At 57.3% G+C, this 56,666-nt stretch carries 55 protein-coding genes and 1 riboswitch (2 of these 56 running past the window's edge); of the genes, 23 read left to right on the top strand and 32 right to left on the bottom strand.

All coding sequences use genetic code 11. The features are described 5' to 3' along the window. From bcp to YBN1229_RS01355, 3 genes are all read left to right on the top strand, one after another. Positions 1–197, top strand: partial view of a thioredoxin-dependent thiol peroxidase gene (bcp, locus tag YBN1229_RS01365; RefSeq protein ID WP_046475797.1) — the 3' portion only. It extends 271 nt beyond the left edge of the window; only the last 197 of its 468 coding nucleotides appear in the window; the start codon falls outside the window, past its left edge; its stop codon occupies positions 195–197. Positions 198–406: 209 nt separating this feature from the next. Next, positions 407–913 carry a bactofilin family protein gene (locus tag YBN1229_RS01360; protein ID WP_046475794.1) on the top strand — a complete coding sequence of 169 codons (507 nt, stop codon included), beginning with the start codon at positions 407–409 and terminating at the stop codon, positions 911–913. A 125-nt stretch (positions 914–1,038) separates the two neighbouring features. Continuing rightward, positions 1,039–2,166, top strand: a complete 1,128-nt coding sequence (locus YBN1229_RS01355; RefSeq protein WP_046475791.1) for an NAD(P)/FAD-dependent oxidoreductase — start codon at positions 1,039–1,041, stop codon at positions 2,164–2,166. Positions 2,167–2,170: 4 nt separating this feature from the next. On the opposite strand, the gene YBN1229_RS01350 is transcribed toward YBN1229_RS01355, so the two are convergent. The 5 genes from YBN1229_RS01350 to YBN1229_RS01330 form a co-directional block, all read right to left on the bottom strand. After that, a complete protein-coding gene (locus YBN1229_RS01350; RefSeq protein ID WP_046475787.1) occupies positions 2,171–3,304 on the bottom strand; it encodes an amino acid ABC transporter permease in 1,134 nt (377 codons plus the stop codon). Positions 3,305–3,313: 9 nt separating this feature from the next. Next, positions 3,314–4,516, bottom strand: coding sequence for an amino acid ABC transporter permease (locus tag YBN1229_RS01345; RefSeq protein WP_244464977.1), 1,203 nt, complete (start codon positions 4,514–4,516; stop codon positions 3,314–3,316). 93 nt (positions 4,517–4,609) lie between these two features. After that, positions 4,610–5,638 carry an amino acid ABC transporter substrate-binding protein gene (locus YBN1229_RS01340; RefSeq protein WP_046475778.1) on the bottom strand — a complete coding sequence of 343 codons (1,029 nt, stop codon included), beginning with the start codon at positions 5,636–5,638 and terminating at the stop codon, positions 4,610–4,612. A 115-nt stretch (positions 5,639–5,753) separates the two neighbouring features. Beyond that, a complete protein-coding gene (locus YBN1229_RS01335; RefSeq protein ID WP_046479785.1) occupies positions 5,754–6,473 on the bottom strand; it encodes an amino acid ABC transporter ATP-binding protein in 720 nt (239 codons plus the stop codon). A 180-nt stretch (positions 6,474–6,653) separates the two neighbouring features. After that, positions 6,654–7,220, bottom strand: a complete 567-nt coding sequence (locus YBN1229_RS01330; protein ID WP_046475772.1) for a GNAT family N-acetyltransferase — start codon at positions 7,218–7,220, stop codon at positions 6,654–6,656. A 330-nt stretch (positions 7,221–7,550) separates the two neighbouring features. Here YBN1229_RS01330 and YBN1229_RS01325 point away from each other — a divergent pair, with 330 nt between their 5' ends. Continuing rightward, positions 7,551–7,766 carry a hypothetical protein gene (locus tag YBN1229_RS01325; RefSeq protein WP_139165299.1) on the top strand — a complete coding sequence of 72 codons (216 nt, stop codon included), beginning with the start codon at positions 7,551–7,553 and terminating at the stop codon, positions 7,764–7,766. 131 nt (positions 7,767–7,897) lie between these two features. Here the strand turns inward: YBN1229_RS01325 and YBN1229_RS01320 are convergent, their stop codons facing one another. Both YBN1229_RS01320 and YBN1229_RS01315 read right to left on the bottom strand, forming a co-directional pair. After that, entirely contained in the window at positions 7,898–8,305 is a 408-nt protein-coding gene (locus YBN1229_RS01320; RefSeq protein WP_052743597.1) for a hypothetical protein, read from the bottom strand. A gap of 236 nt (positions 8,306–8,541) precedes the next feature. Next, positions 8,542–9,180, bottom strand: coding sequence for a MarC family protein (locus YBN1229_RS01315; RefSeq protein WP_046475761.1), 639 nt, complete (start codon positions 9,178–9,180; stop codon positions 8,542–8,544). Positions 9,181–9,379: 199 nt separating this feature from the next. On the opposite strand from YBN1229_RS01315, the gene YBN1229_RS01310 reads away from it, so the two are divergent. Then, the gene (locus YBN1229_RS01310) at positions 9,380–9,649 is read left to right on the top strand and encodes an usg protein (RefSeq protein ID WP_046475758.1); all 270 of its coding nucleotides are present in this window, start codon (positions 9,380–9,382) and stop codon (positions 9,647–9,649) included. A 29-nt stretch (positions 9,650–9,678) separates the two neighbouring features. On the opposite strand, the gene YBN1229_RS01305 is transcribed toward YBN1229_RS01310, so the two are convergent. Further along, positions 9,679–10,248 (bottom strand): DUF1285 domain-containing protein, encoded by a 570-nt coding sequence (locus tag YBN1229_RS01305; RefSeq protein WP_046475755.1) that lies wholly within the window; start codon positions 10,246–10,248, stop codon positions 9,679–9,681. Between the two features lie 176 nt (positions 10,249–10,424). Here YBN1229_RS01305 and YBN1229_RS01300 point away from each other — a divergent pair, with 176 nt between their 5' ends. The 4 genes from YBN1229_RS01300 to YBN1229_RS01285 are packed head-to-tail and all read left to right on the top strand — an operon-like array spanning position 10,425 to position 17,425. Continuing rightward, positions 10,425–11,426, top strand: coding sequence for an AAA family ATPase (locus YBN1229_RS01300; RefSeq protein WP_046475751.1), 1,002 nt, complete (start codon positions 10,425–10,427; stop codon positions 11,424–11,426). Positions 11,427–11,430: 4 nt separating this feature from the next. Beyond that, positions 11,431–12,390, top strand: coding sequence for a DUF58 domain-containing protein (locus YBN1229_RS01295; protein ID WP_046475748.1), 960 nt, complete (start codon positions 11,431–11,433; stop codon positions 12,388–12,390). Then, positions 12,387–15,287, top strand: coding sequence for a DUF4159 domain-containing protein (locus YBN1229_RS01290; protein ID WP_046475745.1), 2,901 nt, complete (start codon positions 12,387–12,389; stop codon positions 15,285–15,287). The genes YBN1229_RS01295 and YBN1229_RS01290 overlap by 4 nt, the downstream gene beginning before the upstream one ends. Positions 15,288–15,295: 8 nt before the next feature. Continuing rightward, positions 15,296–17,425 carry a membrane protein gene (locus tag YBN1229_RS01285; protein WP_046475742.1) on the top strand — a complete coding sequence of 710 codons (2,130 nt, stop codon included), beginning with the start codon at positions 15,296–15,298 and terminating at the stop codon, positions 17,423–17,425. 174 nt (positions 17,426–17,599) lie between these two features. Here YBN1229_RS01285 and YBN1229_RS01280 read toward each other — a convergent pair whose 3' ends face one another. Beyond that, complete coding sequence (locus YBN1229_RS01280; RefSeq protein WP_046475739.1) at positions 17,600–18,103, bottom strand: DinB family protein; 504 nt, start codon at positions 18,101–18,103, stop codon at positions 17,600–17,602. Positions 18,104–18,178: 75 nt separating this feature from the next. Beyond that, a riboswitch (TPP riboswitch) is annotated at positions 18,179–18,308 on the top strand. Between the two features lie 121 nt (positions 18,309–18,429). Between YBN1229_RS01280 and thiC the strand changes: the two genes are divergently transcribed. The 4 genes from thiC (at position 18,430) to YBN1229_RS01260 (ending at position 23,888) form a co-directional block, all read left to right on the top strand. Beyond that, positions 18,430–20,313 carry a phosphomethylpyrimidine synthase ThiC gene (gene thiC, locus YBN1229_RS01275; RefSeq protein WP_046479783.1) on the top strand — a complete coding sequence of 628 codons (1,884 nt, stop codon included), beginning with the start codon at positions 18,430–18,432 and terminating at the stop codon, positions 20,311–20,313. 235 nt (positions 20,314–20,548) lie between these two features. After that, entirely contained in the window at positions 20,549–21,550 is a 1,002-nt protein-coding gene (locus YBN1229_RS01270) for a TRAP transporter substrate-binding protein (protein ID WP_046475736.1), read from the top strand. 86 nt (positions 21,551–21,636) lie between these two features. Continuing rightward, positions 21,637–22,257, top strand: a complete 621-nt coding sequence (locus YBN1229_RS01265; protein ID WP_046479782.1) for a TRAP transporter small permease — start codon at positions 21,637–21,639, stop codon at positions 22,255–22,257. Positions 22,258–22,277: 20 nt separating this feature from the next. Beyond that, positions 22,278–23,888: a TRAP transporter large permease gene (locus tag YBN1229_RS01260; RefSeq protein WP_046475733.1), complete on the top strand. Its 1,611-nt coding sequence runs from the start codon at positions 22,278–22,280 to the stop codon at positions 23,886–23,888. Here the strand turns inward: YBN1229_RS01260 and YBN1229_RS01255 are convergent. Beyond that, on the bottom strand, positions 23,885–25,105 hold the full coding sequence (locus YBN1229_RS01255) for a hypothetical protein (protein WP_046475730.1): 1,221 nt from the start codon (positions 25,103–25,105) through the stop codon (positions 23,885–23,887). The two genes, YBN1229_RS01260 and YBN1229_RS01255, sit on opposite strands and share 4 nt — an antisense overlap. Positions 25,106–25,351: 246 nt before the next feature. On the opposite strand from YBN1229_RS01255, the gene YBN1229_RS01250 reads away from it, so the two are divergent. The 3 genes from YBN1229_RS01250 to YBN1229_RS01240 all read left to right on the top strand — a co-directional run bounded on the left by YBN1229_RS01250 (position 25,352) and on the right by YBN1229_RS01240 (position 27,019). Then, complete coding sequence (locus tag YBN1229_RS01250; protein WP_046475727.1) at positions 25,352–25,756, top strand: hypothetical protein; 405 nt, start codon at positions 25,352–25,354, stop codon at positions 25,754–25,756. Positions 25,757–25,883: 127 nt separating this feature from the next. Next, positions 25,884–26,249 carry a hypothetical protein gene (locus YBN1229_RS01245; protein WP_046475724.1) on the top strand — a complete coding sequence of 122 codons (366 nt, stop codon included), beginning with the start codon at positions 25,884–25,886 and terminating at the stop codon, positions 26,247–26,249. 239 nt (positions 26,250–26,488) lie between these two features. After that, entirely contained in the window at positions 26,489–27,019 is a 531-nt protein-coding gene (locus YBN1229_RS01240; protein WP_052743596.1) for a bactofilin family protein, read from the top strand. A gap of 44 nt (positions 27,020–27,063) precedes the next feature. On the opposite strand, the gene YBN1229_RS01235 is transcribed toward YBN1229_RS01240, so the two are convergent. Next, positions 27,064–27,393 carry a hypothetical protein gene (locus tag YBN1229_RS01235; RefSeq protein WP_244466787.1) on the bottom strand — a complete coding sequence of 110 codons (330 nt, stop codon included), beginning with the start codon at positions 27,391–27,393 and terminating at the stop codon, positions 27,064–27,066. A gap of 469 nt (positions 27,394–27,862) precedes the next feature. On the opposite strand from YBN1229_RS01235, the gene YBN1229_RS01230 reads away from it, so the two are divergent. Together YBN1229_RS01230 and YBN1229_RS01225 are read left to right on the top strand one after the other, a co-directional pair. Next, positions 27,863–28,429: a septal ring lytic transglycosylase RlpA family protein gene (locus YBN1229_RS01230; protein ID WP_046475718.1), complete on the top strand. Its 567-nt coding sequence runs from the start codon at positions 27,863–27,865 to the stop codon at positions 28,427–28,429. Between the two features lie 286 nt (positions 28,430–28,715). After that, complete coding sequence (locus tag YBN1229_RS01225) at positions 28,716–29,492, top strand: helix-turn-helix domain-containing protein (RefSeq protein WP_046475715.1); 777 nt, start codon at positions 28,716–28,718, stop codon at positions 29,490–29,492. A gap of 14 nt (positions 29,493–29,506) precedes the next feature. Here YBN1229_RS01225 and YBN1229_RS01220 read toward each other — a convergent pair whose 3' ends face one another. Then, entirely contained in the window at positions 29,507–30,595 is a 1,089-nt protein-coding gene (locus YBN1229_RS01220; RefSeq protein WP_046475712.1) for a patatin-like phospholipase family protein, read from the bottom strand. A gap of 319 nt (positions 30,596–30,914) precedes the next feature. Here YBN1229_RS01220 and YBN1229_RS01215 point away from each other — a divergent pair, with 319 nt between their 5' ends. Then, on the top strand, positions 30,915–31,766 hold the full coding sequence (locus tag YBN1229_RS01215; RefSeq protein WP_046475707.1) for a protein phosphatase 2C domain-containing protein: 852 nt from the start codon (positions 30,915–30,917) through the stop codon (positions 31,764–31,766). Positions 31,767–31,795: 29 nt separating this feature from the next. On the opposite strand, the gene YBN1229_RS01210 is transcribed toward YBN1229_RS01215, so the two are convergent. From YBN1229_RS01210 to YBN1229_RS01190, 5 genes are all read right to left on the bottom strand, one after another. Continuing rightward, positions 31,796–32,260: a DUF302 domain-containing protein gene (locus tag YBN1229_RS01210; protein ID WP_076605364.1), complete on the bottom strand. Its 465-nt coding sequence runs from the start codon at positions 32,258–32,260 to the stop codon at positions 31,796–31,798. A 51-nt stretch (positions 32,261–32,311) separates the two neighbouring features. After that, positions 32,312–33,505 carry an alkaline phosphatase D family protein gene (locus YBN1229_RS01205; protein WP_052743594.1) on the bottom strand — a complete coding sequence of 398 codons (1,194 nt, stop codon included), beginning with the start codon at positions 33,503–33,505 and terminating at the stop codon, positions 32,312–32,314. A 166-nt stretch (positions 33,506–33,671) separates the two neighbouring features. Continuing rightward, the gene (locus YBN1229_RS01200; RefSeq protein WP_046475703.1) at positions 33,672–33,854 is read right to left on the bottom strand and encodes a hypothetical protein; all 183 of its coding nucleotides are present in this window, start codon (positions 33,852–33,854) and stop codon (positions 33,672–33,674) included. After that, positions 33,851–35,116, bottom strand: coding sequence for an MFS transporter (locus YBN1229_RS01195; protein WP_046475699.1), 1,266 nt, complete (start codon positions 35,114–35,116; stop codon positions 33,851–33,853). Before YBN1229_RS01195 ends, YBN1229_RS01200 begins: the two co-directional genes overlap by 4 nt. Then, positions 35,113–36,066, bottom strand: coding sequence for a metallophosphoesterase family protein (locus YBN1229_RS01190; RefSeq protein ID WP_052743593.1), 954 nt, complete (start codon positions 36,064–36,066; stop codon positions 35,113–35,115). The genes YBN1229_RS01195 and YBN1229_RS01190 overlap by 4 nt, the downstream gene beginning before the upstream one ends. Before the next feature lie 63 nt (positions 36,067–36,129). Between YBN1229_RS01190 and YBN1229_RS01185 the strand changes: the two genes are divergently transcribed. Together YBN1229_RS01185 and YBN1229_RS01180 are read left to right on the top strand one after the other, a co-directional pair. After that, on the top strand, positions 36,130–36,591 hold the full coding sequence (locus YBN1229_RS01185) for an NUDIX domain-containing protein (RefSeq protein WP_244466786.1): 462 nt from the start codon (positions 36,130–36,132) through the stop codon (positions 36,589–36,591). A 75-nt stretch (positions 36,592–36,666) separates the two neighbouring features. Next, positions 36,667–37,185 carry a GNAT family N-acetyltransferase gene (locus YBN1229_RS01180; protein ID WP_046475692.1) on the top strand — a complete coding sequence of 173 codons (519 nt, stop codon included), beginning with the start codon at positions 36,667–36,669 and terminating at the stop codon, positions 37,183–37,185. A 39-nt stretch (positions 37,186–37,224) separates the two neighbouring features. Here the strand turns inward: YBN1229_RS01180 and YBN1229_RS01175 are convergent, their stop codons facing one another. From YBN1229_RS01175 to glmM, 6 genes are all read right to left on the bottom strand, one after another. Further along, entirely contained in the window at positions 37,225–38,517 is a 1,293-nt protein-coding gene (locus tag YBN1229_RS01175; protein WP_046475688.1) for an adenylosuccinate synthase, read from the bottom strand. 148 nt (positions 38,518–38,665) lie between these two features. Beyond that, the gene (locus tag YBN1229_RS01170; RefSeq protein WP_046475685.1) at positions 38,666–39,019 is read right to left on the bottom strand and encodes a hypothetical protein; all 354 of its coding nucleotides are present in this window, start codon (positions 39,017–39,019) and stop codon (positions 38,666–38,668) included. 28 nt (positions 39,020–39,047) lie between these two features. Next, positions 39,048–40,748 (bottom strand): mucoidy inhibitor MuiA family protein, encoded by a 1,701-nt coding sequence (locus YBN1229_RS01165; RefSeq protein WP_046475680.1) that lies wholly within the window; start codon positions 40,746–40,748, stop codon positions 39,048–39,050. 104 nt (positions 40,749–40,852) lie between these two features. Beyond that, positions 40,853–42,442, bottom strand: a complete 1,590-nt coding sequence (gene serA / locus YBN1229_RS01160) for a phosphoglycerate dehydrogenase (protein ID WP_046475677.1) — start codon at positions 42,440–42,442, stop codon at positions 40,853–40,855. Positions 42,443–42,511: 69 nt separating this feature from the next. Then, positions 42,512–43,681, bottom strand: coding sequence for a phosphoserine transaminase (locus YBN1229_RS01155; RefSeq protein ID WP_046475674.1), 1,170 nt, complete (start codon positions 43,679–43,681; stop codon positions 42,512–42,514). A gap of 293 nt (positions 43,682–43,974) precedes the next feature. Then, entirely contained in the window at positions 43,975–45,339 is a 1,365-nt protein-coding gene (gene glmM / locus YBN1229_RS01150; RefSeq protein ID WP_046475670.1) for a phosphoglucosamine mutase, read from the bottom strand. 446 nt (positions 45,340–45,785) lie between these two features. Here glmM and YBN1229_RS01145 point away from each other — a divergent pair, with 446 nt between their 5' ends. Next, a complete protein-coding gene (locus YBN1229_RS01145; RefSeq protein WP_046475667.1) occupies positions 45,786–46,652 on the top strand; it encodes a ParA family protein in 867 nt (288 codons plus the stop codon). A gap of 19 nt (positions 46,653–46,671) precedes the next feature. Continuing rightward, positions 46,672–47,271, top strand: a complete 600-nt coding sequence (locus YBN1229_RS01140) for a hypothetical protein (RefSeq protein WP_046475664.1) — start codon at positions 46,672–46,674, stop codon at positions 47,269–47,271. Between the two features lie 9 nt (positions 47,272–47,280). On the opposite strand, the gene folP is transcribed toward YBN1229_RS01140, so the two are convergent. The 9 genes from folP to tolB form a co-directional block, all read right to left on the bottom strand. Next, positions 47,281–48,513 carry a dihydropteroate synthase gene (gene folP / locus YBN1229_RS01135; RefSeq protein WP_244464976.1) on the bottom strand — a complete coding sequence of 411 codons (1,233 nt, stop codon included), beginning with the start codon at positions 48,511–48,513 and terminating at the stop codon, positions 47,281–47,283. 15 nt (positions 48,514–48,528) lie between these two features. Then, positions 48,529–50,469, bottom strand: a complete 1,941-nt coding sequence (gene ftsH / locus YBN1229_RS01130; protein ID WP_046475661.1) for an ATP-dependent zinc metalloprotease FtsH — start codon at positions 50,467–50,469, stop codon at positions 48,529–48,531. A gap of 296 nt (positions 50,470–50,765) precedes the next feature. Further along, entirely contained in the window at positions 50,766–52,181 is a 1,416-nt protein-coding gene (gene tilS, locus YBN1229_RS01125; protein ID WP_052743592.1) for a tRNA lysidine(34) synthetase TilS, read from the bottom strand. An 11-nt stretch (positions 52,182–52,192) separates the two neighbouring features. Further along, positions 52,193–53,191, bottom strand: coding sequence for a tol-pal system protein YbgF (gene ybgF / locus YBN1229_RS01120; protein ID WP_052743591.1), 999 nt, complete (start codon positions 53,189–53,191; stop codon positions 52,193–52,195). Positions 53,192–53,359: 168 nt separating this feature from the next. Beyond that, positions 53,360–54,220, bottom strand: a complete 861-nt coding sequence (locus YBN1229_RS01115; protein ID WP_052743590.1) for an OmpA family protein — start codon at positions 54,218–54,220, stop codon at positions 53,360–53,362. A gap of 207 nt (positions 54,221–54,427) precedes the next feature. Continuing rightward, the gene (gene pal / locus YBN1229_RS01110) at positions 54,428–54,925 is read right to left on the bottom strand and encodes a peptidoglycan-associated lipoprotein Pal (protein ID WP_046479773.1); all 498 of its coding nucleotides are present in this window, start codon (positions 54,923–54,925) and stop codon (positions 54,428–54,430) included. A 498-nt stretch (positions 54,926–55,423) separates the two neighbouring features. After that, a complete protein-coding gene (locus YBN1229_RS19225; protein ID WP_280136717.1) occupies positions 55,424–55,552 on the bottom strand; it encodes a hypothetical protein in 129 nt (42 codons plus the stop codon). A 41-nt stretch (positions 55,553–55,593) separates the two neighbouring features. Continuing rightward, positions 55,594–55,731, bottom strand: a complete 138-nt coding sequence (locus YBN1229_RS18975) for a hypothetical protein (protein ID WP_170832427.1) — start codon at positions 55,729–55,731, stop codon at positions 55,594–55,596. Between the two features lie 281 nt (positions 55,732–56,012). Continuing rightward, positions 56,013–56,666, bottom strand: partial view of a Tol-Pal system beta propeller repeat protein TolB gene (gene tolB / locus YBN1229_RS01105; RefSeq protein ID WP_046475659.1) — the final stretch only. The gene runs 669 nt beyond the window's last position; 654 of the gene's 1,323 nt are visible here — the last part of the coding sequence; the start codon falls outside the window, past its right edge — the gene reads right to left on this strand; its stop codon occupies positions 56,013–56,015.

Here is a 56,666-nt window from a genome sequence, read left to right as displayed (position 1 = left end):
CCGATCCCGAACAAACAGCGGCAAACGCCTATGGCGTCTGGGTCGAGAAAAATATGTACGGCCGCAAGTTCATGGGTATCGAGCGAAGCACGTTCTTGATCAATAAAAACGGCAAGATCGCCCGCATATGGCGCAAAGTTAAGGTGAAGGAGCACGCCGCCGAAGTCTTGGCTGCTGCCCAAGAGTTGGCACAATAGTTCGGCCTTCTACGCTAGCCTTCCGAAGTCCAGGCGATCCCCCATTTCCACAACTTGTCGCGCTGAAGCCCGCGTGACCTGCTAGGGGAAACATGCTAGAGGCTGAACAAGGGAAAACCGCTTCGGGTTGAAATTAATTTGGAGACGCGTAACCCCTTACGCGCCATTGCACGCGTTCCTGTTGCGTTGAGGTGGAGATCTTTGACGTCATGCTGCCGAATTTTAAAAAGAATGAGACCGAACCACCCAAGCCACCCGCCACACCGAGTGCCGGCGCCCCTTCCCAACCAGCTATACCCCGTTCTGCTACTGCAGGCGCACGCACCAACGGTGACCGTCTCCCGCCATCCATTATCGGCCCGGATTTGACAATCCATGGCAACCTGAGTTCCAAGGGTCAGGTCCAGATCGACGGCGACGTTGAAGGCGACATCCACGGGACCCACATCATCGTCGGCGAACGTGCCCGCATCACCGGCGGCATTCTCGCAGACGAAGTAGTTGTGCGGGGACATGTGATGGGCTCAATCCGCGGCCGTCGCGTTATGTTGCAGGCTCAAAGCCACGTCGAAGGTGACATTTATCACCAAGCCCTCGCCATCGAGCAGGGCGCCTTCTTCGAAGGCAAGTCGCGGCGAAGCGAAGACCCCATGGCGAACGTGACGGAAAGCGAAATGCCCCCGATGCTCGCACCCACTCCGAATTCAGTCGGCTAAAGCCGGCACTGGCACCAATCATGACAAGGGACTTGCCGATAACGCGGCAGGTCCTTTTTTGTTAAGCTGTAGGCGAACAATTTCGGATCTAACCGGAGCCCCGAAACGCTACAGGATCACCGGCAATGTCCGCAGATATCGAAACCGTTGTTATCGGCGCAGGTGTGATCGGCTTAGCGATCGCACGCGCGTTCACGGACGACGGTGGCGAAGTCATGGTCCTTGAACGGCACAAGCTGATCGGCGCCGAAACCTCTTCACGCAACTCCGAAGTCATCCATGCCGGGATTTACTATCCACGCGACAGCATGCGCGCCCGCTTTTGCGTAAGGGGCAAGGACCAGCTTTATAATTTTGCGCAGCAGGCCGGTATTCCCGTCAAGCGCTGCGGAAAAATTCTCGTCGCAACGTCTCCGGACGAAACTCCGCAACTTGATCGGATCTCGGCGGCTGGAAAAGCCAACGGCGTCTCGGATTTGTGCAGCTTGAGTCCTAAGGAAGTGCGGGAGCTTGAGCCCGACATTGCCTGCGTCGCAGCCCTCCATTCCCCATCCACGGGGATAATCGATGCCCACGCCCTGATGCTAGCGCTGGAAGGATTGATCGAAGCTGGAAACGGTCAAGTTGTACTGAATGTCTCCGTCGAGAACTTGTCACAAAACGCGCAGGGTAATTTCGTCGTCACTACGCAAAGTTCAGACGGCGAAACGACGACGCTCACGGCACGCAATCTGATTATTGCAGCCGGCCTCGAAGCCCAACATCTGGCCGCTTTCATTCACGGAAAAACGAATGGCAGCTACATGCCCCCGAAGCGGTATCTCGCCAAGGCACACTACTACACGCTGTCGACCCGCGTGCCGTTTAAGCACCTGATCTATCCCGTCCCTCCCCAAGCAGGGCTCGGCATTCATCTCACGCTCGATATGGCGGGTCAGGCGCGCTTCGGCCCCGATCTTACTTGGATCGACCAGGTGGATTACACTTTTGATGACGCGGACGGACGACGCCAAGCCGATTTCGAAACCGCTATCCGCCGATACTGGCCCTCGCTGCCTCAAGCCTCTCTACAGCCAGGCTACACAGGAATACGGCCCAAAATTCATCCTCCCGGAACCTCAACGGCGGACTTTGCAATTCACGGCCCCGAGATACACGGCATCCCGAGACTTATCGGACTCTACGGAATTGAAAGCCCAGGCCTGACCTGCTGCCTATCAATCGCTGACCATGTCAGAAAATTGATCGGCTAAACGTTTAACTGCGATGCCCCGTCGCGAGCCGCCGCTCGAGCCACGCTGAATAGCGGCTCATCCCGAAACAAAAAATCCAGAACACAAAGCCGGCGAAGACATATCCCGTCGCCGCCGTTTGGGGCGAGAACCACTTGGCATCGGACGCAACCGCTTGCTGGACGATCCCCAAAAGATCGAACAACCCGATAATCAATACGAGACTGGTATCCTTGAAGAGCGCAATGAACGAGTTGACGATACCCGGAATGACGAGCTTCAGCGCCTGAGGCAGGATGACGAACCCCATCGTCTTCCAATAAGAGAGGCCTAAAGCCTCCGCAGCCTCGTACTGCCCGCGCGGAATGGCTTGCAATCCACCGCGCACCACCTCCGCCAGATACGCCGCCGAAAACAAAGCAACGCCGATCAAAGCCCGCAGCAACTTGTTGATCGTAAGATCCTCGGGCAGGAATAGTGGCAGCATCACCGACGCGAAAAAGAGCACCATTACCAGCGGAACGCCGCGTACAAACTCAATGAAAAAAATCGCGGGCCACTTGATCAGCGGCAAATCCGAACGCCGCGCTAAAGCCAGAATGATACCGAGCGGAAACGATATCGCGATGCTCACACAGGCGACGACCAATGTGACAAGCAGCCCACCCCAACGTGACGTTGGCACAACCGGCAAACCAAGTGGTTCGGCGCCAGTCAGCAGGAAAAACGCGACGACCGGAAAAACGAGGAGCATATAGGCCGTCAGCCAGATTTTGCCCGGCACCCTCGGCAACATCAGGGGAACAAGCCCGACCAGAGCAAGAACGTAGGTGAGATTAACTCGCCAGAGTTCTTCCGTAGGGTAGCGCCCGTACATGAAGATCTGGAGCTTCGCGCTGATAAACGGCCAGCACGCCCCGGCACCAACCACGTCGCACGCAGATCCCTCAGTACCGGTATACACCGCGTGCCAGACAGCCCAGTCGAGAAACCCCGCGATCACCCAATAGGCCAGAGCGCCGCCTAAGAGGGTCAAGCACGTGTTGCCCCAACTCGAAAACAAGTTTTGATGAAGCCACTGCGTGATTGCGTTCAAGCCTGACGGGCCAACGGGCCTGGGTCGGTTAACGGCGGCGCTGCGTACGGGATTCGTTGCCATTTCGCGCTCCTACCGCTCCACCAGCGCCATGCGCTGGTTAAACCAATTCATGAAGAGCGACGTCAGCAAGCTGAGCACGAGATAAACCGACATCGTAATCAAAATGACTTCGACCGCTTGGTTCGTTTGGTTGAGAACCGTCCCAGCAAAAACGGACACAAGGTCAGGGTAACCGATCGCAACGGCCAAGGACGAGTTCTTAGTCAGATTGAGATACTGATTAGTCAGCGGAGGTATGATGATGCGCATCGCCTGCGGAAAAACGACAAGCCAAAGAATTTGACCTGGTTTGAGCCCAAGAGCGGCAGCCGCTTCCCGTTGTCCCGTAGGGACGCCCATAATTCCAGCGCGAACGATCTCAGCAATGAAAGCACTCGTATAAAGCGACAGCCCCACCAGCAGCGCGATCAGCTCGGGCAACAAGGCAATGCCACCGGTAAGGTTGAAGCGGCCCTGAACCGGTGGGTCGAACGACAGCGGCATACCCATGAGCAAAAAGGCAAGGAGAGGAATGCCGACGATGACACCGAGGCTAGGCCGTAGGATCGGCATTTGCCGGCCCGTCTGAGTATGTCGCCAGCGTGCCCAAGCCCAATAAGCGATGACACACATCGCCGCTACAAACAAAGAAGCGACAACGACACCGAAGCCCGGCTCCCAATGGACTGCGGGAACATAGAGACCGCGCGAATTGAGGTAGCTCGAAAACGGCAGCGCGAGACTTTCACGCGGTGACGGGAGCGTTTTCAGAACCCCAAAATAGACAGCAAACAACATGAGCAGCGGAGGCAGATTCCGCAGGATCTCGACGTAGGCCGTCGCGAGCTGCGCAATAAGCCAGTTCTGCGAAAGACGTGCTGCGCCGATCATAAAGCCGACGGTCGTCGCGAAAACAATCCCGAGCACCGCAACGAGCAGTGTATTGAGAAGCCCGACCCAAAAGGCCCGGGCGTAGGTCATCGTATTTTCGTAAGGGATTAGGGACTGGGAAATATCGAAGCCGGCAGTACGGTCCAGAAACCCAAAGCCGGACGCAATCCCCTGAGCCTCCAGATTGTTGACCGTGTTAAGAACAGCGCCGTAAACGAGCCATGAGATCAAAGCGACGACGATGACCTGAAAAAGGATGCCCCGCACCTTGGGGTCATAGAAATAGTCAGTGAGTTGCCGTGTTTGCTTCACAGCTCCGTCGCGCCTAGCTAGTTTCGCCACCGTGGCCGCCCCTAACGCCCTTGGTGGGATGCACGCAGATGCCTCCCACCCCTTACACCCAATAAAGCCACCACAATTTCGAGTGGCCCGGCGTTACCGGATCGGCGGTGCATACTGCAATCCGCCGTCCTTCCAGAGTGCGTTCTGACCGCGCGCGATCCCAAGTGGGGATTGCGCACCGACGTTGCGAGCGAAGCTATCGCCGTAGTTTCCAACAAGCTTGATGATTTGAAACGCCCAATCGTTATCGAGTCCGATCGCAGCTCCGAATGTGTCTTCTTTCCCAAGCAGACGCCTGATCGACGGGTTGTCCGAGTTCAGCATTGAATCCACGTTCGATTGGTTCACGCCGAGTTCCTCGGCATTGAGCATCGCATTGAGAGTCCATCGAACGATATTCAACCACTGCGGATCGCCCTGTCGCACAACCGGGCCAAGCGGTTCCTTCGAAATGATCTCCGGCAAAACAACATGGTCATCGGCTTTGCCCAATGTCAGCCGGATCGCATACAGCTGCGAGACATCCGTCGTGAAGGAATCACAGCGCCCTGCGTTGTAGGCTGCGATCGTCTCCGGCAGCTTCTCGAACACGACCAGTTTGTATTCCATCTTGTTGGAGCGGAAATAGTCGGCGAGATTCTTCTCTGTCGTCGTGCCGGCCTGCACGCAGATGCTTGCCCCCGACAATTCCTTGGCGGATACGACACCAAGCGACCGTTTCACCATGAACCCTTGGCCGTCGTAGTAGTTGATGCCGGCAAAGCTCAAGCCAAACGATGTATCCCGGCTCATGGTCCAGGTCGTGTTACGTGAAAGAACGTCGATCTCACCCGATTGAAGCGCCGTAAACCGCTCCTTCGCCGTGAGCGGTACGAATTTGACCTTGTTCGGATCCTTGAAGATCGCGGCCGAGATCGCTCTGCAAAGATCGACGTCGAGTCCCTTCCAATTGCCCTTGTCGTCGGGCGCGCCAAATCCGGCAAGCCCCGTGTTGACACCACAAAAAAGCTGACCGCGAGATTTCACGGTTTCCAGCACCGATGATTGTTGAGCCGCTGCTGGCGTTGCGCAAAAGAGCACGCCTGCCGTCAGCGCCGCTGCCACTCTCACCAATTGCTTCATCCGATCTCTCCTCCCGCGTTCACAACTGAACAATTCAAAATGGCCTGTGATTTAGAGCCCAGACTGTATGGCCTTGGTGCTGAACCTCCGTGGCGAGCTTAAGGCCGGAGTTTACTTAGTGCTCGAGTATCTGGGACAAAAAAGTACGTGTACGGTCCGACTTTGGCGATGCGAAAAACTCCGCTGGCGGCGCAACTTCAACGATCTCTCCAAAGTCCATGAAGATGACCCGGTCGGCGACCGCCTTCGCAAACCCCATTTCATGAGTGACGCAAAGCATCGTCATGCCTTGTTCGGCCAATTCGATCATGACGTCGAGCACCTCCTTGACCATTTCCGGATCGAGTGCAGACGTCGGCTCATCAAAAAGCATGATGCGCGGATTCATGCATAGGGCCCTGGCGATCGCGACCCGCTGCTGCTGTCCCCCCGAAAGCTGACCGGGAAATTTATGCGCCTGTTCCGGGATCTTGACCCGCTCGAGATAGGTCATCGCGACCTCCTCCGCCTTAGCGCGCGGCATCTTGCGTACCCATTGCGGAGCCAAGCACAAGTTATCCAACACACTTAAATGCGGGAACAAGTTGAAGTTCTGAAACACCATCCCGACTTCGGATCGGATCTTGTCGATCTGCCGAAGATCGTCGGTAAGCTGATGACCATCGACAATGATCTGCCCCTCCTCATGGGGCTCAAGTCGATTGATACACCGGATCAACGTCGATTTGCCGGACCCGGAAGGCCCGCAAATGACGATGCGTTCGCCTTCTTCAACCTCCAGGTTGATATCCTTGAGGACGTGAAAGTCACCAAACCATTTATTGACCCCGACCATTGAAACAGCCGGCAGCCCCGCGTCGGCAGTGGATGCATCAAGCCGGCGTGATGGCACTATAAAACTCCCATTTTCAATCGGACCGCCAGGACGCCGAAGAAGCTATCCGCCGTACCCGGCCAGGTTCGCGCTGAACTATGCCGAACCCAGCCCCAAGAGGCAAACAAACACGCAGCAAAATCAACTGCACTCCGTTTGGACAGAGAGCCGGCGACCAAGAAAGACGAGGGCGGGATCAACATCGGGCAGCTCCCGAAGCACCTCAAATCCATTACGCAGATAGAAGGTGCGATTGCGGGATCGATATCCAGTGACGACATGAATTCCCGCGACGCCTGCTGCCTCCGCATCGGCTACAAATAAATCGATCAAACGCCCTCCCAGCCCTGCATTACGATAACTCGCATCCAAATTGATATGCAGGTGAGCTGGATAAGCAGGCGTGAGATCCGCAAACGTCTCAAAAAATGCAATGTCAGAAAATCGGGGAGATAAAGCCGGGTCTTCAAGACAACCCGCAAGGTAGCCAACGGCCTGCCCCGAACTAACGGCCACATAAAACCACTCGGGATAGTGCTCCAGATAGCGGCCAAGCCACCGCTCACGGAAAGCGTCCCGCACAGATGCACTCTCGAAGTGCTGAGTGGCGCTCGCCGCGAAAAAGATAGCATCGATGCCTGCGACAAGGTCCTCCGGTCGCATCACTTCCAACCATCGCTTAAGTTCTATTGTTCCCGTCCCAGACATCCAATCACCAGCCGTGCCCGACGTGCGCCACCGGAAGCAACGCGATTAAGTCTCCTATGGCTTGAGCGAAACGAAAAGTTGCAGAGCCTTCTAACGCTTTGCTCCCACCCACATCACCACCTTGGAGTTCGCTAGCGCAGCATTCGACCACGCACGCGCAATAACCAAACCACAGCTCGAAGCCATGCAAATCCGGCATATCAGCCGTGCAACGGCACCATTAACCTTGCGCCGCAACATTGGCATACCATATACCAATCACAAGAGATGATCGAGCAGCTACCCAGGGGGGTAGCCCAACTGGTCACCAAATTCGCAAAGGAAAAGGCCATGTTGAATTCTGCCACACATCAAAGCCACCTCGCGTTGGGCCGGGTAAAGCACACTGTTCCTCAGCCCCAGAAAAGCTGGGTCTCTGCAGCAATTGAGGGCTTGAAGTCGGGCCGCGCCGCGCAGCATGCTTATTCGCACTTGCGCGCTCGAGGTGTACCGACCCAGGAAGCCGGACGGCTCGTCGTAGATAAGTATTTCGGCCACAAAGCCTAATCGCGACGGCGAGGCCCGACGCTTGGTTTCACTGAAAAAACCGAAAATGTACGGGCTTGTCGGACAGGCCCGTTTTTTTTATCCAACGTAAGATTTCCCGAAAGGGCTCCGCCCTCCAGCTGCTCTACGCATCAGTTCGCGGTCGCGTAGACCAGCTTTTCGCGAAAATCAGCCGGAAGATCAGCTGGAATCGGTATTGCTTCGACTGGACTTGTAGCATCCGTACGATAAACTTGAACGCGCCCGTAGTTAGGGCTGAAAGGCTCTGACGGGTCATCCGGCTCATTGGCCTGACGGCTCAACGGAAGCGCTTGGCTTTCCATGCCGTCTGCTTCCATCCGCACGCGGCGGTGAGCCGTCGGCTTGCCTCCAGCCGTATAACCGGCAAGGCGCGTGGGCCCCTCGCCAGGCCAAGAATCCGACCGCTGAGCAGTATTAGCCGCACACGCCGCCAACGGTATGGTAAGCGCCAGCACCGCACCGCGCAGCATCCGGCGCTTACGACGCAACGGCATAATGCCGGAACACAACAAACACATACAATTACGCCCTTAGATACGCACAGGCCTCCCCAACAAGGAAACGCGGCCCGCGAAACAAACTCGTGACCATCAGGCACACCGCCGCTCTAACCTTCGGCGAACGGCAAGACAGACCTGAATGCTCCCTATGCAATCACGAACGTAGTTAATGCCCGCCTAAAAGCCGTGCGTATCTGACCCAAATTTCCTGAGGCGGAGTGGGCGCGGATGAAGAAGTTAGCGGGAGTGGGCGGTTAGCCGGCTCCACCGAGCAAACCACTGGCGCGAATACCATCGAACATCGCTTGAACGGCAATGCCTGAGAGGAGCAACCCGACGACCCGCATGAGAACACGCTGCGCTGTGACACCCAGCGCCGCTGAGACCTCCGGTGCTAGGAGCAACAGCACGAGCGTGATCGCCATCACCGCCAAAAGTCCCAGGAGAACCCCAATAATTAAGAGAGTGTTTCCCCCGGCATTGGCCGCGAGCAAAATGCCCCCACTCATTGCGCCAGGACCGGCGAGCAACGGCGTCGCCATTGGAAAAACCGCAAGGTCGTGCTTTTCAAGCGCCTCCTCGCCTTCCGGGACGGTGAGCTTAAAGCCAGTCCCCAACGGGCTGAAAATCATATCCAGCGCGATCAAGGCCAGAACGGCTCCGCCGGCTGTTTGAAGCGCGGCTATAGAAACCCCTAAACGGGCTAGCAACGGCTGCCCGAGAAGCGTGAACACAAACAGGATAAGTGTCGCCAGAAATGCCGCGCGAAGGGCCATGATATTACGCTGGGATCTCGGCAAATTCGCCGTGAACGTAGCGAAAAGTACAGCCGCCTCGACCGGCCCGACGGTCGCAAAGAACGTAGCGAAACTGGCGAGCATGATCTCGAACACGAGGAAGCTCCATCGTCTGACAGCTGCTCTGAAGGGATCTCTACACTTAAGTGGGCACAGAGGACAGAACTGCTAGCAATCTGCCGCGAATGCTGCCAAGCTATTGAAATTTAATAATTTTATTATCAAGAGCGACCAAATCGGTCTACCATCTACTCTGTATCTGACAACGAGCCAACAGACACAAAAGGAGTGATGCATGTCCGATACGGATTTCAGCCGCATGCTAACGGGCTATACACTGACGACAGCCGAAATTCTTTATCGCCTACCCGATCATCCCTCGCTTCTGCAAACCTATCTCTGGCAGGATTACGATCTCCATCCCAAGTTTCCAAAACTGAAGAGCTTTCTGGACTTTTGGGAAGCAAACTTGGACGGCAAGTTATACAAAGTATCCGTCAATCACCGCCACCTCGTCAGCCCAGCGGAGTTGAAGCTGGTAGGCAACGAATTCAAGCTTCACTAACCGCGAACATTTTCGGGCTGACGGCACAGCTATGCGTCGATGGCAAAAAACTCGCCACCGCTCCACACACCCAGCGTGCCATCCCTCGCGTCAAAGGCTTCGGCCAACGCGAGCAAATCATAAGTAACGGCGCGCGAAACCAAGGCTTCGAGCCGCCCGCGCACGGTCACGTAGGGCTTGCACCCACCATTTTGCACATCATAGCCGAACCGAAGTGGCCGGTCGGGTCCACAAGCAACAATATCGTCAACGTTTGTCCGGAATAGCAGAGTTTGGTCCGCGCCCGCGCCCCTACATTCCATTTCGACAGCCAGAAATGGCGCGTCCTCTACGACGACATCAACCTTCTCAACCGGAGTCACGAGATAGTGGCGGCCGTCCTCGTCTCGCCGCAAAACGCGGGCAAAAAGCTTGACGAGCGGCATGCGACGAATTGGACTATCCTGATAATACCAAGTTCCGTCGCCACCGATCTTCAGCCCGATATCCCCACAATATGGTGGATTCCAAAGCTCAACCGGAGCCGCGACGTTGGCACCAGATCGCGTCAACAGCTCTGCCAAGCCATTGATCCTATTGCCGCCGCCGTTCTGCTGCATCGAACCTATAAACCTTTTCCTTTGTGCAACATCACAGCCCTTACGTAACATTCACTTGACCCGAACTTTACAGGGCTTGATCGTGTTTAACTTAGTCTGACCGGAATCTTTGCGTTATCCAGATGAGCCACCGGATCCCCGACTGGCACCGATACGAGCAATCTAGGCAGCGTTAAATGACAAATATCATTCAGACCGAAGAAGCGATCGTTCCCAAGCTCGAAGCTGCGGCCGAGCGCATACAAAAAGCTCACCGTGCCGCGGGCAGCGTGATCTTTGGTCAAGAGATGGTCATCGAACGCGCGCTGATCACCATTCTATCAGGCGGTCACGCTCTGCTGATTGGTGTGCCCGGCCTCGCCAAAACGTTGCTGGTCGAGACACTCGGCCGTGTCCTGGGCCTGGACGCCACGCGTGTGCAGTTTACGCCTGACCTCATGCCGTCCGACATTATCGGCTCGGAAGTTCTAGACGAAGTCCCCGGCCAACAACGCTCGTTCCGCTTCATCAAGGGGCCGATCTTCACGCAGTTGCTGATGGCCGACGAAATTAACCGCGCTTCGCCTAAAACGCAGTCTGCATTGCTGCAGGCCATGCAGGAACATCACGTCACCGTAGCAGGTGTCCGCCATGATGTCCCCACCCCCTTCCACGTGCTCGCAACCCAAAACCCGCTGGAGCAGGAAGGCACCTATCCGCTCCCCGAAGCACAGCTCGACCGCTTCTTGCTGCAGATCGACGTCGGCTACCCCGACCTCGCTGCGGAGCGTCGCATGCTCTACGCCACCACCGGTCTCGATGACAGTCCCGTTCAGTCTGTGCTCTCCGCCAACGATCTTCTGTCTATTCAGCGGTTAGTTCGACAGATGCCGGTTCCCGACCGCGTCGTTGAAGCCATTTTACGATTGGTGCGCTCCGCGCGCCCTGGAACGGGGGCCAACGAGGAAACCGACCAGTTCATCGCGTGGGGCCCGGGGCCCCGTGCAAGTCAAGCATTCATGCTCGCAATCCGCGCCAAGGCGCTTATCGATGGTCGGCTCGCCCCCTCCGTCGAGGACGTCGTCGCGCTCGCTGACCCAATCTTGAAGCACCGTATGGCCTTGTCGTTCTCTGCACGCGCTGAGGGCAAGGATATCAGTGGCATTATCGCCCGTCTGGCCGAGGCGGCTGCGGAGTAAGCGGATGATCCGGTTCACGAGGCAGACGGCCGCAACCGCCGGAAGCCCGACATTTACCGCTCTGGAAGCGGCATCTCATGAACTGGCAGATCGGTTGCCCGACCTCATGATCGAAGCCCAGCGCATCGCGCACACGGTGGCCCACGGCATTCATGGCCGTCGCCGTGCCGGCCCGGGGGAGACCTTCTGGCAATTCCGGCAGTACCAGCCCAACGATTCCACGACGCTGATTGACTGGCGGCGCACCGCAAGCGCGACACATGTCTATGTGCGTGAACGCGAGTGGGAAGCGGCACATACCGTCTGGCTTTGGCCCGACCTCTCTCCGTCGATGAACTATTCCAGTGCGCTTGCGCCGATGACCAAGCGAGATCGCGCCGTCATTCTCACACTCGCGATCGCTGAATTGCTAGTACGCGGTGGCGAACGAGCCGGTCTGTTGGGCGTGATGCCGCCAACGGCCAGCCGGCGCGCCAGCCGCCGCATCGCTGAAGCCATCGCCGTCCACGGTCACGAAGCGGCTCTTGCTGGCGGTTTACCGCCCAGCGCGCGCCTCTCGAATTTCTCCGGCCTCATCCTGATCAGCGATTTCCTCGACCCCTTGGACGTTATCGCCGAACGCCTCAAGAAACTCGGTTCGAGCCATGTTACCGGCCACCTTATTCAGGTGCTCGATCCCTCCGAAGAGAGTTTACCTTTCACCGGCCGAATGGAATTCGTGGATCCGGAAGACGGTGAACACTGGATCGCCGACCGTGCCGAGAGCCTGCGGGAGCGTTATCAAGCCAAACTAAATGCTCATCGTGATGGCCTGCGCGAAATTACGCGCAGACTTGGCTGGTCGATGATGGTGCACCACACCGACCGTCCGGCTTCCGAACCACTGCTCAATCTCATCATGCAACTGCAGCAGGGAGCGGCAAGCTACCGCTGGCAAACAGCCGGTGTTGGAGGCGCCCCATGACGCTCGGCGCTCTGGCCTTCCTCAATCCATGGCTGTTGCTTGCCCTCGGTACATTGCCCATCATCTATTGGCTGCTGCGCACCGTTCCTCCGCGCCCGCAGCAACTCACATTTCCCCCGACGCGTATTCTCGTCGGGCTTGAAAACCGTGAAAAGACACCCGCGAAGAGCCCCTGGTGGCTGCTGCTGATCCGTTTATTGGCAGCCGCTCTTGTCATCCTTGCGTTGGCTGAACCCATCCTAAATCCGGAACGCAACGCACCACTCGCTGGCGAAGGACCTGTCGCAATCGTCGTTGACAATGGTTGGGCCTCAGCACCGGATTGGACCGCGCGACAAGCAATGGTCGACCGGATGATCTCCACGGCAGAGTCGCAATCGCGTCCTGTGGTGATCGTTCCAACCGCGTTTCCAGCGCAGACCTTCGAGGCCAAGATCGAAGCGCCGGCGCAAGCGCGTGCGACGGCACGGGCGATGATGCCCCAACCCTTCGCACCAACGCGCAACGCCGCGGCAGAAGCGCTGTCTAAAACTCTGACGGCTGCCGACGCCAAGGGCGTCAGCGTCATATGGCTCAGCGATGGCGTGGATCATAAGGGCGAGACAACAACCTTCGCCGAGATGATGAACGGCTTGGCAACAAGCGGAACGTTCACGGTCGTCGATGACCCGACCGGGTCCGCGCCGCGCGCGCTCGTAGGCAACGTCGGCACCGGTGGCAAACTCGAGGCTCGGGTTCTTCGTACTGGAACCAACGGGCCTGCGAACGGAATTCTTCATGCCTATTCGACACGCGGTGCCCAACTCGGCTCCGCTCAATTTACCTTCAACAGCGGCGCTTCCGAAACGAAGGCGACCTTCGAGCTTCCCTTAGAACTGCGCAATCAGATCACGCGCATAGCAATTGCCGACTCGCGATCAGCCGGTGCCGTTAGCCTCTTGGATGCGCGATCCCAATGGCAACGCGTCGGCCTCATCTCAAGCGAAACGAGCGAGCAAGCACAGCCGCTTCTGGCGCCGTTCTATTACATCGAGAAGGCGTTGGCCCCGACCGCCGAGATCGTGAAACCTCGCGACGCCAACCTAGCAGCTGGCATCGATCAGGCCCTCGCGCAAAACGTCAGCATCTTGATCTTCGCCGACATCGGTACGTTGACACCGGAGGCGGAAGATCAAGTGAGGACATGGATCGAAAAAGGGGGCGTCCTCGTGCGCTTCGCTGGCCCGCGCCTTGAAAAGGGCGGCGACGATTTGCTTCCGGTTCCCTTGCGCATTGGTGGTCGCACACTCGGAGGCGCGCTCTCGTGGTCCACACCGCAGAAGCTGGCCCCCTTCGACGAGAACAGTCTCTTCGCGGGCCTGACCATCCCTAATGACGTTGTCGTAAATCGCCAGGTTTTGGCCGACCCCGCGCGCCTGACACCTGAGACGCAAGTCTGGGCTCGCCTCGCAGACGGCACACCGTTGGTCACCGCAGACCGGCGCGGCGATGGCATGATCGTACTGTTCCACGTCACCGGAAACTCGGACTGGTCGAACCTGCCGATATCAGGTCTATTCGTTGAACTCTTAAAGCGCGTATCGACGTTGGGCCGACTTGGCGGCAGCTCGGAAACAACGGACGCCCAAACGTCTGCCAACGGGGAAGAGGTCGCATCCGACACGAGCACGTTGGCGCCTCTACAAACACTCGATGGTTTTGGCGTTCTCACACCACCGCCTCCCGCATCGCGCGGCGTGGAAGTTGCAAAGTTCGCCGACACCACCGCGAGTTTGGAACACCCACCCGGCTATTACGGCTCGCGCGGCAGTCCCCGTGCCATCAACATCATTCGCAGCAACGACACGCTTGCACCAATTACGTCTCTGCCCACAGGGGCCGCACACCGCAGCTACGAGAATGCAGAGGCGGAACCCATGAAACCCTGGCTCCTTGCTGCGGCTTTCGCTCTGATACTCGCCGACATGATCGCAGTGCTTCTCCTGCAATCAGGGGGACGCCTGTTCGGACGCTCCGGTCCCGCCGTCGCGAGATCCGTTGTGGCGATGGCTGTAATCGCAACGAGCCTTGCCGCGACGTTCCATGCCGCTCCTGCATTTGCTCAAGCAGGAGTGCAAGCGCCTCGGCAAAATTCCGCGACCGACGATGCCAAAGCGATGGCTGCCACGAGCAAGGTGACGTTAGGTTATGTCGTCACCGGCGATGCCCAAACTGACGATACGAGCCGCATTGGTCTTGCTGGTCTCTGCCGGGTTCTCGCCTTGCGCACCGCTGTGACTCCAGGCGATCCCATGCCGGTCGATGTCGTGAAGGACGAACTCGCTTTCTATCCTGTCCTCTACTGGCCCGTTTTGGATTCAACCCCCACCCTCCCGGAAGAAACGCTTGCCAAGATCGACGCATACATGAAGCAAGGCGGGATGATCGTCTTCGACACGCGCGACCAAGGCCGCGGAATGCCCGCCGGACTGGGATTTCCCGGCAGCGAATCCTCAGCTCTCCAGAGAATATTGGGCAAGCTTGATATCCCGCGCCTCGAACCGGTGCCGCAGAACCACGTCCTTACCAAGTCGTTCTATCTGCTGCGCTCCTTCCCCGGGCGTTGGGATAGCGGGCAGCTTTGGGTTGAAGCCGGTGGCGTCGCGTCTGCCGAAAGCAATCGTGAGGCACGCCGCGCTGATGGCGTTTCAACGATCCTCATAACGTCCAACGATTTTGCTGCCGCCTGGGCTCTCGATGCGAACGGACGCCCGCTGTACCCCACCGTTCCCGGTGGCGAAGGTCAGCGCGAGATGGCCTTCCGGACCGGCATCAATATCGTCATGCACGCGCTGACAGGCAACTACAAAGCCGATCAGGTGCACGTGCCCGCGCTGCTTGAGCGTCTCGGTCAGTAAGGAAGCTAATGAACTGGTCAGTAGATTTCGCTCCCTTCCTTCCACCGGAGTTCTTCTGGATCGGTGGCGCTCTTGCGCTTGCACTCATCGCCTTGATGTTTATCCGCAAGACGCGCGGCGCACCCCTTCGCGCGCTCGCCGTCCTCGCCATACTTGCCGCACTTGCAAATCCGACGTTACGCGAAGAGCAACGCGACAGCCTCGCGAACGTTGCAATTGTGGTCATGGACGAGAGCACTAGCCAGGCGCTCGAAACACGGCCCGAACAGACCCGCGCCATCCGCCAGGACCTCGAAACCAAACTCGGCAAACTGCCGAACCTCGATGTCAAATGGATCACCGTGAAGTCGCGCTCCGATGGAAAATCGGATGGGACGCGATTATTCCAGGAACTGAATGCGGCACTCGCTGACACACCTCCGGATCGCATCGCCGGCGTGATCATGGTCACTGACGGTCAGGTGCACGACGTTCCTGAGAACGCAGCAGCACTCGGCTTCGAAGCGCCAGTACACGCATTACTCACTGGCCGCCCTGATGAATTCGATCGCCGCATAGAGATCATAACCGCACCACGCTACGGCATCGTCGGCCAGTCTCGGCCGATTGAATTGCGTGTGGTCCAAGCCGGCAAAACTGACGATAAGGACAAGACCGTCACGCTCAAAGTACGTCGCGAAGGCCAACCCGACGAGACACGCCGCACGGTGATTGGCCGCACGGAAACCTTCGACCTCGCCTTCCCGCATGCCGGTACGAACATTCTCGAAGTCGAACTCGAACCGGCACCAGGAGAATTGACTCAGGCAAACAATCGCGCAGTCGTCGCCGCCGAGGGCGTGCGCGAAAATCTACGCGTATTGCTCGTCTCCGGCGAACCACATGCCGGCGAACGGACATGGCGCAACTTGCTCAAGTCGGATGCCGCCGTCGATCTCGTCCACTTCACCATTCTGCGTCCGCCTGAGAAGCAGGACGGCACGCCGATCAACCAATTGTCATTGATCGCCTTCCCGACGCGCGAACTATTCTCGGAAAAGATCAACGACTTCGATCTGATAATCTTTGACCGCTACCAACATCGCGGCATTCTGCAGCTCGGCTACTACGACAACATCGCCCGTTACGTCACCGAACATGGCGGCGCCGTTTTGATCGCGGCAGGCGACGATTACGCAGGCAACGTTAGCCTCTACAGGACGCCGCTCTCACCGATCATCCCGGCGCGGCCAACGGGCCGCGTTGTCGAGGAACCCTTCAAGGCCAGCACCACTGACGATGGCATCAAGCATCCCGTGACCCGAGACCTGCCGGGCCTGAAGGGTAAAGATGGCCAGCCGTCGTGGGGCCGCTGGCTGCGCCAGGTCGAGGTTCAACCCACCAGCGGCAATGTGATCATGAAGGGCGCTGGTAACGAACCGCTTCTGATCCTAGACCGCAAGGGCGAGGGACGCGTGGCCTTGCTAGCCTCCGATCAAGCATGGCTTTGGGCCAGAGGTTACGAGGGCGGCGGACCACATACGGACCTACTCCGCCGTCTGTCGCATTGGCTGATGAAGGAGCCTGACCTTGAAGACGAGCGTCTGATCGCCACTGCAACCGGCCTCAACCTGTCGCTGGAGCGCCGCTCCATGGGCGAGAATATTGCTCCGGTTGAATTGAAAACGCCGGGCGGAGAAACCCGCGAGGTGACGCTCGAACCCGCCGGTCCGGGAGTCTGGCGCACAACGCTCGAAGTGAAGATGCCCGGTCTTTACAAGGCCGAAACGGAAGCCGCACCACCTGCCGGCAAGCTTACCGCCGTCGCCCATGCGGGTGCGGAAGACGTTCGCGAAATGAGCGAGGTCACCGCGACCGACAAAAAGCTGGCCCCGATCATTGAGGCCACAGGGGGCGGCGCGTTTTGGACCAAGTCGTCCGGCCTTTTGGCCTCAGCCGAACCTGACGCCGTCAACCTGCCCCGTATCTCCATGATGAGCAACGCACGCGTGCTGGCAGGCTCCAGCTGGTTGGGGCTCAAGGATCGCGAAGCCTACGTCACGCATGGCGTGAAACTCACGCCGATGTTCACCGGCCTGATCGCATTGGCTGCACTTCTGGCCCTACTTTCCCTCGCCTGGTGGCGCGAAGGCCGTTAGCCGCTTTTTTCGAGCACTATTGTCATCCCGGCATTTATTGCCGGGATCCAACCTACGTCAGAGTGTCTGCGGAAGACGTGGGGCAAAACGCGATAGTTGGCACTTGCTGAACCTTGGATCCCGCGAACAAGTCGCGGGATGACGAATCCAGAAACCAAAGCCGGTTCCAGCAAATTACTCCGGCATGAACGGAATGTCCGTCGCCTCTGGTGTGCACCCGAGCTGCGTGAGCAAACAATGTACCTGCCCGCGATGATGCGTTTGGTGATTGAACAAATGCACGACGCAGACCCAACGCGGCTTCGTTAACTCACGCCCTGTCGATCCCGAATACCACGTCAGGTCGCCCGAAAGCATCTCTGGCGTCATCGCCTTCGTCCAATCACTAATAATCTGATCGAAAGCCACGCGCTCACAGCAAAGCCCATCCCAATCTTCGAACTGAGCAAGGGAGTCCGGGATCGAAGCAGCCGTCGGCTTCGGCGTCCCCGCCAAACGGCTCATCCAAATCTGATCCCCCCAAAGCAGATGATTGAGGGTGGCGTGTATTGAACCAAAGAATGCGCCTCGCTTCGCCTTTCGCTCATCATCCGAAAGCGCACTGGCCGCATCATACAGGCTCTTGTTTTGCCAACAGTTGTAGCGCGCAAACAAGCGGGCGTATTCGGGCGTGATCATCCATCGTTCCCTTATCTTCTGTTCGCTTTCATCCGATTGCCCTTTGCAAAACAGGGCAATGTCTATAACAATTTGGCTTATTCCGAGGGGCGCCGGGCAACTGGCTGAGATCGCGCTAAAGGCTTATTGCTTCATAGCAGCCGTGCGAGCACCCTTTGAACCTGATCCGGGTCATGCCGGCGAAGGGACGGACACGACTGTACCTCCTTTTTCGCCTGACTCGCATTTGTCATCACCGCGCCGCCAGCCCGTTTGGCGACGGCGCCAGCGCGGATTTCACCGGCTCGACAGCGGGCGTGAAGCCGCAAGGCGAATGGAGAGCTAGTATGAATAAAATCACGCGCACTGCCGATCTAATGGTCCCGAAGGTGACGACCGGACCCATCGCAGGCTCGCGCAAGGTCTATTCCTCACCGGAAGGCCATTCTGACGTCCGCGTCCCACTCCGCGAAATCGCTTTGACCGATCCCGCCGAGCCAACCTTCCGCGTTTACGACACCTCCGGCCCTTACACTGAATCCGACGCGGCAATCGACGTGGAGCAGGGCTTGCCCCGCATTCGGACCTCCTGGATTGAGGAGCGCGGTGGCGTTGAGTCTTATGAAGGCCGCGAAATCAAGCCGGAAGACAACGGCAATGTCGCCGGTGCCGCGTTGGCGCGCGACTTCCCCAACAAGCAAAAACCTCTTCGCGGGGCGAACGGAGCTCCCGTTACGCAATTGGAGTTCGCACGCGCAGGCATCATCACGAAAGAGATGATCTACGTCGCCCACCGCGAAAACCTGGGCCGTGAGAAGGCCCTGGAACGTGCCGCCAGTGCGCTTGCCAACGGTGAAAGCTTTGGTGCCGCAATCCCCGAATTCATCACGCCCGAGTTCGTACGGGACGAAGTTGCGCGCGGCCGCGCCATCATCCCCGCCAACATCAATCACCCCGAACTCGAGCCGATGGCAATCGGCCGTAACTTCCTCGTCAAGGTGAACGCCAACATCGGCAACTCCGCCGTCACCTCCTCCGTCGAGGAAGAGGTCGAGAAAATGGTGTGGTCGATCCGTTGGGGTGGCGACACGGTCATGGACCTGTCCACAGGACGCAACATCCACAACACGCGCGAATGGATTCTCCGCAACTCGCCCGTCCCGATCGGCACAGTGCCGATCTATCAGGCTCTCGAAAAATGCGGCGGCGACCCCATCAAGCTCACCTGGGAACTTTACCGCGACACGCTGATCGAGCAGTGCGAACAAGGCGTCGATTACTTCACGATCCACGCGGGCGTCCGCCTTGCCTACATCCATCTGACCGCCGAGCGCGTCACCGGCATCGTCTCGCGTGGCGGCTCGATCATGGCCAAGTGGTGCCTTGCCCATCACAAGGAAAGCTTCCTGTACGAGCACTTCGACGAGATTTGCGACATCATGCGCGCCTACGACGTCTCGTTCTCGCTTGGAGACGGCCTCCGCCCCGGCTCGATCGCCGACGCCAACGACCGTGCACAGTTCGCCGAACTCGAAACCCTGGGTGAACTGACCAAGATTGCCTGGGACAAGGGCTGTCAGGTCATGATCGAAGGCCCTGGGCACGTGCCCATGAACAAGATCAAGATCAACATGGACAAGCAGCTCGCCGAATGTGGCGAGGCGCCGTTCTACACCCTCGGCCCACTAACGACCGACATAGCACCCGGCTACGACCACATCACATCCGGCATCGGCGCCGCCATGATCGGTTGGTTCGGCACAGCAATGCTGTGCTACGTCACGCCAAAGGAGCATTTGGGTCTCCCGAACCGTGATGACGTCAAGACCGGCGTGGTGACATATCGGATCGCGGCACATGCCGCCGACCTCGCCAAGGGACATCCAGCGGCTCAGCTCCGGGACGATGCACTTTCCCGGGCCCGTTTCGATTTCCGTTGGCAGGATCAGTTCAACCTCGGCCTCGATCCCGATACGGCACGGGCATTCCATGACGAAACGCTGCCCAAGGAAGCCCACAAGGTCGCGCACTTCTGCTCAATGTGCGGACCAAAATTCTGCTCGATGAAAATCACGCAGGACGTCCGCGACTACGCCGCAACCTTGAACAGCAAGGAAGCGGGCATGACAGAAATGAGCGAAAAGTTCCGGGAAATGGGCGGCAACGTCTACGTCGATGCGGAACAGGCTGACGCCGAAGCGATCAAACAGAGCAATCGATCGCTAGGTTAAGGCACACGCCCATAGCCGGCACGGCATTCCACACCCAACGAATGCCGTGCTCGGCAGATACAAAAAAGTATGTAAGATTAACATCAGGGCGGCACCTTTTTCGGTCCCACCACTCAAAAAGAATACGAAAAATCAATTTTAAACGGCTAAGTACGGCAGGCGTGTCGTCCCTCCTGCCGTAAACGCCGATCCGGCTATGCAAGTGCATGCCCGGCGGATAAAACGGAGGAAACACATGCGTTTCAAAGTCTTTTCTGCGTGCGCGGCCTTGGCCACCGTCATGGCGACCGGCCCAGCTTTGGCGAACTGCGACGATGGCGAAATCGTCATTAAGTTCAGCCACGTCGTAAAAGCGACAGGCCACCCCAAAGGCGACGCCGCCACGCTCTTCGCTGAACGCGTGAACAAAGAGATGAACGGTAAGGCCTGCATGGAGGTCTTCCCGAATTCTCAGCTGTTCGACGACGACAAGGTGATGGAAGCCCTTCTCTTGGGCGACGTCCAACTCGCAGCACCCTCGCTTTCCAAATTCGAAGCCTACACGAAGAAATACCGCCTCTTCGATCTCCCGTTCCTCTTTGCTGACCTCTCGGCCGTTGATCGCTTCACAAACAGCAAGTCAGGCAAAGACCTTCTCAACGTCGTAGCGGATAAAGGCTTTATCGGCTTGGGATATTGGAGTTCTGGGCTGAAGCAGTTTTCTGCCAGCAAACCGCTCATCGAACCCACCGATGCAAAGGGTTTGAAGTTCCGCGTGCAAACATCGGACGTGGCCGTCGCCATGATCGAAGCGCTTGGAGCCAACGCGCAAAAGCTGGCATTCAAAGAAGTCTACGGCGCGCTGCAGACCGGCGTCGTTGACGGCCAGGAAAACACTTGGTCGAACATCTACACGCAAAAGTTCTTTGAGGTTCAGGACGGCATCACCGAAACGAACCATCAACTGCTCGCGTACTTGCTCGTCACGTCAAAGGAATGGCTGGACGGACTTGATCCGGATGTTCGCGAACAGTTCCTGAAAATTGCTCAGGAAGTGACGCAAACGGCCAACGACAACGTCGTCAAACAAGAAGCCAAGAACCGCCAAAACATTCTTGATGCAGGCAGCAAGATCCGTACGCTAAGCCCAGAACAACGCAAAGCCTGGGTCGATACGATGAAACCGGTCTGGTCCAAATTCGAAAATGACATCGGCAAAGATGTGATTGATGCCGCTGTGGCGGCCAACAACAGCTAACGCGACAACAAGTGAGAGGCGCCCCAACGGGGCGCTTTTTCGCTATGCCAACAGGCCACCAATTCGGCCTTGAGGGGGAGAAACGCATGCAGACGCTGTCGCGATTTATCACGCGGCTCGAGGAAAACATTCTCGCTCTGCTCTTGGCGTCCATTACGCTGATTTCCTTTACCCAGGTCATCATGCGTTATGTCTTCAATTCGGGTTGGAACGGAGCTCTGGAACTCACCCGCATCCTGTTCGCCTGGATGATTTTGTTCGGGATGAGCTATGGCATCAAAGCCGGAACACACCTTGGCATTGATGCCGTCGTCCGCCTGTTTCCCAAACCCATTTACCGCATCACGGCCTTGTTCGCCGCGCTGGCTTGCATCCTGTACGCGGTCATTTTGTTCAGTGCGGACTGGATGCAGGTGCTCGGCGCGAACACGCGCGGCGGCGCCATGGATTACTGGACGAAGATGTACAAGATCGGGATCGGCCTGGATGATCTGCGCTATCCGGAATGGGTGCAGCAAACCTTTGGCCTTCAGGATCGCGTTCACCGTTGGGTTTCCTACCTGATCTTACCCGTCGGCCTGGCATTGCTCGCCTTTCGTTCCCTCCAAGCCTTCATCGACATCGCGCGTGGCAAACGTGAAACGATTATTGCCAGCCACGAAGCGGAAGATCTCGTGGCATCGACCAAACAATCCATTCGCGAATAAAAGCGCATCGGGGTGAGGCAATGGAAGCAGGGATCTTATTTGCACTCGTTCTCGGTATGCTGTTGTTCGGTGTGCCGATCGCCGTTGCCCTCGGTCTTTCCAGCGTTCTGATCATCGCATTTTTCTCTCGCGACTCGATGTCGTCCGTCGCATTGCAACTGTTCACCAGCTCACAGAACTATACGCTGCTTGCAATTCCCTTCTTCATTCTCGCGTCTACCTTCATGTCCACGGGCGGTGTGGCGCGCCGCATCATCCGTTTCGCGATAGCTGCGGTCGGGCATATACGCGGTGGCCTCGCCATCGCGAGCGTATTTGCCTGTATGATGTTTGCGGCTCTATCGGGATCGTCGCCGGCAACTGTCGTCGCAATCGGCACCATCGCCATCGCCGGCATGCGTCAGGTCGGATACACGAAGGAGTTCGCCGCAGGCGTTATCTGCAATGCCGGCACGCTCGGCATCCTCATTCCGCCTTCAATCGTTATGGTGGTCTACGCGGCCGCAACTGACGTGTCGGTCGGTCGAATGTTTCTGGCTGGCGTCCTCCCTGGCATTCTCGCTGGACTGATGCTGATGATCGCCATCTACATTATGGCGCGCGTCAAAAACTTTCCCGCGGAAGAATGGAAGGGATTTCACGAACTCATCTCAGCAGGCAAGGACGCCGCCTGGGGCCTGTTCCTCATCGTTATAATAATCGGAGGCATTTACGGAGGTGCTTTCACACCGACAGAAGCCGCAGCCGTCGCAGCAGTCTACGCTGGCTTCGTCGCTCTCTTCATTTACCGGGATATCGGGCCACTCAAAAACGTCCCTTGGCTTCTGGAAGGAACCGACCATCGCACGCGTGTCGGCTTCTTTGCCTCTGTCTACGCAGGATCTTTTTTTCTCGTTTTCCTAATCTTGTCGTTCTTTTTCCTGCCCGGCGCCGGGCTCGATAATCGAGCGCTCATTGGGGGTATCGGTGCAATAATTATACTCTTCGCTTACCCTATGCTGCGCGATCCGGAAAGCAGCATAAGCGGCATCCCGCTCACGCTACTAAAAGGCCTCCCACCCTGGGGGCGCAACACGTGGCTCATCGTGAAAGTCTTCTTCCCGGCGCTCTTTCATGCTGACACGCGCGCATCTATGGTCGACTCATCGAAAACCATCGTCATGCTGATGTTCATCATCGTGAACGCGCTGCTTTTCGCACACGTATTGACCTCGGAGCGTATCCCTCAGGCAATCACGGAATGGATGATAGGAGCCGGCTTCAACTGGTTCACGTTCCTGATTGCGGTGAACCTCTTGCTGCTTGTGGGCGGCCAGTTCATGGAGCCCTCAGGGCTTCTCCTGATCGTTGCCCCAGTCGTCTTTCCCATCGCAATGGAGCTTGGGGTGGACCCGATCCACCTCGGTATCATCATGGTCGTGAACATGGAAATCGGCATGATCACACCACCCATCGGCCTGAACCTGTTCGTTACCTCCGGAATAACCGGAATGAACTTGATTCAGGTCGTCCGAGCCGCTTTGCCGTTCGTTGCAGTCCTCGTGGTGTTCCTGATTATAATCACCTACATACCGATCATCTCAACGTTCCTGCCAACGCTTTTGATGGGGCCGGAGATCATCGTCCGCTAGCTTCCCGTTTCCAGCGCTTCTTGCACTTCCTTCGCCTTGGACCTCTTGAGCTTAGGCTGGAGAACAATGGCAAGGAACGCGATGCCGACAAGAGCGGCAATGATGCCGAGCGTCGTAATCGACGCCCCGGAGCCCATAAAGCGAACGGCGTAGTCGACAATAAGCTGGTACTTGGTCACAGCCAGCGCGGAACCGACGACACCGGCGATGCGTGCAACCGTCTCAATATCCTTGTCGACATCGCGGAAGAAGAAGAACAGCAACAACAGCGCCCAACCGCCGAAGGTCAACATCAACGGCCAAGAGATCGACCGATAGACGGAGTCGAGAGCCGTTCCATAAAGCAAGCCCGACGACTGCAGAAATGCCAAGTTCATGATTGGGAAGAACAACATCGCCACCGCCCCGACCAAAACACCGCGTTCGATCTTAATGATCCAGGGCCCATAGTTTTCGGCAATGCCGCGACGGCGGATCGCCAGCAGCGGGGCAATAAGAAATACCACCAAAAGGAAGAAAATCTTGAACGGCAGCAGCGCCTTGTGAACCTTCACCATCAACGAACGGTTGGCCTCAGGCTCGAACATATTCCGGATAGCCAATCCGAACTGCTTCTGGGCTTGGCAACACGTCGCCGCGTCGACCAACGTCTGAGTTGCAAAGCAATATCGTCGCGACAGTTGCTCAGGGGGCGTCTCGATTAAGGGATCGGGTTCGCAATTGCGCACAAACTGCGACATGCCAGCCCGCGCTTTGCTGCGCGCCACCACATCGCTCAACGCCGTCATCACAGGAACCCGCAAACACGATTGCTGCGCCGAATTGCAGCCCGGCGGATCGCCCGGATCTTCAGCCAGAACTTCTGGTTTTACTTCCCAAATGGAACGAAGTTGCCCACCGCCAAGGCCCCAACCCGCGCCGACGGATATGGCGGCGACGAGGAGCAGGCCTGATGTAAAGCGCAGCTTGCCCCAGGAGACATGCCGCCAATACATGTCTACGAAGACGCACGATGGCACATAGAACGCCACCAGCGCCAACACGCCAAACAGCGGGAAAAAAATAAACAAGTGGCTGTAGAACGTCGCGAGCGAAATCCACGCATCGCTTTTCGCCTGATAGCCAAACTCATAGTAAAGGGCACCGGTCGTGGCGATAAAGGTTGCCCCGAGTATTGTAAAAGCGACTGCAACAAAGATACGCGCGCCTAAAAGCATGGCGGTTTCCCGTGTCCCTGAACTCCCGCAACAGTCATTGTTTGAAGCGGGTTGCTATCCCCGTGACAAGGGCCCGGCAAACATTCCGTGTCCCCCTGAAGCCCCGAAGCCACAACTTTCGACAAATATGCCCAGCCCTAGGGCCAATTGAGGACCACCGAGTTAGTTTTCATAGATCTCGCGACGTGGCGAAGGCCAAACGTATCCACGCGCCCCCGCAAATGCTTCTGGACTGGGGTTTGATTAATGTCTCACGCTACATTTCTGAAGGGCTTTATCTCTACTGCCGTCTTCGGAGCGGCGCTGGCATTGGTCCTGTACCTACTCAATACGCGATGGTTTGGCTTTTACGGGCCCGCTACAACGACTCTGGCAATAATCATTCCGCTGATATGGATACTGACGGCCCGCTACCACAGCCTAGGTCTGCGGCGGTGGCCGCTATGGGTCTTTGCTGCCGCCGTCGCAATCCCTGCCATTGTACAGATAGCATACTGGACTGTTTTCTTTTCAAACAAAGACGCCGCAATCCTCCTCGCAATCGGGCGCACCATGATCCTTGAGAAAACGGAAGCGTTTCTAATCTGGCCCGCATTGGCAATCGCAGCCTTTGGCATTTGGCTGGTGTCGCGTGCCCTCGTACACGACTGATATTTCAAACCCTTAGCTATCCCCGCCGCGCAGACCAGCCAAACAATTTCAGCCATGGAACCGCTAGGGCTCAACACGGGTTGTCGTTACACAGTCTACGCTGTGGGATGGGCAAAGGAGAGATGTTATGTCCGCATTGATCCCGGGTAGCCGCGTGTTGGGAGGCATCGCCGCTTTAGTAATGTTAGGCCTTGCCTCAACTTCCGTCAGCGCGCTCCCTCTCAATCCAGCGGTCTCGTCGACCAAGAGTACAGCTGAGAATGATAGCCTTCTACTGAAGGTCGGCCGGCGTTATTACTATGGCGACGGAGATTACTACGCCTATCGACCGTATCGCTATTATCGGTATCGTCCCTACAGGCGGTATGGGTACGTATACAGCGCCACGCCCTATTACTATGACGACGATTACTACTATCGCCCCTATGTGAGACGACGCTATCGGGGCGGTCTTTATATTCGGGCTCCCTTCGTGGACCTCTACATTCCCTGAGGGTCGAGCTCAGTGACGTATTTCAGACGCGCGAGCCACAAAAGTTCGCGCGTAACCTCCATGTCGCCCCAAAATCAGCACCAAAACCTCAAATTGTAGGCCACGGTCATCATAGCGCCGAAAAGACGTGATGCTGCTCGACAGGGATCACGCTCACAGGCATGCTGCCCGTGATTCGATGGGAAGAGTCCGTGTCGAGGGTTATCCCTCCTGGACTTAGGGTAATATGGAGGTTGAACGTGTTTGGTCGTAGCGCGAATCAAGATCAGAAGCCCCATGAACAGCCGCTACCTTCAACGTCACACGCAACCCCACCTCAACCGCCCAGTCCCCCGGCTTTTCCATTACCTTCTCAACAACAACAGCCTGCTGGAAACCAACAATCACCGACATCCACGTCGATCATTGGTGACGATCTCGCTATCGTCGGCCAGAAGATCACAATTGTTTCCCAGAGCCGCGTGCACATCAACGGCAACATCCAAGGCGACATTAATGGCAAGGAAGTCGTCGTGGGCCGTAGTGGTAAGGTCACCGGGGTCGTGACCGCACATTCTGTCTCAGTGGAGGGTGAAGTCGACGGTGCCATTCGCGGCAGCAGCGTTACACTCACCTCAACGGCGCGGGTCGCGGGCGACATCCATCACCGTACGCTATCGATCGCCGAAGGCGCACATTTCGATGGCCGAGTGCGCCGTCCAAAAGACGACGCGGAACTCAGCCCGAACTTGGACGTCGCTTCGCTCACTGCTGCTTCAACCAGCAACTAAAAAACAACGATCGAGCCAACACACATCCAAATCAGCCGCGGCAACTAGAGGCCGCGGCCGCGTAACTGTGGCAAAACCGTCTGGCAAGCCATATCAACGCGTATGTCCTGGCCGATAAGCCGGCAGACCTCTTTCTTCACGTTCGGGTTCTTACGAATAGCGTCTGCCGAAACCCGCATTCCATATTCCGCCGCCACCTCAGCGACCCGCTGATCTTCGCAGTACGGCGTTGAGATCCAATTCCCGCCAACCAGTTGGCTGCCGTTACGGCATTCGATACGCGCGTCAGCTGTCGCGCCGAAGCACGTTATTCCCACCAGGCCCAACGCAAACACCAGCATTGGGGTCCTAATTCGTTTTTGCCATGGTTTCATAACTTTCGCCTCCATCTGACGATGAGCCGACAGAAATTCAGAGCGGAGCTCTGTGCACGTCCAATTGCAAATTCAGCCACTCGGAAAGGTTAAAGTTGCTGCGGCACTGCGGCGTGCAGTCGCGGCTACATCCAAAGTTAAAATTTAAAACGCTGTCTTTTCAAAGATATGCACCCATCAGTTAAATTTAATGGGATTATTTCAGCGTTGACGGCCACATTTCGCGGTGGTCACGTTCGCCCCGTCAGAACAGGTACACATGTTTACAGGTGGGTACGCTCTAATAAGGGCCACGGCAGCAAAGAGTTCTGACGAGTAGCTAAGGGTACATGTGAGGTCATCACTCCGCACCTGCACTGAGGGTACTTTCTAAATTGCTTGATCCTTGGTTTTGGCAACCGGGCCGATCCCCGGTTGGGGGAGATTTTGTGCGCCTGAGCTCTGCCGTGTTTGAGAAAAGGAACGTAACATGCGCAAGCTGATTACAGGGCTGTTCGTCGCTGCTATGTCTTTCGGGGTTGTGGAAGCTCAAGCCTCACAGCAAACCTGGAAATGCGTCGGCGCTTCTTACGTCTGCGGTGGGGCTTCTAAGTCGAAGCTCGGAACGAGCGCCCCCAAGCAGCCGTCCGCAAGCTACAGCACGAAAAAGAAGACCAAAAAGTACAGTGCTAAGAGCTCCGGTAAGAAGACCTATTCCAAGGCAGCCAAGAAATCAGGTTCGTCTAAAACCGCCTATCGCAGCACCGGTCACAAGGCATCCGGCAAGGCGTCCTATTACTGGCAGCCGCAGCGCGTCGCATCCGGTGGCTGGTTTAACCCCAACGCCATGACCGCTGCTCACAAAACGCTGCCCTTCGGTACGCGTGTACGTGTGACCAACCATCACAATGGTCGCTCCGTCGTCGTGAAGATCAATGATCGTGGTCCCTACGTGAAGGGCCGCATCATCGACCTGTCCAAAGCCGCTGCTCACTCGATCGGCATGCAGAACGCAGGCGTTGTACCGGTCAGCATCGAGGTTCTCGGCAAGAGCTGAGCCTAAACAATAAAAAAATCACGAAGACTCTGGGGCGGTGGAACGACGAGTTCCCCGCCTTTTCTTATGAACTTTGCGCCGGACGTAGCATCGTTTCACGCCCACCACATTGACGGCACATAAATCGCTCATCGTGCTGACAATCGAACTCACGATTAAAAATTGCGAGATATTCCGTGCTTGGCGTTTGCCAAGGGCCCGCAAGTAACGGTATTTTCCCGCAAGAAGACAATTCCATTCCGGCTTTTCGCCGGCACCGATCTTGCGCCTCCAGCCCGGCACGTTAATGAGCGATATTCCTCGGCCTTCCCATCGCGACACGGCAATTGCCATACTTCGCACAGCAATGGTCGAGAAAAAGCTGACACAGTCCGAACTCGCTGACGCTGCCGATTGTCATGAAAAAACGGTCCAGAACCTGCTCGCGGGCCGCTCAGTCAGGGACCAGACTCTCTTTGACGTCTGCATGGTGCTGGGCCTTGAGTACGCTGACATAAAAGCCGCTTGGACCGGCTCTGTAGTCTCCGGTCCCATGGAACTTCGTGGTGACGGTGGGCTCGCAGCTCCCGTTTACATGGGCGCTTACACACGGGCAGCGGTCGACCACTACATCGGGTCTTACCTCACTATCCGTCCGGCGTTTTCCAAGCCCGATCTCATTATCGCCTACCGGACACAGATCGTTTGGGACCCAGACTGGCCCAGCCTCTTGTTCGAAGAATTCGATCGGCCGGATGTGAACTTCCAGCATCGGGGAAGGATCTACGTCCCCGCATCCTCGATGTTCATTCATCTCGTGTCATTGACCAAAGGCGCGATGCGTATGGTGATGGTCTCGCAGCTCGATCAAACCGACTATATGCGCGGCATCATCTCCACGCTGAACCGGCAGGGCGCCATGCTCGTGCCCGTTGCGTCACCGATCGTCTATGTGAAAACGGAAACGATAAGCCCTGATCAGCTTGGCGAGATTACATCGGCATCAAAGCACTACGCCAAGTACGCGGAAATTCTGGCCGAGACGGTTCATCAAGGCTACGCCCGTCTCGTCGCCGGCCCCTAAGCGATTGCTGGAACTCAGCCGGCGATCCGATCCCGGGGCCGAGCCCCTCCAGCTTCGCCGCCCTGCGTAGCCGCTTCATCACGGGCATCAAGAAAACGCGCCTTGAGGTCGACAGTCGATTTTACGCCGACATCCGCACGATGCCGGTCTAGCCATTTACTGGCTTCCAGCCTGCCGGCCCGCTGCAAATACATAAAGGTTTCCCAATCCGGTTTGATCTTGGACTCCGGGCTAAGAGAGCTTGTGTAGCGGCCAGCCTCGATGTGGTGGAAGCGATGCTTGACCAAACGCGCAAGCCGGCCGCGAAGCCCGAAACGTCCAAAGTGGCCAACCGCCTCACGCGCTGTCTCGATAATCTCGACATCGCGGATCAACGGCGCATTAAACGTCAGCCTGTTGGCATGATCCGCAATTTCTCGCACGCCCGTTGGCAACCCTGATTTCGCCGTAGGATTGAGCTGAACGATCAACGTATCGTTCACAGGGCTCTCACCGGCTAACGTTACGATATCGGGGTTGGCTGAAAAGCCGCCATCCCAATATGCTTTGCCATCGATCTCAACGGCATGATGGATCGTAGGCAAGCACGCTGAAGCCAGCACACTTTCGATTGTGAGTTCGTGATTGCGAAACAAACGCGCACGCCCCGTCGCAATATCAGTCGCTGCAATCAACAATTGGATGGGTGATCCATCTCGCAAGGCATCGAAGTCGATCGCATCGGTCAGAATCCGGCGCAACGGATCGAAGCCCAACGGATTAAAGTCATAGGGTGACCACAAACTGGCAACCTGCGTGAGTGCAGGTGAACGGCTGAGACTGTAGAGAAATGGATTCATCCGCAGGAGATCAGGTACCCCTGATTTGTAAACGGACTCCCAAACTTCATGCAGTTTAGCGCGTGCCGCCACGCGACCGCCGTTGACCAATCCGCCTGCGAGAGCAACCGCATTCACTGCTCCGGCACTGGTCGCGCTAACCCAACCAATCTCGATATTTTCTTCTTCGAGAAGCCGGTCCAGCACGCCCCACGTAAAAGCACCGTGGGCTCCCCCACCCTGCAAAGCCAGATTAATGGTCAACTGATTTTTAAAAATGCGCACGATTGCGGAGCACCCCCTTCATAAGGCCTTCAACGGCAATGACTAGTGAAGACTACGGACGAACAATAATGCCCATCCAGACCCAGACATGGACGCAGATCGGCCCGTGAGGGCTTGCCCTTAGTGAACTGAAATACGGTTTCCAACCGCCACGCGTCTCTCACCATAGATCAAGAATGGCGCACTGTGCGATCAACTCCACTGCGACACACTAGGTCTTCACAATCACGTTGCCGAGAGACCATAGCTATCAAGATCTGCGCTAGGCATATCCACGCACTATTCCGCCGAACAAAGGCAAATCCTGCTGGAGTGACAAATGGTCTTCGAAGTCATCGACAGTATCTCCCTCGCGTCAGGTGAGGCGAACGAGGATCGCTACGGACATTGCGGCGGACTAATGGCATGGGTCATCGATGGCGCCACTGACGTCATAGAAACACCACTGATCGGCAGTGGGACCGACGCCGCTTGGTTTGCGGAAGCAGTTCATCGCACTATCTCAACCGCCGCACTAATGCCGCCGGAGCACCTCGACGACTTTCCGGCGCGGATATGCGAAACCGTCGCTGCAGCATTCGATCGCGCAATCACGCGCCAACCTACCGGCCGGCATGAATATCCGTCTGCGACGACAATGATCATTCGCGCCAATGGTGATCGCGTCGACTATGTCGCGGTTGGTGACTGCGCGTTGATCGTACAAGCCGATGAGAACACGCACACCGTCGGGCTAGGAGGCGCGGAGGCCGGTGATCGGTCGACGGCAAAAGTCGTTGTTAGCCTTCAAGAGCAGAATGCAACTGCCTCACACGACGAGGTGAAAGCGCTCATATGGCCGAAGATTCGAAAACGCCGCGCAAAAATCAATTTGCCGGACGGATACGGTGCTCTGTCCATAACACCACCGCCGCCGAAGTTTGTCGCAACCGGTAGCCTCGATGTCACGCCAGGTGATCATATCTTGATTGCAAGCGATGGCCTCACGCGCTTGAGCGAACTTTACCAACGTTACAAGCCAAACGAATTGATCGACGCCGCCATCACACGTGGCCTAGAGGCGATCGTAAGAGAACTACGCGAAATCGAAATTGCGGATGCGTCTTGCAAAAGCCATCCACGTGTCAAAGCAACGGACGACGCCACCGGAATACTCCTGAAGATCATTTGATCTCGGCGCAATCAAAAATAAGATAACTTTTATTCCGCAGCTTCTTTGATGATTGACTCCAGAAGTTTGTCGACATTCTCCAGCGCTTTGCTGGAAGCTTCCCCTTTCCCTGCTCCCGGTCGGCGATACCCGACATGAACGACACCGGGTTCGGCGGCCGTTTCGTAGACAAACACAATGAACGGGCAAAAGCCGACGTTGGTAGGATCCGCCTCCATCATCTCCCGCGACAGCTTCGCCGAGCAGAATAAAAAGAATTTGGAACCGGTATAAATCGTCTTTGTCGAACCGACATCTCCACCGGTTCGCTCAAGCATTTTGTTCACCTCGCCGCTGTAGTCGATCGTCAATCCCTGATTGATGATCGCACTCTCGACATAAGCGGCAACATCAGCGAACGACTCCTGCGTTGAAACGCTGTTGAACTCTGACGCGCGTACAGCCTGAGGCAGAAAAAACGTTGCCATGAGAATGAGGTGAAACAGCCGTTTCATTTTCTTGTTCTCCGCATTGTCCTGCCCTCGCAACAACCGGCCCGCGGGCACTCACTGTTCGATACCGAGATCCGCAAATTTAAATCGTAGAGACTCCACCGTCTCACCGTTGACACCTTTAATTGTCAGCGCCACCTGCGCGCGCTCCCAGTCAATATCAACGAGACCAAAATTCGCCTCGCTGAATAACGCCGTAAGCAGCTCATCGGTTCTCCCGTCGCGTGACGGCCCATAGGGCCGGTTAAGCGAACTCGCTGTAAGTTCGGGCACGACCTGGCTGCCATTCACTGTCGTATAATAAATCGCCGACGCATGCCGGTCTCCCGAAAGCAGGATCGTACCCCTGGCGCCGACATCTCCCAAGAGCTGCAAAAGACGTGCGCGTTCCTTCGCCAGATTGCCCCAGCGTTCAAAGCCATGACCTTCCGACAAAACCTGTATCGATGAGATCAGGAGACGTATCTTGGCTGGCTTCTTGAGTTCTGCCTCGAGCCACTGCCATTGCGCTTCTCCGAGCATCGTCTGGTCCGGGTCGAAGGACGGTTCATAACGCCCCCAGAACGGGAATAGGTCGCCTTTGACCTTGAGAGCACTCCGAAAGGAACGCGTGTCGAGCATGATAATCTGCACGCGCGCATCATCGGGCCCAAAATATCGCGAATAATAAATCCCACCTGCAGGCTGAGGCGGTGCCATTTTCCAGAAATCGAGAAAGAGCTCAGTCGATAGCTCCCGATGCTGGAAATCCGCGCCTCCGTCATTAAGACCGTAATCGTGATCATCCCATGTGGCGAGAAACGGCAACGCGGCACGCGCTGTTGCGAATTCGGGTTGAACGGCCTGCATGCGATAGGCCTCGATCAGCTCATCCCCACCTGGGCTTTTGATATCCCCATAAACATTGTCGCCGAGCATGAGAAAAAGCTCTGGCCTTTGCTTGAGCCCAAGAACACCTTCCCAAATGGGCTGCGGGTGCAATTGGCTGAGACACGATCCAACCCCGATGCGAGTGAGCCGAGTTTGAGCATCCAATTCGAGCCAGGGCGTTTGCGGCGCAACAGATGTTTCTCGTACAGCTTCGGGAAAATCGGCTTGAGAAGCGGAAACTTCGGGCGTCCGCACCTCGATCTCCGCCGGCATCGATACTGAGCGCGTTGCCGTATCGCCGTCTGAAACGGCCGAGACAATTAGCAGGACCCCGACAACAAGCATCACCAACGGAATGCCAACAGCAAACCAAATCATATTCGAGGAACGAGACTTAGCTACTTGCAGTGTATTTCCCGAATTCGGAGAGGAGTGTGGAGAAGAGGTGTCGGGATCGTCACGCACAAATCGGTCCTCAACTCAGGTCATGCAGCGCCACTCGCGGTTCTAAAATCGCGAGGCGATATCGCAACAAAGTAGGTGCTCAACCGCAAATCAGTGTGACAAGGGCGGAGAGATCCGCCAGCAGAGCGTCCCCACGCACCGCTATGAGATAAAGGCCCCCAGCGATCACCAGTCCGACGACAGCGAAGACCACGCGCCGAACCCACGATGGCATAGCGAGATCGCCGGAAGTCACGATCCGATCGTCAGCATGGTTGTTCATGGCTCTGCCACTCCACGTAGGGGCGATGCACCCGCTGTCGCCATCTGCGGATTCAACCGCGCCACTGGCCGCTCTACGATAGGCCAGTGAACGATCGCAGCAAATAGCCCAAGCGCGATCGAGATCCACCACATCGCATCATAGGACTGGAAGCGATCATAAATCGCGCCGCCAAGCCACACACCCAGAAACGATCCGATCTGATGCGAAAAAAAGACAACGCCGTAAAGCATGGTCAACCATTTCGCCCCGAAAAACGTTGCGATCAGCCCACTGGTTAGCGGAATGGTCGACAACCATAGGACGCCGAGGAGACCACTGAGAATGATAATCGTCGGCCCATTCATAGGCAGATACAGGAAGCCGAAGAAGATGAAGACGCGGCAAATGTAAATGAGGCTGAGCCCGTAGCGCTTTGGCAGTCTGCGGCCCCATTGACCTGCGAGATAGGTCCCCAAAAGGTTACCCACACCGACAGCCGTCAGCCCCCACACACCGATCTCAGGACCCAGCCCCTGATCCGCAACGAACGGCGGCAAATGCGTTGCGTAAAAGATGACGTGAAATCCGCAAACAAAAAATCCGAGATTGAGGAGCCAGAAACTCGGCAGCCGCATCGCTTCCCGGAAAGCCTCGCCTGCCGATTGAGCCGAACTCTGCGTCGCCTCGTAAGTCGCACCTCCGCACAGCGGCCATACGAGCAACAGAATAATCATCGCTGTGCCCGCAAGCACGATGAGGCTTGTCTGCCAGCCCAGCGCCTCCATCAGCAGATGAGAATACGGCAACGCCAGAAGCAGCCCGATGCCTGCACCAATGCCAACCGTCGCGATTGCAGCCGTCCGCTCTTCCGGCGGAGCTGCCCGACCGACGGCTCCAACGGTCGCGTTGATGCCCGCTCCGGCGACCCCAAGCCCCAAGGCAACGCCAGACCAGATCAGATCCATTTCTGTCTTGGCCCAACACATCAGCAGCATGCCAACCGCCGTCGACACCGCACCGAACACAATGACGCGCCCCGCACCATACTTGTCAGATATGATCCCGAGAAATGGGGCGGCCATGCCCCATACGAGATTAGCCAGCGCAATCGCCAGCGCGAAAGCTTCGCGGCCCAAAGACAACGCCTCGGAAACCGGAACGACATAAAGTCCCATAACCTGCCTGAGACCCATGCCAATCGCGGCAATACTTGCCGCAGACAGAACGAGCAGCCAAAGCGGGCGCGCGTGGAATGGTTTACGCGCCTCAAGGACGGTCATTTTGATGCTCCGGTTTCAATTTGGTGCGGCGAGAGTTCAGTCCGTTCGAGTTCGACGATTGGGCCGTTGTTTTTCTTGAGCCCCCGGCCGACAAGATCAATCCGATCTACGTCCTCTCGGCGCGTAAACCTCAGCAAATTATATCGCGCAAGCACGCCAACGTCCTTTGCAATCGCATAGGAACCCGACGCAATTCCTATAACGGGTATTTTCCCACGTTTACCATCCGCATAAGTCCGCATATTGCGGTGATTATGCCCATGCAAAACGAGCTCGGCGCCATGCTGTTCTAATACCTCTCGAAACTCGTGTGCATCAACGAGTGCACGCCTCGGCGAAGCCTGCCCAGGCAACGGTGGATGGTGTATCAAAACAACACGGACGAGACCGTCTGCACGTAATTTATCGAGAATTCGTCCAAGCGCCGAGCGCTGCTTTTGGCCAACACGACCCGCCGCTACGAACACCGGAGTGGGAATTGCCGAATTGACCCCAACCAACGCGACATGACCAATTCGCCGCACATAAGGAAAGCCACTGTCACCCACTGAAAAAGCGGCACCGTAGCTGTCCGGCGACATGTAGTCGGCCCAACGCTGCACCCCCTCGTCACGGCGCATCGGCACATAGATGTCGTGGTTTCCGGGAATGACACTGACAGCGTCGGGTGAGCCCAGATTTTCTAGCCAGAGACGCGCAGCGGCCAGTTCTTGCGGCAACCCAACGTTCACGAGATCTCCGGTCACGGCGATATGATCCGGCGTCTGCGCCTTCATATCGGCAACGATATCTGCGACGACATCGGCCCGGCACACCCGTTTGCGCGAGCGATGCCAATTGATATAGCCAAGTGCGCGCTTCACATTCCAATGACGCGGTCCGAATCCCGCAATGGGCGAAAGGTGGACATCTGAGATGTGCGCGATCGTTACAGTGTTTTCTCGTACCACCAGCCTGCTCCAGACGGCCCAAATTCATTGCCAGCGAACGGATCTACGTAAAAGGATTAGCCCGTGCCAATATCCTGGATTTTGAAACGCGCGCGCCAATCTTACTGGCGCATGACCCGCCCCCTCACCATCGGTGCTCAAGGGTGTGTCATAGCACCGGACCGCCGAATTCTTTTGATCCGCCATACCTACAGGCCGGGTTGGCACTTTCCGGGAGGCGGCGTTGAAAAGAACGAGACCATCGAGACGGCACTAGCCCGAGAACTGAAAGAGGAAGCCGGCATTCAAATGACGGGGCGCCCCCAACTCTTCGGCATATATGCGAATTTTCGCTACTTTCCCAGTGATCACATTGCACTCTTCGTAGTTCGGGAATGGCAGCAACCCGTCGCCCCGAAGCCAAATTTTGAGATCGCCGAACACGGCTTTTTCCCGATAGACGCCCTGCCAGAACAAATCCACGCCTCAACACGCGCCAGAATTGACGAAATCAAAGGATCTGTATCCGTGGCAGAACTCTGGTAGACAATCCACCTCTACCCACCCGCCAATCGAGCGAAAGAAGCGACAAGAAAAAACCACCCTGAGGACCACACGCTCGTGAATAACCAGCTTAAAGTTGAAGCAGCTCCCGTCATCACCCGACCGGCAGAGCTTTCTGATTTGCCGGAAATTTCGCGCTTACACGCACGCGCATTCGGCCCCGGACGGTTTGCCCGTACGGCTTATCGCGTCCGCGAAGGCCGCACGCCGGTTTCTCCCTATTGTCGTGTTGCCGTTGCAAACGGAGCCATCATCGCGGCCCTCCGTTTCACGGAGATCTCGATTGGCGGAACCACGAGAGCACTACTTCTCGGCCCACTCGCCGTTGATCCGGCTTTTGCCAATAGGGGCTATGGGCGTCAGTTGATCGCTGAAGGCTTAGATTTGGCTCGTGCGAACGACATAGCCCTCGTCATCCTTGTCGGCGATGAGCCCTATTACGCGCGGTTCGGGTTTAAGCCGCTTCCGCCAGGAAGCATCACTTTCCCGGGCCCCGTCAATCCGGCACGCATCCTCGGCCTGGAACTTCAAACCGGCGCAGCGGCCAATTTCCACGGGTTGATCCAAGCCGCCTAAGCTGAAGAACAGCGGCTGGGATCACCGGATCGTCTAACCTCAATCCTCGAACGGATCACGCATGAGGATCGTGTCGTCGCGTTCTGGCGAAGTCGAGAGTAACGTCACGGGGCACTCAATGAGTTCCTCGATATGACGCACGTACTTGACGGCCTGCGCCGGCAAATCCGCCCACGTTCGTGCACCACGTGTGGAAGCTGACCAACCTTCGAACGTTTCCCAAATAGGACGCACGCGCGCTTGCGAGTTTTGTCCTGCCGGCAGACGTTCGATGCGCTCACCGTCGATCTCGTAACCGACGCAAACCCTAACCTCGTCAAAGCCATCGAGAACATCGAGCTTCGTCAACGCGATGCCATCGATCCCACCGACCTTGATCGCTTGTCGCGCGAGCACGGCATCGAACCAGCCACAACGACGTGCCCGTCCCGTGACGGTGCCAAACTCGTGGCCCCGCTCACCCAACGTCCGACCAATCTCATCCGTAAGTTCGGATGGAAATGGTCCAGAACCCACACGCGTCGTGTAGGCCTTGGCAATGCCGAGAACGTATCCAAGATTACGAGGACCAATGCCCGATCCCGTCGCCGCCTGCGCCGCCACCGTGTTCGAAGAGGTGACGAACGGATACGTGCCGTGATCGATATCAAGCAGAGTGCCCTGAGCACCCTCGAACAGAATGCGCTTACCTGCGCGGCGAGCGCTATCCAACAACTCCCACGTGACGTCCATGAAGGGCAGGATCTTCGTCCGCACTTCAGAGAGCTCCGCCATTAGCGCGTCTGCGCCCACCTCAGGCTTGCCCAGCCCGCGCCGCAAAGCATTGTGGTGAACGAGAATGCGTTCAACCTTTGGACCGAGGGTGTCGAGGTTTTTCAAATCGTTGATGCGGATGGCACGGCGGCCAACCTTGTCTTCGTACGCAGGTCCAATCCCGCGTCCGGTCGTGCCGATCCGACCGCCTCCCGCAGCTTCCTCGCGCATTTGGTCCAGCTCTCGGTGAAGCGGAAGGATGAGGGTCGCATTCTCTGCAACGCGCAGGTTATCTGCCGAAACGTTCACACCCTGCGCCCGCAGCCGTTCGATTTCGTCGCACAGCGCCCACGGATCGATCACCACGCCGTTGCCGATGATCCCCATCTTTCCTCCGCGCACGACGCTGGAAGGCAACAGCGACAGCTTGTACGTCTGCCCGCCGATAACCAGAGTATGGCCGGCGTTATGACCTCCCTGAAATCGAACGACGATGTCGGCGCGTTCCGACAGCCAATCAACAATTTTGCCCTTACCTTCGTCACCCCATTGGGCGCCAACAACCACGACGTTCGACATCTCGACCCTTCGTAAAAACACCGAAAGCCCCGGCACATGCCGGGGCTTTGAGATACTATAGTGCGTTCTGCCCCGTCTGAAAACGTTTATGAGTGCGACAGACGCTCTACAAGCCGTACAGAGAAAAAAACGCTTTTATAATCAGAATTTAAGAACGCGCTTCCCGTCGCATGCGCATGCCACTGATGGCAAGAACTATGCCGATAAGCCCGACCAGCACGTTGGCTATATCCAGTCCGAGTTCCAACAACTTCATATTGTTGAGCTTTTCCTGGCGCGTTCCACCGCCCTCAACACGCCGGGCCTGCGCGAAACTATCGGCGCCTGGTGAAGCCTGCGGTCGGGACGCCGAACGCTCCTGCTCCGGTGCCGCATTCTCTTCGCCAACGATCCACGAATAGCGCGCCAGCGCATCGCCTTCATGCATCAGTCTGTAGCCAAGCACGCCCGCCGCGACGGCAAACAGGATGAGCCCCAGGAAAATGTATCCGCGCCTGCCCATTCGAGCCTCCCCGATTTACGTAGTCTTGTTACTGGCCGTACATAATCTCGCGTGGCGACGGCCAAGCGACCTTATATCCGAAGTCAATGACCTTCTCTTCATCGACGTCAATCTGACTGTCCCAACTTATGATGCCGCGCTTGTCTTCGAGATTCTGCCGTGTCGGCTTATTCGCTCCGATGAACTCGACCGTAATTCCTTGCTGCTTAGACACTGGCAATTGATCGAGAACAGACAGAGTGATGGCGCGCTCGTGAAGGTTTTTCACACTGATTTTGAACTCACGCCGATCATTACGGGACGAGGAAATCAGACCACTCTCGCCTTGAACCTCTCCTGCAACCGCATAGCGGACACGCACGAGGTCGTCGGTCCCAAAACCAAGTTCCACCTCTTCGTTACCGCTCACCAGCGGCAACCGGCCCGTTCCGACGAACGTTTGATCGCGGAACAGCGAGACCTGTCCCGGCAACAGCGCCTCACGATCGGGTAGCTTAAATTTCGCGTAGAGATAGGCCGTAGGGTCAAGCTTGGGTACGGTCTTCACAACGAGTTGCGGCGCAACGGTATTTTGCGTGAGCTGCACGCGTTTGGTTTCACCCGTATCGGGAACTGAAGTTCGCTCCGAGACGCGATAAAGCGCCTGGAAGGGCGCGTTCTCAACGGTTGCCAGTCGCTGCTGCACTGCAACTTTGCGCGCGACCGCACCCATACGTTCGCGCGAATCCGCAATAACGGCTTCTTCTTGGGGACGGTTTCCGGCATCACCACGACGCTCCATCATCACTTGCGGAGCAGGAGAAGGGGGTGGAAGCGGCTTCGGCTCGACTCTGAAGTCAACAGTAATAGGCGTGAGCTCGGGAGCTGAAGATCCGGCCTTGGGTCGCGTCGTCGAGAGCGTCAACGATACGTCCTCCCAAGCCTCCCCGGTGCGTTGGGTAATGGTAGCACGCCGGACGAGATCCAGGCTTGGCTCAACGGTCTTCGAGCCTGTCGAAAGCCGTGCGTCGTACGACGGCTGCCAGGATGCGCCGCGCACCTGATAACGAACGATCATCTCGGCATCGAGCGCCGTTTGCGCCGCAACCGAGACCTTGACCTCTGTTCGCTCCTCCCTTTTGGGGGCCAGCAGAGCAAGCTCCTTTTGCAGATCTGCGATACGCCGGTCGAGATCTCGAATTTTGACGTTGGCCTCAAGGCGACCGCTCTGTGCGTCGTTCATGCTCGTGCCGATCAGCGCAAAAAGCGCTGACCAATCTTCGCGCGGAACCAAGGCGGACGCACCGGGCTGCGCAGGCTGGTTTGGCAGAGCCGCGAGGTTTTCAATGAGCCTGACTTGAGTGTCATATGCGGAGATCTGACCCTCGATAAGGGTCCTTTGATCCTTGAGCTTCTCGATTTCATCATCGATACGACGACGGGTCGAAGCCGCCGCTTGCGCATCGTCACGAGAGATGAAGATGCGACGGCTGTCGACCGCACCAATTTCCAAGACGCCGCTGGCCTTGCCTTCAACGCGTATTGAACTTGTATCAGCCTGTGCAGGCAGATCCTCGAATACGAGTGTCTGCGCACCGCTGTCCAACTTCACTTTGGCAACGCGCGTCACTTCCGCACCGGAGGGAAAGACCAGCACGCTATCGATCCGCGAGGGAACCTTTATGTCTTCCGCCACCGCTCCCGCGACGGTAACGACGGCAAAAAGGCAGGTGAAAGCAGCGCGCAGCATTGAGTGCCCCTCGTAGTGCTAAGTTTGTTCGGATCGGCCCGAGAAAATATCCCCTCGTGCGGCCTCAAGGCGACCGCATTATGACGACCGGTCCGAAAGGAGCATCAAAATCTTAGTCGACGCGCCCGCACAACGTGTTTGAGCTGGGAAACCTGCTTCAGTACCTCATCGGAAACGGCATCATCGAGCGCAACAACGGTAACGGCTTCCCCGCCAGGGGTCTCACGCCCTAGGTTAAACGTCGCAATGTTGACCCCGTTTTCTCCCATCAGCGTCCCAAAGTTGCCGATGAAGCCGGGTTTATCCTGGTTGCGCACAAACAGCATATGCTCGCTAAGAGCGAAATCCATATCGATATCACGCACCTGGATGAACCTTGGCCGTCCATCGACGGAGATCGTTCCCGCTACGGACCGCTCATAGCTATTCGTCTTCACCGTCAATTTGACGAAACTCTCATAAACATCGTGCTGAGAACACGTCATCTCTTCAACGGCGATCCCGCGTTGAGCTGCGTTGTGGGCGGCAGACACCATATTCACGTCCGGCATGGACGGACGCAGCAATCCACCCAGCGCCGCAGCGGTCAGCGGCTTCACATTAAGCCCGGCAGCCTCACCGCAATATTCAAGCCGAACACCCTTGATCGCCACGTCCGTTAACTGCCCGGCAAACGAGCCGAGCTGCTCTGCGAGAGTAACGTACGGCATCAATCGCGGCGCTTCTTCCGGCGTAATCGAAGGGAAGTTGATGGCGTTGGTAATCGCTCCCTTCAAAAGGTGGTCTGACATCTGCTCTGCGATCTGCAGTGCGACCTTCTCTTGGGCCTCACCGGTCGACGCACCGAGGTGAGGTGTGCAAATGACGTTATCAAAGAGAAATAGCGGATGATCGGTCGCCGGCTCCTGTTCAAAAACGTCGAGAGCCGCGCCCGCAATGTGTCCGGCCCGCAATGCGCTTGCGAGAGCCTCCTCATCAATCAAACCTCCACGCGCGCAATTGATGATGCGGACGCTCGACTTCGTCTTCGCAAGGGCCTCCGCTGACAAGATGTTACGTGTCTTGTCCGTGAGAGGCACATGGAGAGAAATGAAATCCGCACGCGTCAACAACGCGTCGAGTTCGACCTTTTCGACGCCGAGAGCCACCGCGCGGTCTTCCGTCAGAAACGGATCATAAGCGATCACGCGCATCTTGAGACCGATGGCCCGGTCGGCAACGATTGCACCGATGTTTCCGCACCCGATCACACCAAGTGTCTTGTTGAACAACTCAACACCCAGGAATTTCGACTTTTCCCATTTGCCGGCATGCGTTGAAGCATTCGCCTGCGGGATCTGGCGCGCAAGAGCCATCATCATCGAAAGGGCATGCTCCGCCGTCGTGACTGAATTGCCCGAAGGCGTATTCATCACGATAATGCCTTTAGCCGTTGCAGCCTTAACGTCGATATTGTCGACACCAATTCCCGCACGCCCAATCACCTTGAGACGATCCGCGGCCGCGATGACCTTCGACGTCACCTTGGTGGCCGAACGCACGGCAAGTCCGTCGTACTCGCCAATCACTCGCAAGAGACGCTCCGGATCTTTTCCAAGCGTCGGATCAAACGTCACGTCGAGGCCGCGATCCTTGAAGATCTGAACGGCTGTTTCAGAAAGCTTGTCCGTAATGAGGACCTTTGCAGTAGTCATGGATGTTCATCCTAAGAAACGAAACAAAAGGGGAGACACTCAGGGGCCATCCGCGGCCACAAGCTGCGCTCAGCTTTTGTGCGCCAGATCGGCGATACACCGCTCAAAAGCCCACTCGAGCCACGGCAGCAGCGCCGCCACATCGGCCGTTTCGACCGTGGCTCCAGTCCAGATGCGCAAACCTGGAGGCGCATCCCGATAAAACGAGATGTCCTTCGCGGCATCTTCAGCATCGAGCAGCGACGCAATGCCTTTGGCGAACTTCGCTTGCCGATCCAGAGACATCACACGTGGATCAACGATCTTCAGGCAAACCGAAGTGTTGGAGTAAGTTGCCGGATCGTCAGCAAGATTGGCGACCCAATCCGTTGCGTTGACCCAATCGATGAGCACGCGAGCATTCGCATCCGCCCGGGCCATCAAGCCCTTGAGACCGCCTTGATCCAGGGCCCACGCCAAAGCATCGAGATAATCTTCAACGGCCAGCATCGACGGGGTGTTGATCGTCTCGCCAACGAAAATGCCGTCGATGAGCCGGCCATCCTTCGTGAGGCGAAAGATCTTCGGCAACGGCCAGCGAGGGTTATAGGACTCGAGTCTTTCGACTGCGCGAGGGCTGAGGATAAGCATGCCATGCGCCCCCTCGCTCCCCAGCACCTTCTGCCAAGAAAACGTAAGCGCATCGACCTTGCCCCAGTCGATGGGCTGCGCGAAGGCACCCGACGTCGCATCAACCAGGGTTAACCCCGAACGATCCGCCGCGACCCACTCAAAATTGGGAATACGCACACCTGACGTGGTGCCGTTCATCGTGAAAACGACATCGCGCGAGAAGTCTACTGCACTGAGGTCCGGCAACCGGCCGTAATCAGCTTCCAGGCGACGTACATCATCCAGCTTGAGCTGATTGACGATGTCGCTGACCCAGCCTTTGCCGAAGCTCTCCCAGGCTAGGACATCGACACCGCGCTCACCGAGAAGCGTCCACATTGCCGCTTCGAAGGCACCGGTGTCCGAAGCAGGCATGATGCCGATCCGGAAATCGTCCGGCACTTCAAGAACAGCCCTGGTCCGATCGATAGCGAGCTGAAGGCGCGCCTTACCTTCGCGCGCACGGTGGGATCTGCCGAGAAATGCGTCCTTGAGAACCGCGGGGCTCCAGCCTGGACGCTTGGCGCAGGGGCCCGAAGAAAAATGCGGATTAGCCGGCCGAACGGCAGGCTTAGCAAGTGTCGTCATTGTACACTACCCTTCCAAGTAGCAGCCTCCCGTTGGGGGGAGGTGTCCCACTGACGACAATGACAGATCTGATCCGGGTCCGGCAATCTCAACGTTAGGATCATACGACCGACGGGCGACCAGCGCTTTACACCCGTTTAAACATCAAAGCGGGGCAACCGGTCATCCGGTTACCCCGCTCGCATCAGGCCCGTCCGCATATGACCTGACGTCAAAAACCTATTTAGCGATAACAACCGCTGTCAGCGTAGACCATGACAGGCAAGCTTTAAGGTTTATTTAAGCCTCGCCCATCACGCAGCCTCTTGCGAGGCCGCAACACGAACCGCCTCACAAATGTCACCGACGACCGTACCCACGAGCTGTTCGTCATCGCCCTCGGCCATAACCCGAATAACCGGCTCAGTTCCAGAAGGCCGAATAACCAACCGGCCAGTGTTACCCAGCCGCGTCTGCGCCTTCTCGATCGCCGTTTTCACCCGCTCATCCTCAAGCGGCTTCCCGCTGGCAAATCGAACGTTCTGCAGAACCTGAGGGACAGGTTCAAAGCGCTGGCACACATCGGACACGGGCCGATCGGCAGCCACAGCCACCGCAAGTACCTGCAGCGCTGAAACCAAGCCATCGCCCGTCGTTGTAAAGTCCGACAACACAATGTGGCCGGACTGCTCCCCACCGACATTGAAGCCATGCTTGCGCATGTGCTCCACGACGTAACGGTCACCGACAGGTGTGCGCTGCAGCCCGAGCCCGAGCTCACGCAAATGCCGCTCTAATCCGAGATTGCTCATGACCGTCGCAACGATGCCGCCCGCAGCCAGACGGCCGCGTCGATGCCAGCTCTCTGCAATCACCGCCATGAGCTGATCGCCGTCGACGATACGTCCCGTCTCGTCTACGATCACGACACGGTCGGCATCCCCATCCAGAGCAATGCCGATATCTGCACGCACCTCGTGAACCTTTTCAATCAACGCTTCCGGCGCCGTCGATCCACACTTCAGATTGATGTTACGGCCATTGGGCTCAACGCCAATCTTGATAACCTCAGCTCCGAGCTCCCACAGCACTTCCGGAGCCACCTTGTACCCGGCGCCATGAGCGCAATCGATGACGATCCGAAGTCCGTCGAGCCGCAGGTTTCGCGGCAGCGTCCGCTTAGCGTATTCGATATAGCGCTCTTGCGCACTCTCCACCCGCGTAGCACGGCCGATGTCGTCGGCGGCAGCAAGAAGCTCTGCAGAATCTTCATCAATCAGCTGTTCAATACGCAGTTCCGTCTCATCAGATAGCTTATAGCCATCCGGATCGAACAACTTGATGCCGTTGTCATCGAACCTGTTGTGTGAGGCTGAGATCATCACACCAAGGTCGGCACGCAGCGACCGTGTCAACATAGCGACCGCCGGCGTCGGCATCGGCCCAAGTAGAAAAACGTCCATGCCAACAGACGTAAAGCCAGACATCAACGCCGCTTCCAACATATAGCCGGACAGTCGCGTGTCCTTACCGATCACGACCCGCGGACGATGGGAGTGAGTGCCGTTCTGAAAAACCTTACCGGCCGCCATCCCGACCTTCAGCGCAACTTCCGACGTCATCGGGTGCCGGTTGGCCAAACCGCGAATACCGTCTGTACCGAAATATCGTCGTGACATGGTTCCTACCTGTTCCTGCCGCGCTGAAAAGCGACCATCACGCGTAAGCAATATAGCCGTGCACTAAAGCGCATCATTACGTTGGACGAATGACAACGAAATATCATCCATGTGTTGGATGTCATACGACGTTTAAACAGGATCTCATAACCATCCCCTGCTTTAGAGCGCCGGACTACCCACGGATTAGTTGCAGCAACAAAGCCTTAAGATATCCATCCCGTCTCGGATCTGGATTTCAATTGTCCAACACGCTTAATAGCCGAAATCCATGAAGAAAAGTTGGCCAACGGCCCTGGCGAGCCCTCAGGGGCTGACCACCGCGATGGAATCGTAGATACCTCAACAAAAGATCCAGCAATCGTCGCGGCTCGCTCCATCACGATCCGCGATGCGCCCAGCCGGCTCCGGATTTCACCAAGAGCCAGATAGGGAGTGAAAGTAGGATGGGATATTTCCTCGCTGTCGCGAACCGCAAGGGTGGTGTGGGCAAATCCACCGTCTCCGTCATGCTGGCGCACGCATTCGCCGTGTGGGGCGGTAAGCGGGTTTTGCTTATCGACCTTGACGCACAGTCCAACTCGTCTTTGATCCTGACCGGAAACGCCCAATGGATTGAGGCCCAAAGGACCTCAAAGAATGTCGCCGCCTACATCGAAGACAAGATGTACGGACAAAACCCAATCTCGGACTACATCCAACGCGGCGTGGGCGATATCGAAACCGATGACGGCAAAGCCCCACCGATCGATCTGCTCGCCGGTTCTCTGCGTTTTGAGGATATGCAGGACGAGCTCATCTCGCATTACTCTCTCAGTGCCCGCTCCTTCCGCATCGCCAAGGAACGCTGCGCCGAGCACTTCAAACGCGCGCTAACCTCCTCAGGGAGGCTGGCTGACATCATTATTCTTGACTGCGCGCCAGGCATCTCCAACGCAACCGCTGCGGCGTTGCGACTAGCGAACAAAGTCATTGTCCCCTTCCGCCCCGACTCCGTCTCGGAATTTGCGGTCGACAAGATTTCGACGATCATCGAGGGCAAGAATGCGCAAGGCGTCGCTGAAATCCCACCAACCGAGCGTCGGTATCGCTGTCTGGCAAATTATGTGCGCCCAGGCGGGCAGGACCAGATTTACATCGAAACGATTTCAGCCGACCATCCCACGCTGAATACTCAGTTACCCATGCTGCCGGATCTGGCGAACGCCTTCTATTGGGCTGAAGAACGTCAGACACTGACAGAAAAGTACGCGTCAGCGCTTTCGCCAATGAACGCGCTTTACAAAGAATTGTCCGCGTCGCTTCCCCTCTGACATCGCGGAAACGGAAACAATGAACGAAACCAAGAAACTCTCCGGCCCCGCCAAGGATCGCTTTTTCAAGCGCTTTTTCACGGAAGCGGGTGGATTAGATGAGCCGACGGCAGACCGCCTGACGGAATGCTCGAAGCAGGTCTTTTCATCAGTGCGCGTGCGCAAGAACGTAGAAGCGCTCAACACCGACAGCACAGCGACCGCGCCCAAGAAGCCATCAACTGACACCCAGGGCACGAGTGGCAAACAAAGCGAACCAGCCTCACGGTCTCGCAAAACAAAGACGCCTCAACCCGTCGCCTCCGAGCCGGCCGTCACCGAACCGGTAAAGACCGAGGTTTCTCTGGCTGAGCAACTTCAAGCACCGCCTCCCGAAACCACCGGGGAAGCAGACCCCTTCGTCTTCGGCCTCGTGCCGGTTTACAAGCGCGAAGGGGCCGAAGGCCTTCTCGTTAAGCTGGCTGAAATCAGATCTGTTGCGCACCTGCGGGCCATGGCGAAGGCCCAGCAGATCGTTTTAGCTCGCGAATTGCGGACGGGTGATATCGACGTCGTCACGCTGCGCGCGGCAATCCTTGAAGCCGTCGAAAAGCGTGTCGCTGACCGCCGCGCTGTTTAACGCCTCACGCTACCGGATTGGCTCAGCCAAGGCGCGCTCATCCCCGAAGAGCGCCGCCATCCAGACTGCGATCGCTTGGCGAGTCGCCGCCACATCATGCACGCGAACGGTCTGCACCCCCTGCGCGACGGACGAGAGCGCCGCCGCAATGGATCCCGGCACCCGCTCGCGCGCGACATCCACATTGCAAAGCTGACCAATCAGCTTCTTGCGTGACGCCCCTAACAGCACCGGCACACCCAACGCGTGATAAAGGCTCATCGCCGAGAGCACCGCAACGTTGTGATGCAACAGCTTTGCAAACCCAATCCCGGGGTCAACGATCAATTTGCTGCGGGGAATACCTGCAGCTTCACAGGCATGAATTCGCCGCTCAAGAAAGTCGAAAACGTCTATGACAACGTCGTCATAGACAGGGTTGTCGTTCATCGTCTTCGGATCACCGATCGCGTGCATCAGCATGACGGGCAATCCTGTTTCCGCCGCCGTACGTAAGGCATCCGGATCGTACGTCAGAGCCGAAACATCATTGAGAATGTCCGCACCCGCCTCGGCCGCCAGCCGCATGACCTTGGCCTTACGAGTATCGACAGAAATCAGCTTGTCCGTTTTGTCTCGCAACGCTTCCAGCACGGGCAGAACGCGCTTGAGTTCATCGTCGACCGCCACAGCATCGGAGCCGGGACGCGTGGACTCGCCGCCAATGTCGAGGATGTCGGCCCCCTCGTCCGCCAGCCTAAGCGCGTGATCAACGGCAGCCTGTACGGTGTCGTGCTGCCCTCCATCCGAAAAGCTATCTGGCGTCACGTTCACGATCCCCATGATACGGGGACGGTCCATGGAAAGCCCGCCGATACGGGAACGCGGTGTGCCCAGGGCTTCGAATAAATCCGAAGCCGGCAAGGTATGTCGCCCCCAATCACGCTCGAAGAATTCAGATAAGCCGGTCATACGCCGCTCAACGCGCGCACCGTTGCGTTCGATAATCTCCAAAGCTGTGAAGGCCAACGGCCCACCGGCCAGTGGCATGCCGCCCCACACCTCCTCCTCGGAGGCCTTCCCACCGTTGGGAATAAACCCGATCGGACGCAGATAAATGGATCGTTGCATACTTCCAGCCTCGTTGTGGTCCTGGACGTAGATCCCGCGACCAGTCGTCAATTGCAAGCCGCCCTTCCACGCTTTGGCAAAAAAGAAGCGGCCGCGAGAGACAATCTCGCGGCCGCTTTGATACCAACTCATGGCGGATTTAGATACTTAACCCGGCTGTGGCTCCATGCCGCCCGTATCGGGGTCGGGTTCCTGCCGCGGCCGTACTGCCCGACCGGCTGTCGGAACAGCTGAGCCAGCCGAACCGCCTTCCGAGCCTTCATCATCGGTCCGTCGTACGATCTTCTCGCCACGCAGAAGTGCGTCCACCTCGGCTCCGGAGATGGTTTCATATTCCATCAACGCTTGAGTGATCGCTTCGAGCTTGTCACGGTTGGCCGACAAGACTTCCCAAGCCTTGTTGTAGCCTTCCATGATGATCCGCCGGGTTTCCTCATCGATAACCTTCGCGGTCTCCTCGCTCATGTTCTGCTGTTGCGTGATGGAATGGCCGAGAAACACCTCTTGCTGATTTTCATTGTAGAGCAGCGGCCCGAGCTTCTCGCTCATGCCCCATTCCGTGACCATCCGTTTGGCAATGTTGGTTGCCTGGGTGATATCGCTGGAAGCACCCGTATTAAGGTGATCCTTGCCATAAACGAGCTGCTCCGCGACACGACCACCGAACGCCATGGCGATCTTGCCCTCGCACCATTCCTTCGAGTAGCTGAGCTTGTCGCGTTCCGGCAAGCTCATGGTCACACCGAGCGCACGTCCACGCGGGATGATCGTAACCTTGTGGAGCGGATCATTGCCCGGCACGAGCAGGTTGACGAGCGCATGCCCCGCCTCGTGATACGCGGTCGCGAGTTTCTCTTCCTCGGTCATAGCCATAGAACGGCGCTCAGCACCCATCATGACCTTGTCCTTGGAATCCTCGAACTCGGATTGCGTAACGAGACGTTTGTTGCGTCGTGCCGCCAGAAGCGCGGCTTCGTTCACGAGATTGGCGAGGTCGGCGCCAGAGAAACCTGGCGTTCCACGCGCAATAACGCGAGCGTCGACGTCCGGAGCAATCGGCACCTTGCGCATGTGAACGCGGAGGATCTTTTCGCGTCCCAACACATCGGGATTCGGCACAATGATCTGACGGTCGAAACGGCCTGGACGCAGAAGCGCAGGGTCAAGCACGTCAGGACGGTTGGTTGCTGCGATGATGATGACGCCTTCGTTCGCTTCAAAGCCGTCCATCTCGACGAGCAACTGGTTCAGCGTTTGCTCACGCTCGTCGTTACCACCACCAAGGCCCGCACCACGATGCCGACCGACCGCATCGATTTCATCGATGAAGATGATGCAGGGTGCGTTCTTCTTCGCCTGCTCAAACATGTCGCGGACGCGGCTCGCACCGACACCCACGAACATCTCAACGAAGTCCGAACCCGAAATAGTGAAGAACGGCACGTTGGCTTCACCAGCGACCGCACGTGCGATAAGCGTCTTACCGGTGCCCGGAGGGCCGACGAGCAGACAGCCGCGCGGAATACGACCGCCCAGCCTCTGGAACTTCTGCGGGTCGCGCAGGAACTCGACGATTTCCTGAAGATCAGTTTTTGCCTCGTCAACACCAGCGACGTCATCGAACGTCACGCGTCCATGCCGCTCCGTAAGAAGTTTGGCGCGCGACTTTCCAAAGCCCATCGCACGGCCGGAACCTGACTGCATCTGACGCATGAAGAAAATCCACACCGCAATCAACAGCAGCATAGGGAACCAGTTGAGCAGCACGCTCATGATGGAAGGGACGTCCTCGTCGCGCGGGGCAACCTTAAAATTAACGTCCTTCGCACGCAGGCGCTCAACGAGGCCGGGATCTTCAGGCGCGTAGGTCTGGAACGCACCACCGGCATCTTTCATGGTGCCGGAAATCCGGTTACCTGCGATTGTCGCATCCGCCACCTTGCCCGCCTCAACTGCGGTCAGGAACTCCGAATACGTAATCTCGTCACCGCGCCGACTCTGCGCAGGATTATTGAACAGATTAAATAACGCCGCCAACAGAACCAGGATTGCTACCCAAATGGCGAGCTTCTGGAAATTTGAGTTCATTTCTGTTCCTTTTGAGCCCGGCGACGGGGGCGTTGCCTGGGCTGTCACATCGGCAGCACGCCTGAGCGAATGCCGACGACCCTCTCGATTACTGCGTAAAGATAGGAGTTTGCCAGGCTATTGCCAAGTTAGACATCAAACACCTTGCCTTGGCCAAAGTGATGATGGGTTACAGGCGGAAAACCCCGCCGAGACAAGACTTGTGCTCCAATATGGGCAAGAAACAGGCCAAAACAATGCGGGCCGACACCCTAGAGTGCCAATGATTTTGGACGATCCTCGCTTAACAGCCCCTTTCACGTGGCTACTCGAGGCTTCCCGCCAGACACCTCCACACCAAGAAATGCAGCCTCGGTTAACCGGCCCTCGCCAGATAAGTTCACGTCCAACGCCCCAAGATACGGCACCGCAACGAGCCGTGCCTCCAACCATAGGGCAGGTAAAGTCGCGGCTGCGCGTGCCGGCAAACCAAAGTCTGCCAAATCTGGCCTCTCACGCTTCAACTGAGCCCATCCGTCAGCTCCAAGAGCCGCAACATAGATAGGATCAGACAGATCAGGGCTAGCGGTGAGCCGGAATCTGCGGTCCCAAATCTCACTCTCACCTGCGTGCAGATAGCGTATCGGCAAACCATAGCTACCCGCTTCGCGGAAAATCCGCACAACAGGCTCGTTCGCTCCGCGTTGCCTCGCCACCTCGATAATGCAACCGCCCAAGGTTGTTGAGGCCATCTCGGCGTTCGCGGCCGCAGTGTCAGCCAAGCTGTCGACAAGCGTCTCGATTTGCGACAACTCCGGATCCGACGCGTCTCCGCCCATTCTGCTCAAAATGGCCTGAAGTCCGCGCACCGCGACCTCGCCCGCATCGCTGAATGCTGCGAGTTTAACGGTGGCATACGCGCCCTCGTTGAAGTTCGCGTTGGCCTCAATCCATTGTCCGGCCGCCTCCGCCACCAGCGCCTGCACACGTTGAAGACGCCGCGCGCTCCGGCCGAGCGCACGGGAGGTAAGTCCCAGCGATGCCAACATCTCGCGGGCTTCGCGCAACCGAACCCGCTCAAAGCGCACATCATCATTGCTGGGATCTTCGATCCACGTTTGTCCATCAACCTCAAGCGTTGCCTTCAGGCACGCCTTAGGAACCTCCAAAAGCGGCCTCACGAGCCAGATGCCATCATCCCGCTCGGTTATAGGCATAATACCAGAAAGCCCCTGGATACCGCTCCCGCGTGCCAGCCGCATAAGCAGCGTTTCAGCCTGATCGTCCTGCGTATGAGCTGTAACAAGTGCTGCCCGCGCCCCTTCGCCTTCGGCGCGATGTCGCATCTGTAATCGGGAACGCTCCGCAAGGAGTCCCATCAAGAGCCTGTAACGCTCTTGGCGTGCTGCAGCTTGCACCCCGCTAACAGGCTTCTTACCATCCCAGGTCAGAATGACATGCCCGAAACCGAGCTGAGCGCTGACTTGTCCCACCACCTCAGCCTCATGGCGGGACTCAGGCCGCAATCCATGATCGACGGTGGCAACGAGGACCTCGGGCCTTTGTCCTTCCTCTAATGTTCCGCGCCAGCGCGAAACCAAGTGCATCAGCGCCATGCTGTCGGAACCACCGGAAACGGCAAGCACGAGAAGAGAAAACCCCGTCAACGACGCCAGCAAGAGTGCAATTTCCCGATCAGAGATCGGCGCGTCATCGTTGCCGTTCGCCGTCATGGCATAACCTGCTAGCACCCGGAGCGGCTGCGCTCCGCTGCAGCACGTTCCCGGATATGTTGCGGGGCATTGGGGAACTGAGACGTCAACTCGGAATACGACGAGCAGGCTGCATCCCGCTGCCCAAGCCTATCGAGGCTCATAGCAAGCTTTAACAGACTGTCGGGCGCTTTGGAGCTTTGGCGATAATTCTCGTAGCCTTTCAGGAACGCCGAAGCGGCCGCCTTATACTGCGAGCGTACAAAGTGCGTTTCCCCGAGCCAGTACTGAGCATTTCCAGACAGCGGATCGCTAGGATACCTATTCAAGAAATCTTCGAACGAGGCTTCCGCCGCACCGTAGTCCTGCTGCAGGAGATAGCCATAAGCCGTCTCGTAAAGCTGCTTGGGGTCACCCCCACCCATCGGAGCAGCTGCGACCTGCTGCGCACCAAATCCGCCGTGATTGCCATTGACGTTGGGATTGGTATTGGCAGAGACATTGGCATCCTGACTTAAAAGTCCCCCAATGGGATCTTCCGGAGCAACGTCACTGGTAATCGTCGTCGAGCCAAAGCCACCAAAGTCCTGAAGTCCCGAATCCGACGTATTGGCTGCCACCGCGGGCTGAGAACCCGCTCCACCCATGCCCCGCGGTGGCGCGATGGCTTGGGTGCTGAACCCACCCGAGGACTGCATTTGCCGGGAAAGCTGTTCCATCTGCGCCGTCAGCGCACGAATTTGAGTTTCCATCCCATCGAGACGCGCCGCGTCACTGCCGGACAAGCCGCCGCCCATCCCCGCGCCGGGCACCGTCCCACCACCGGATCGTGACATGCTCTCCAAAGTGCCGATCACAACCCGCATATCCACGAGCTGTTCTTCGAGCTGCTCGACACGCTTCGTAAGCGCCGCGACACTGTCGCCCTGTTGCGCGCCAGCTCCTGAAGAGAAGCTTGCGGCGAGCGCGCCACCAACAAGTGCGATGGCAAATGGCGCGCGGCGGCAATATCGAAGCATTGTAGAAACCATAACTGACCCGCTCATCCCCTAAAGATCTACGAAGTGTTCGTTGTTGCCCTTGGCACGCGACAGAAGAGCATACAGGCCTGTCCGCTGCACCGCAGACCCCATCCGGTCGCCGTCAATAGCACCCCACAATAGCTCGGAAAAGCCAATCAACGCGAGGCGCTTATAGCCTTACCAACTTGCGGGCCCATCACGTTCTTTGGGCCTGTAGTAGCTTTGCCCAATTAAAGGTTGGGAATGGTCTACGCGGCGCTCCAGGACAATCGTAACTGCGCGGCGATTCTGAACAGCACATTGCGCACTGGAGCAATCCGCGACCCGTTCGCTACGTCCCATGGCAACGACCCTGACGCGATCAGGCGCTATGCCTTCCTCAATCAGCCTGGCGCGCACAGCTTCCGCACGCCGTGCGGAGAGGATCCTGTTGCCGTCCTCGTCCAATGGCTCGTCCGCATGTCCGGCCACGAGAGCACGAACGCTTGTATCCTGCCGCTTGAGCCAGCTCGCTTGTCCGCGCAGCACATTCCGCGCGTGCGCACCAAGATCCGTGCTCCCTTTGGGGAAGAATACACGATCACCAACTGAGCTACGCAAAAGGGTGCTGAGCCGTTCACTGGGAACAAGTTCGACATCTGCATGCGCGGAAGCTTGCGACTGAGAAGAGTTGGCTCCAGGAAGCCGTTGCGGCTCCGTGACTTGTGGGCTCTCCGGGCGGCCATCGCCCATCTGAGAATAGATACGAGCCAGATATCGCCTCGCCGATTCAGCCTCTACCGACTGTGGAAACCGACCAACGAGGCTCTCAAAAGTCATCTGCGCTTCAAGGTGACTGCCGGCCCGGTAGGCAGCGATACCCTTGTCCAGCAAAGGCGTCGGATCCGAAATTTGGGAGGACAGCCCACCGCCAACGCCAGTAGAGCCTGTAACTGTAGGTTGTTCGTCCGCGCGAAGAGGCCCTCCTGTTGCGAGCACCAAAGCCGCTAACAGAATCGCTGCACCCTTCACCTTGATTGCTGGAACAGACCGCCACATTTTCTTCGCCCGCTAACGATTGTTGCTCCTGCCCCAACCATCATCACCTGCTGACAAAGTGCGTTGAGTTTGCGGCCAAAGTATGCGGTCATCCGTATGCTCACAGCTTGCTTTTCAACTGCCGCAACACTGTAGCCGAAACGCATCGCACCGGCGGCGAGCACAATCGCACTCGCAAAAACGCCGGTGCAATTACTGTGCGCTGACTTAGCCCGCAACCCGCGAATTCAGCACCGTCTGTGCGCGCCGGTTCTGAGACCAGCACGAAATGTCATTACAAACGGCAACCGGGCGTTCCTTACCGTACGAAATCTTCCTGATCCGCGACGCGTTGATGCCAGCCCGTGCGAGATAGTTACGTACGGTCGTGGCGCGACGCGCACCAAGCGCGATGTTGTATTCGCGCGTACCACGTTCGTCGGCGTGGCCTTCGATCGTAATCGTGTACTGCGGATACTGCTGCAGCCACTGTGCCTGCTTCCGTAAAATCTGCTCAGCCTCGGGCGTCAAATCTGAGCTGTCTGTCGTGAAATAGACGATGTCGCCGACGTTGACACTGAAGTCACGCTGCGAGCCTGGCACCGCAGCACTACCGGGCCCCAATTGAGCTCCGTCCGGCTGCATTTCATTGCTTGCACAGGCCTGCAGCAAGCCGACGGTCAGCACGATGGCTAGCCCACGTGTCAAAGCACGTAAAAAATGCATGCTGGCCATAGAATTTCCTTCTCTGTTCCCGGATCGCCCGAATGGCTTTGAGCCGGCATGGCTTGCGATCTCGCCCTCGGGAATTCCCCAAGCGTTACCGCACTTAATCGTTTCATTGTACGAAATTGTGACCGATTCCAGCGCCGGCTGAAGACAGAGTTGCGTTTTGCGCACAGACGAATTGTCATCTTGAGGAGCTTTCCGTCACCGCCAGTTCTCGGGGTACGCGATCTCTAAGGTCAAAAAAAATGAGCACGATCTGGCGATCAACCCGGATGTGGAAAAGTCTTTTTCCTTAGGTGGATATAAATACGGCCGGCAAAAGCCAGCCTCTCCAAATGAGTCATTGTCGTCCATAAAACGGACGACCCCAGTCCTTGTAGAAACAGACGCCCCCTAAAACGCGAAGAAGGCCGAACTACCACCGCATCTCGCGAGGGCAATTCAGCCTTCTAACTCTTCGCTTACTCCCGAGAAAGGAGCAAACGCCAAGTGCTCTTAGCGAGCAACCTGGGTCTGTGCTGGAACCTCAGCACCGAGCTTCATCGGCGTGTGAGGAACTTCGCGACGGCATGCGCCGAGAGCGACAGCAGCAACAACAGCAGCGATTACGAGAGCGCCCTTCATTGTCATATTCTCCTAGTTTAATCCCTTGGCAAATGCCAAACCTAGCGAGCCACGTGCGCGGTTGCCGGAACATCGGCACCGAGCTTCATCGGCGTATGGGGAACTTCTCGACGGCAAGCCCCCAGCGCGACAGCGCCGACAACCGCCGAAAGGATGATCAGCCCCTTAACACCCTGCATGGCCTTCTCTCCTGATGCATGATCGGCACTAGCCGAATACTGGGGTACCGGTGGAGCGAGTTTCGATCAAGAAGCGAGGCAGTATGTGCACTGTTTTCCCCCCTGCTTGATGCGAAAATACCACTCCGTGTTCAAGGTTCACCAGTGTGCCCACAACGCGCTCACATGACAGTGGATAGCACTGAGGATACGGGATTTTCCCACCTCTGATGCTCCCGGAGCCCAGGCCTCAATTTGAGGTAGATAAGTTAAATTCAGGTTAAGCGGTGTCCCGGTCTGCGTCAGTTCAAAAGAGGCGACCACGCCGGGTCTGACGCAAAGGAAGGCGTTTGTACGATTCGCTCATTGTAGCCGGTGATGTCGACTGAGATGAGCCGCGGACCACCATTCTGCCCCTGCGATTCTCGAAAGAACATGAGCACACGTCCGTTCGGCGCCCAGGTCGGCCCCTCATTGTGGAAGCCTTCGCTCAAGATGCGTTCCCCCGATCCATCTGGGTGCATGACACCGATCAGGAAGCGTCCCATAAGTTGCTTAGTAAACGCGATGTAATCCCCACGCGGCGACCACACGGGCGTCGAGTATCGGCCTGAGCCAAGGCTAACCCGATGAGCGCCACTGCCGTCTGCGTTCATGACGTAGAGTTGCTGATTCCCCTCCCGATCCGACTCGAAAACGATGCGATCACCGTTCGGAGAATAGCTCGGACCTGTATCGATGGCATCGGACGCTGGCGTGAGCCGACGATTCTGCCGTGTCCGCAGATCCATCTCAAAGATGCTCGACCCGCCTCCTTCTTGCAGGCTCATGATGATGCGTTGACCATCGGGTGAGAACCGTGGTGCGAACGTCATGTTGGGAAAATCACCCACCGACTGACGTTGCCCGGACTGAAGGTTCATCAGATAAACGCGGGGGTTCCCACCACCGTAGGA

Origin of the sequence: Candidatus Filomicrobium marinum (genome assembly GCF_000981545.1) — a bacterium.
Classification (GTDB): Bacteria; Pseudomonadota; Alphaproteobacteria; order Rhizobiales; family Hyphomicrobiaceae; genus Filomicrobium; species Filomicrobium insigne.
The sequence above is the reverse complement of the archived record's forward strand: the minus strand, read 5'-3'. Positions and strand labels throughout refer to the sequence as shown.

Excerpts from the sequence above, each read along its gene's own strand:
- YBN1229_RS01360 (WP_046475794.1), top strand. The coding sequence starts at position 407 with ATGCTGCCGAATTTTAAAAAGAATGAGACCGAACCACCCAAGCCACCC.
- YBN1229_RS01355 (WP_046475791.1), top strand. The coding sequence starts at position 1,039 with ATGTCCGCAGATATCGAAACCGTTGTTATCGGCGCAGGTGTGATCGGC.
- YBN1229_RS01350 (WP_046475787.1), bottom strand. The coding sequence starts at position 3,304 with ATGGCAACGAATCCCGTACGCAGCGCCGCCGTTAACCGACCCAGGCCC.
- YBN1229_RS01340 (WP_046475778.1), bottom strand. The coding sequence starts at position 5,638 with ATGAAGCAATTGGTGAGAGTGGCAGCGGCGCTGACGGCAGGCGTGCTC.
- YBN1229_RS01335 (WP_046479785.1), bottom strand. The coding sequence starts at position 6,473 with ATGGTCGGGGTCAATAAATGGTTTGGTGACTTTCACGTCCTCAAGGAT.
- YBN1229_RS01330 (WP_046475772.1), bottom strand. The coding sequence starts at position 7,220 with ATGTCTGGGACGGGAACAATAGAACTTAAGCGATGGTTGGAAGTGATG.
- YBN1229_RS01325 (WP_139165299.1), top strand. The coding sequence starts at position 7,551 with ATGTTGAATTCTGCCACACATCAAAGCCACCTCGCGTTGGGCCGGGTA.
- YBN1229_RS01320 (WP_052743597.1), bottom strand. The coding sequence starts at position 8,305 with ATGTGTTTGTTGTGTTCCGGCATTATGCCGTTGCGTCGTAAGCGCCGG.
- YBN1229_RS01310 (WP_046475758.1), top strand. The coding sequence starts at position 9,380 with ATGTCCGATACGGATTTCAGCCGCATGCTAACGGGCTATACACTGACG.
- YBN1229_RS01305 (WP_046475755.1), bottom strand. The coding sequence starts at position 10,248 with ATGCAGCAGAACGGCGGCGGCAATAGGATCAATGGCTTGGCAGAGCTG.
- YBN1229_RS01300 (WP_046475751.1), top strand. The coding sequence starts at position 10,425 with ATGACAAATATCATTCAGACCGAAGAAGCGATCGTTCCCAAGCTCGAA.
- YBN1229_RS01295 (WP_046475748.1), top strand. The coding sequence starts at position 11,431 with ATGATCCGGTTCACGAGGCAGACGGCCGCAACCGCCGGAAGCCCGACA.
- YBN1229_RS01290 (WP_046475745.1), top strand. The coding sequence starts at position 12,387 with ATGACGCTCGGCGCTCTGGCCTTCCTCAATCCATGGCTGTTGCTTGCC.
- YBN1229_RS01285 (WP_046475742.1), top strand. The coding sequence starts at position 15,296 with ATGAACTGGTCAGTAGATTTCGCTCCCTTCCTTCCACCGGAGTTCTTC.
- YBN1229_RS01280 (WP_046475739.1), bottom strand. The coding sequence starts at position 18,103 with ATGATCACGCCCGAATACGCCCGCTTGTTTGCGCGCTACAACTGTTGG.
- thiC (WP_046479783.1), top strand. The coding sequence starts at position 18,430 with ATGAATAAAATCACGCGCACTGCCGATCTAATGGTCCCGAAGGTGACG.
- YBN1229_RS01270 (WP_046475736.1), top strand. The coding sequence starts at position 20,549 with ATGCGTTTCAAAGTCTTTTCTGCGTGCGCGGCCTTGGCCACCGTCATG.
- YBN1229_RS01265 (WP_046479782.1), top strand. The coding sequence starts at position 21,637 with ATGCAGACGCTGTCGCGATTTATCACGCGGCTCGAGGAAAACATTCTC.
- YBN1229_RS01260 (WP_046475733.1), top strand. The coding sequence starts at position 22,278 with ATGGAAGCAGGGATCTTATTTGCACTCGTTCTCGGTATGCTGTTGTTC.
- YBN1229_RS01255 (WP_046475730.1), bottom strand. The coding sequence starts at position 25,105 with ATGCTTTTAGGCGCGCGTATCTTTGTTGCAGTCGCTTTTACAATACTC.
- YBN1229_RS01250 (WP_046475727.1), top strand. The coding sequence starts at position 25,352 with ATGTCTCACGCTACATTTCTGAAGGGCTTTATCTCTACTGCCGTCTTC.
- YBN1229_RS01245 (WP_046475724.1), top strand. The coding sequence starts at position 25,884 with ATGTCCGCATTGATCCCGGGTAGCCGCGTGTTGGGAGGCATCGCCGCT.
- YBN1229_RS01235 (WP_244466787.1), bottom strand. The coding sequence starts at position 27,393 with ATGAAACCATGGCAAAAACGAATTAGGACCCCAATGCTGGTGTTTGCG.
- YBN1229_RS01230 (WP_046475718.1), top strand. The coding sequence starts at position 27,863 with ATGCGCAAGCTGATTACAGGGCTGTTCGTCGCTGCTATGTCTTTCGGG.
- YBN1229_RS01225 (WP_046475715.1), top strand. The coding sequence starts at position 28,716 with ATGAGCGATATTCCTCGGCCTTCCCATCGCGACACGGCAATTGCCATA.
- YBN1229_RS01215 (WP_046475707.1), top strand. The coding sequence starts at position 30,915 with ATGGTCTTCGAAGTCATCGACAGTATCTCCCTCGCGTCAGGTGAGGCG.
- YBN1229_RS01210 (WP_076605364.1), bottom strand. The coding sequence starts at position 32,260 with ATGAAACGGCTGTTTCACCTCATTCTCATGGCAACGTTTTTTCTGCCT.
- YBN1229_RS01205 (WP_052743594.1), bottom strand. The coding sequence starts at position 33,505 with ATGATTTGGTTTGCTGTTGGCATTCCGTTGGTGATGCTTGTTGTCGGG.
- YBN1229_RS01200 (WP_046475703.1), bottom strand. The coding sequence starts at position 33,854 with ATGAACAACCATGCTGACGATCGGATCGTGACTTCCGGCGATCTCGCT.
- YBN1229_RS01195 (WP_046475699.1), bottom strand. The coding sequence starts at position 35,116 with ATGACCGTCCTTGAGGCGCGTAAACCATTCCACGCGCGCCCGCTTTGG.
- YBN1229_RS01175 (WP_046475688.1), bottom strand. The coding sequence starts at position 38,517 with ATGTCGAACGTCGTGGTTGTTGGCGCCCAATGGGGTGACGAAGGTAAG.
- YBN1229_RS01170 (WP_046475685.1), bottom strand. The coding sequence starts at position 39,019 with ATGGGCAGGCGCGGATACATTTTCCTGGGGCTCATCCTGTTTGCCGTC.
- YBN1229_RS01165 (WP_046475680.1), bottom strand. The coding sequence starts at position 40,748 with ATGCTGCGCGCTGCTTTCACCTGCCTTTTTGCCGTCGTTACCGTCGCG.
- serA (WP_046475677.1), bottom strand. The coding sequence starts at position 42,442 with ATGACTACTGCAAAGGTCCTCATTACGGACAAGCTTTCTGAAACAGCC.
- YBN1229_RS01155 (WP_046475674.1), bottom strand. The coding sequence starts at position 43,681 with ATGACGACACTTGCTAAGCCTGCCGTTCGGCCGGCTAATCCGCATTTT.
- glmM (WP_046475670.1), bottom strand. The coding sequence starts at position 45,339 with ATGTCACGACGATATTTCGGTACAGACGGTATTCGCGGTTTGGCCAAC.
- YBN1229_RS01145 (WP_046475667.1), top strand. The coding sequence starts at position 45,786 with ATGGGATATTTCCTCGCTGTCGCGAACCGCAAGGGTGGTGTGGGCAAA.
- YBN1229_RS01140 (WP_046475664.1), top strand. The coding sequence starts at position 46,672 with ATGAACGAAACCAAGAAACTCTCCGGCCCCGCCAAGGATCGCTTTTTC.
- folP (WP_244464976.1), bottom strand. The coding sequence starts at position 48,513 with ATGAGTTGGTATCAAAGCGGCCGCGAGATTGTCTCTCGCGGCCGCTTC.
- ftsH (WP_046475661.1), bottom strand. The coding sequence starts at position 50,469 with ATGAACTCAAATTTCCAGAAGCTCGCCATTTGGGTAGCAATCCTGGTT.
- tilS (WP_052743592.1), bottom strand. The coding sequence starts at position 52,181 with ATGACGGCGAACGGCAACGATGACGCGCCGATCTCTGATCGGGAAATT.
- ybgF (WP_052743591.1), bottom strand. The coding sequence starts at position 53,191 with ATGGTTTCTACAATGCTTCGATATTGCCGCCGCGCGCCATTTGCCATC.
- YBN1229_RS01115 (WP_052743590.1), bottom strand. The coding sequence starts at position 54,220 with ATGTGGCGGTCTGTTCCAGCAATCAAGGTGAAGGGTGCAGCGATTCTG.
- pal (WP_046479773.1), bottom strand. The coding sequence starts at position 54,925 with ATGCATTTTTTACGTGCTTTGACACGTGGGCTAGCCATCGTGCTGACC.
- YBN1229_RS19225 (WP_280136717.1), bottom strand. The coding sequence starts at position 55,552 with ATGAAGGGCGCTCTCGTAATCGCTGCTGTTGTTGCTGCTGTCGCTCTC.
- YBN1229_RS18975 (WP_170832427.1), bottom strand. The coding sequence starts at position 55,731 with ATGCAGGGTGTTAAGGGGCTGATCATCCTTTCGGCGGTTGTCGGCGCT.